The sequence below is a fragment of the Limnohabitans sp. Jir72 genome (assembly GCF_003063575.1).
In the GTDB taxonomy this organism is placed as follows: domain Bacteria; phylum Pseudomonadota; class Gammaproteobacteria; order Burkholderiales; family Burkholderiaceae_C; genus Limnohabitans_A.
Genome location: NZ_NESC01000003.1, coordinates 167,707 through 223,493, shown reverse-complemented (window position 1 = coordinate 223,493; position 55,787 = coordinate 167,707). Strand labels below are relative to the sequence as shown.

Below are 55,787 nucleotides of genomic sequence, written 5' to 3'. Positions count from 1 at the left end.
GGTGGTGCCGATCTTGAACGCCCGCTACGCCCTGAACGCCGCCAACGCCCGTTGGGGTTCTTTGTACGACGCGCTGTACGGCACCGATGCGATCAGCGAAGCCGATGGTTGCGAAAAAGGCACGGGCTACAACCCCAAGCGCGGCGCCAAAGTCATCGACTACTGCCGCAACGTGCTCGACCGCACCGCCCCCCTGAAGACCGGCTCGCACGTGGGCAGCAAGGGCTATATCGTCAAAGCGGGCAAGCTGGTCGTGACCTTGGCCAATGGCAAGAACACCACGCTGGCCGATGCCAAGCAGTTCGTGGGCTACACCGGCGATGCCAAGGCGCCTGCCTCGGTGCTGTTCGTGCACAACGGCATCCACCTCGACCTGCAAATCAACAAGACCACCCCCATCGGCAAGACCGACCCGGCTGGCGTGTCCGACCTGATCGCTGAAAGCGCCTTGTCCACCATCTTGGACTTGGAAGACTCGGTGGCCGCTGTGGATGCTGACGACAAAGTGTTGGCCTACGCCAACTGGCTCGGCATCTTGCAGGGCACCTTGAGCGAAGAAGTGCAAAAGGGCGGCAAGACCTTCACCCGCACCATGAACGGTGACCGCGAATACACCAAGCCCACCGGCAAAGGCACCGTCAAGCTGCACGGCCGTTCGCTCATGTTTGTGCGCAACGTCGGTCACCTGATGACCAACCCCGCCATCCTTTACAAAGCTGCAGACGGCAGCACCAAAGAGATCCCCGAGGGCATCCTGGACGCGATGATCACCGTGACCTGCGCCTTGGTCGACTTGCAGAAAAAATCGTCGCACCCTCTGCGCAACAGCCGCACCGGCAGCGTCTACATCGTCAAGCCCAAGATGCACGGCCCGGCCGAAGTCGCCTTTGCCAACGAGCTGTTTGGCCGCGTGGAAAAAGTCATTGGCATGAAGCCTTCCACCGTCAAGCTGGGCATCATGGACGAAGAGCGCCGCACCAGCGCCAACCTCAAGGCTTGCATCGCTGCTGCCAAAAGCCGCGTGGCCTTCATCAACACCGGCTTTTTGGACCGCACCGGCGACGAGATGCACACCTGCATGCTGGCCGGCCCCGTCATGCGCAAGGGCGACATCAAGAACAGCACTTGGCTGGCCGCTTACGAGAAGAACAACGTCAACGTGGGCCTGGCCTGTGGCCTGCGCGGCCGTGCCCAGATCGGCAAAGGCATGTGGGCCATGCCCGACCTGATGGCCGACATGCTCAAAGCCAAGATCGGCCACCCCCTGGCCGGTGCCAACACCGCCTGGGTGCCCAGCCCCACCGCCGCCACGCTGCACGCCATGCACTACCACCAGGTGGACGTGCCTGCCTTGCAAAAGCAGATGGAAAAAGCGGTCGCCAAACAAGACGCCAAAGAGTTGCGCGAAACCACCCTCAACGCTTTGCTGCAGTTCCCTGTGGTCGCCCCAGACGCGGCCAACTGGTCGGACGAAGACAAGCAAAAAGAACTCGACAACAACGCCCAAGGCATCTTGGGTTATGTGGTGCGCTGGGTTGACCAGGGCGTGGGCTGCTCCAAGGTGCCCGACATCAACGGCGTGGGCCTGATGGAAGACCGCGCCACGCTGCGCATCAGCAGCCAGCACATGGCCAACTGGCTGCACCACGGCGTGGTGACCGAAGCCCAAGTGCAAGCCACCATGGAACGCATGGCTGCCGTGGTCGACGCACAAAACGCGGGCGACGACGCTTACCAGCCCATGGCCGGTAACTTTGCCAAGTCGGCGGCTTACAAAGCCGCTTGCGATCTGGTCTTCAAAGGCAAGGCACAGCCTTCTGGCTACACCGAGCCCCTGTTGCACGCTTGGCGCCTGAAGGTGAAAGCAGCCTGATCTCCTTTGTCCCCACACCCGTGGGGACTCCTGTCGGGGCTGAAGCCACCGACCTACAAGACACACTGTAGGTCGGCGGCTTCAGCCCCGATTTGTTTTCGCCATCACAGACGCACCGCCGCCAAGCCCTAAACTTGGGGCTTTGATGTCCATGATCAGGCCATGAGCGTTTGTTCCACCCTAGACCCCTGTCGTTGCCCCCTGTGCGGGCAAGACAACCGTTGCGCCATGGCGGCACAGGCCCCCACAAATGCGCAAGCGGCTTGCTGGTGCACCCGCGAACAATTCAGCGCAGCTTTGTTGCAGCAAATTCCAGATGCGGCCAAAGGCAAGGCCTGCATTTGTCAGGGCTGTGTCCAAAAAACAGCACGGACGACATGAGCCACGATACCCACAGCCTGCAGGCCCTCAAAGCCCGTTATGGCGAGCGCCACCGCTGGCTGCTGCTTTTGTCGGTGATGCTGGGCACCATGGCCTCGGTCATGTCGTCGACCATCATGAACGTGGCGATCCCCGACATGAGCCAGCATTTCACGCTGGGCCAGACGCGGGTGCAGTGGGTCAGCTCGGGCTTCATGGTGGCCATGACCGTGTCCATGCTGACCACGCCCTGGTTGCTCTCGCGTTTTGGTTATCGCCGTACCTACGAAATTTGCATGCTCATGCTGCTGGGTGGCGGCATTGCCGGTGGCTTGGCCGACGACTACAGCTGGGTGCTGGTGGCCCGCATTGTGGAGGGCCTGGCTGCCGGTGTGGTGCAGCCGATCCCTGTGATCATCATCATGAACGCTTTTGCCCCCGAAGAACGCGGCCGCGCCAGCGGCTTGTTTGGCACCGGCGTGGTGCTGGCCCCGGCCATTGGCCCCAGCGTGGGCGGCTTGCTGGTCGATGCGTTTGGCTGGCGTTCCATCTTCTTCATGGTCGTGCCGCTGGCGCTGGCGGCGCTTTGGCTGGCGCGGCGCTATGTGCCCACCACCGCACCCGGCGGCGTGCAGGCCAATGCCGCTTCGGGCCGCCTGGACTGGTGGGGGCTGTTGATGGCGCTGGTGGGCACCGTGCTCTTGCTCAATGGCATGGTGGCGTGGCGCGAATCGGGCACAGCGCAGGGCCTGCCTTTGCTGCTGGGTGCCGCCTTCATGGCCGCCTGCTTTGTGGCTTGGCAAATGCGCTTGCAGCGGCGCTTTCAGCACCACGCCACCGGTGCGCAGGCGCCGCTGATGGACTTGCGGGTGTTCACCCACCGCAGTTTTCTCATGGGTTCTTTGGTGGCCGTGACCTATGGCACCGCGCTCTTTGGTTCCACCTATTTGCTGCCGGTGTTCATGCAAAGCGGCTTGGGTTTGTCGGCTTCGTATGTGGGCTCGGCCTTGTTGCCAGCGGGCTTCATGTTGGCCATCACCATCACGCTGGTGGGGCGCTGGGCCGACCGCACCGACAAACGGCGTTTGGTGTTGGTGGGCCTGGCCTTGCTGGCCAGCTCGTTTGCGCTCATGAGCACGGTGGACCCGGACAAAGGCTTGCTCACGCTGTGGCTGTGGACCATTGTGGGCCGCGTGGGGCTGGGCTTCATCTTGCCCTCGCTCAACCTCGGCGCCATGCAGGGCATGCCTGCGCACCTGATCCCGCAGGGTGCCAGTGTGGTCAATTTCTTGCGCATGCTCGGCGGCGCAGCCGGCGTGAGCCTGTGCGCCATCGTGCTCGAGTGGCGGCTGGCTGCCAAGGGCGTGGCTTTGCTGGGCGCGGGCGACGCCCATGCCCGCTTGCTGGCCTTTCACGACACCTTTTGGTTTTTGGCCGTGCTCACGGCTTTGGCCATCATCCCGGCCTGGCTCATGTCCGCGCCCGCCCACAAGAAAGACTGACCCATGTGCCAACTGCTCGGCATGAACTGCAACACCCCCACCGATGTCACTTTCAGCTTCAGCGGCTTTGCGCAGCGCGGCGGCATCACCGACCACCATGGCGATGGCTGGGGCATTGCATTTTTTGAAGGGCGCGGCGTGCGCCACATGGTGGACCACCAAAGCGCCAGCAGCTCACCGATTGCCGAGTTGATTCGCCGTTACCCGATCAAAAGCAAAAACGTCATCGCCCACATCCGCAAAGCCACGCAAGGCGAGGTCAGTCTGGAAAACTGCCACCCCTTTGTGCGCGAGCTCTGGGGCCGCTACTGGGTGTTTGCCCACAACGGCAACTTGGTCGACTTTGAGCCGCGCCTGCACGGCAACTTCAAACCCGTGGGGCAGACGGACAGCGAGCGCGCCTTTTGTTGGATCATGCAGGAGCTGGCCAAGTCACACGCCAGCGTGCCCAGCGTGCAAGAGCTGTCGCTCACGTTGCGCGAGCTGGTGCCACACATCGCCAAGCACGGCACCTTCAACTTCTTGCTGTCCAACGGCCAGGCCTTGTGGGCATATGCCAACACGCAGCTGCACTACGTGTTGCGCCGCCACCCCTTCAGCCAAGCGACCTTGAGCGACGAAGACCTGAGTGTGAACTTTGCCGAGCACACCCGCGAGACCGACCGCGTTGCCGTGGTCGTCACCCAGCCTTTGACCACCAACGAGACTTGGGTGGCGTTTGAGCCTGGGCGGGTGTACACCTTTGAAGACGGCGATTTGATGCGCTGAACGCGCAGTGCCTCAAAATTCTGCGTGCAATCGCACCGCGTACACATTCACCGGGCCACGCAGCGCGTTGTAGGCCGGGTTCTGGATGTACTGGTAGTCCGCCGTCAACCAGGTTTGGCGGTTGATGCCCCAGCTGTAGAAGGTCTCCAGCCCGCGCTCGGGTTTGTATTGCAACTGGCCATCGCCAATGAAATACGAAATGCCGCCTGCCGCCAGAAATTCGCGACGGTCGCGTGACAAACGGTTTTCCATGAACGCCAAGCCCACACTGTCCTGGCCGCGTTGCCAAGCGGCACCGTTGACGCGCACACCTGCTGACAGAGAAGCATCGATCTCGGTGAAGGCATAGGTTTCGGTGCGGCCATCGGCTTTCATGGCCCGCAGGAAAACCCCCACCTGATCCGATACAGCCTGCTCCAGGTTCACGCCCAGACCGTATTTGATTTTCTCGCCCTGGCGCACATTGAAAAACGCTTGCCGGTTGCTGTCGGGGTTTGCCAGCAGGTAGGCGGTCGCATCTTTGAAGCTGGCCGTCACAGCGCGGTTGCGCCAGGCCAGTACACGCACCTTGCCGGGCTGGTTCATCAGCGTGTGGGCATGCTCCACCTCGACCTGGTCGCCATAGTGGCGCAGCAAGTCGGTGTCGACTTGCAATTCGTTGGGCTTTTTGGGGCCGGTCATGCGGGCTGCGCGCAGCACCCAATCGCCTTGGTACCATTCGCCAGCCACGCCCCAGCCAAAGCCACGGGCATCGGCGGCGTAGTCGTAGGCACCATAAGTCCAGTGGCTCCAGTTCATGAACTGGGTGCGCGGGTCCTTGGCATAGGCGTTGTCGTCCAACACGTCCAGCGTCGAGAAGTTGCCCGCCGTCATTACAAAGCGGTTCTTGTCGACCACCTGGGCCATCTGGTTGAAGTCGGAGGCGATCTGTTCTTTCTCGCCGCCCTGGTTCCAGGTCTTGCGCCAGAACAGGCGTTGCAAATAGGGCTTGGGCGTGGTACCCGCAGCGCGGGTGATCTCGCCGTTGGTGAAACTGCCCAGGCCCACCAAGTTGTCACTGAACGGAACGCCCGAAGCCAGTTCTACGTTGGCATACACCTCAGCACCCGATTCAAGGCGCAAGCCCCAATGGCCTGTGAGTGAGAAGGTGTACATCTTCTCTCGTTGCGCGCTCAGGCTGTTGGCCGAGGTGGCGCCGCTGCTGCCAAAGCTTGGGTGCTGCTGCCAGTTGTAAGTGCTTTGGTAGCGGGCCGAGGTGTTCTCGGTTTCTTGCGCCCACGCAGAAAGGCCCAAGCCCAGCAGGCCTAAGCCCAGTAAAAAGCGGATCATTGAAAAAGAATGCATGGGTATTCACAAATCGGAAAAACACCCGATCCTATCGCGTGGGCATGAATGCCCGATGACAGGGCATCTCATGCGGCTTTTTAAGCGGCCAGCGCTTGCTCAATGGCATCCACATACAGCGCTGCCACATCGCAACCCATCTGGTCCGTGATTTCCTGAAAACAGGTCGGGCTCGTCACGTTGATCTCGGTCAGGCTCTCGCCAATGATGTCCAGGCCCACCAGCATCAGGCCACGGGCCATCAGGATCGGACCCAGCGTTTCGGCAATCTCGCGGTCGCGTGCCGAAATCGGTTGTGCCACGCCCTTGCCACCAGCGGCCAGATTGCCACGCACCTCGCCGCCTTGTGGAATGCGGGCCAGGCAAAACGGCACGGGTTTGCCGCCGATCAGCAGCACCCGCTTGTCACCCTGTGCAATGCCGGGCAAGAACTTTTGCACCATCACGGTTTGTGCGCCGTCACGGTTGAGTGTCTCGATGATCGCGCCCAGGTTCAGGCCGTCGGCCCCCACCTTGAAAATGCCCATGCCGCCCATGCCGTCCAGCGGCTTCAAAATGATGTCGCCATGCGTGGCGTGGAACTCGCGGATGTCCGCCTCGTTGCGCGTGACCAGCGTGGGCGCGATGAACTGGGGGAACTCCAAAATCGCCAGCTTTTCGGGGTGGTTGCGCAGCGCAGCTGGGCTGTTGAAGACCTTCGCGCCTTCGCGCTCGGCCTGACTCAGCAGGTGGGTGGCGTAGAAAAATTCGCTGTCAAAGGGCGGGTCTTTGCGCATGAGCACCGCGTCAAAATCCTTCAGAGCAGCGCGGGCCTTGCCAGTCTCGACAAACCACACATCGGCGTCGCCTGTGAGGCGAATCTCGCGGACCAGGGCCGACACCGATTGGCCGCGCTGCCAGCGCACATCGGTCATCTCGCATGCGGCCACCTGATGCCCGCGCTTTTGCGCCTCGCGCATCATGGCAAAGGTCGTGTCCTTGTAAATCTTGAACGATTCGAGTGGGTCTGCTACGAAGAGGATTTTCATGCTGGGCATTGTAGGTCGTGACCTTCAGGTCCGAGATCGCAGGGCCTTGGTGCGAGCCACAGGTGGGGGCTGTACCCGCCTATGCAAACTTGGGTGGTCAGCTTCAAATGGCGCGGACGATTTGCAAGCTGGCCGGGCGGTTGCGAACCACCACGTGCTTGGCCACCCCCAAGTACTCGCCATCGGCCGCCAGCGGCACGCCACGGGTACAGGCGATCGTCAGAGCCTCAAATGCACGGGTGTCAATGCGTGGGTGGCTCAAATGCCAGCCCATCAACAGGCGTGGCAGCATGAGCAAAGCCCCTGTCCGCGAAAAGGGCCCGGCCAAAAGCAGATCCAACTGCCCATCGTTCATGCGTGCCAGTGGCACGGCAGGGATGCCCGAGCCAAAGGTGGGTGTGTTCAGGCTGGATGCAAACAGGGCCGGCCCTTGGTGAAGCCACTGGCCATCGCTGTGCACATGCAGATCCCAAACCTTCAGATGCAGCAATTCACTCAGCGTGGCCCACAAATAGCGCGGCAAACCCCGCAACCAACGTGGCCCATTCAGCGCTCTTAAACCCACGGCCGAATCAAAACCCGCCGTCAGGCTCGACAAAAATGGCGTGTGGTGCTCATGGCCTTGCATGTCGCTCCAGCTCGCAAGGCCGGTGTCCACCGTCTGCGGCGAGGCCCTCAGGGCGTGGGCCAGGGCATCCGCCCAAGGCACGCCCTGCAGGCCCAAGCCCCGAGCGCTGTCGTTGCCACTGCCCATGGGCAGCAGGCCCAAGGTCAATTGGCGTTCCAGCACGGCGGGCAGCCAGCGGTTGAGTGTGCCGTCACCACCCACCGCCACCACGCGGCTACCGGTCGGCAAGCTGCGCAAGAGCGCCACGCTTTCGGCCAAGGTGCTGGGCGCTGACAGCGTCACGTCCGGCGAATGCGCCTGCAGCCATGCGTTCAGGGCAGGCCGTATCCGCGAAGCGCGGCCACCTTGGGCGTGGGGGTTCAGCAGGACCTGTGTCATGACCTATTGGAACGCCACCTCGGCAAAGCTGCGCAGCTTGCGGCTGTGCAGTTGGGCCGGGCCTGCGGCGCGCAACAGTTCCAGCGCCCGGATGCCGATTTGCAAATGCTGGTTCACCCGCTCACGGTAAAAGTGGTTGGCCATACCGGGCAACTTGATCTCTCCGTGCAGCGGCTTGTCGCTCACGCACAGCAGCGTGCCGTAGGGCACCCTGAAGCGAAAGCCGTTGGCCGCAATCGTGGCGCTTTCCATGTCCAGGGCCACGGCGCGGCTTTGGCTGAAACGCCGCTGCGGCGTGTTGTCGGGCAGCAGCTCCCAGTTGCGGTTGTCGGTGCTGGCCACGGTGCCAGTGCGCATCAGGCGTTTGAGCTCATGGCCTTGGCAGCCCGTGATTTCCGACACGGCTTTTTCCAGCGCGACTTGGATTTCGGCCAGCGCCGGAATCGGCACCCACAGCGGCAGCTCTTCGTCCAGCACATGGTCTTCGCGCACATAGGCGTGGGCCAGCACATAGTCGCCCAGCTGCTGCGTGGTGCGCAGGCCCGCGCAGTGGCCTACCATCAGCCAAGCGTGCGGGCGCAGCACCGCAATGTGGTCGGTGATGTTCTTGGCGTTGGCCGGGCCCACCCCGATGTTGACCATGGTGATGCCGCTGTGCCCCTCGCGCACCAGGTGGTAGCCCGGCATTTGCGGCAGGCGCGGTGGCGTGGCACCCAGGGCATCGTCAGGCTCGGTGCTCAGGCCCACACGCCGCGTGACCACATTGCCAGGCTCCACAAAAGCCACATAGGGGCTGTCCGGCTTGGCCATCTCAGCGCGGCCCAGCGCGATGAACTCGTCGATGTAGAACTGGTAGTTGGTGAACAGCACATAGTTCTGAAAGTGCGCCGGGCTGGTGCCGCTGTAATGCCGCAGGCGGTGCAGCGAATAGTCGGTGCGCGCCCCGGTAAACAGCGACAGCGGCTCGGCCTGGCCCTGCGCACCGCGCCAAGTGCCGTTGGCAATGCTGTCGTCCATCGCGGTCAGGTCGGGCAAGTCAAACACATCGCGCAATCGGGCGCGGCGTGCAGCGCTCATCTCGCCTTCCATGTGCTCGTTTTCTGCAAACGAAAAATGCACGGGCATCGGCTCCTTGCTCGTGCCCACCTCCAACCGCACCCCGTGGTTGAGGATCAACAGCTCGAACTGCTTGCGCAAATACGTGGCAAACAGGTCCGGGCGGGTGAGGGTGGTGGCGTACTGCCCGGCGCTGGCCACAAAGCCATAACTCAGCAACTCGGCTTCGGCGTCGTCTGGTGGCGTCCAGTCGGTGGCCGTCTCCAGCCGCACATAGGGGTAGCAAGCGCGCACCCGGTCGTGCAGCTCGTCACCGGCCACAAAGCGCTGCATGGCTTGGCGCAGGTGCGTCACGCTTTGCGCGTAAATGGCCTGCACGCGGGCCAAGGCCGCATCGGCGTTGTCAAAAACTTCGGGGGCGATGAAAGGGATGGGGGTTCGCATGGCCCCATTGTGCCCAATGGCTGCTTGGTCCTTGTGGCCCCTTTTGGTGTCTGCCGCCGTAGTTGATCAGTTTGTAGATGCTGTAGGGGTCGGGTGCTGATACAGCAGCTTCGAATTTCAAGTGGAGCAGGTCGCACCAGCCTTTCCTGCCGCTTGGACCCGCATCGACTTGTCGGACGGCAGTTTTGTATTCAAACTGGGCCGAGTGTGCCAGCATATTGCTGCGCTTGCCTGTGACTGCAGTGTTGCGTAGCTCGTGCGGCGAGGTGCCATCGGGCAGTTCAAAAATACCGCTCACGGCCAGTGTCCGAGGTGTCAATGATGGCTTTGCCCGCGTCGGACATGCTTCAGCCGGTGTTCTACAGGCTTTTTGCAGTTCAGGGTTTTGCAGGCTGAGCTGCTGCTGCTTTAATCCACCAAGATGGTTGTGTTGCTGAACGTTGTGGTGTGGTCAGCCATCGCGGTGAACAGTGTGCCAGCCCATGGAAGAATGGGTACAACGAGAAAAATCCGACTTTTGCATCTGTTCTTGAGGTGTGTTGAGGATGCAGCGCATGCCAAGAATCTCGTTTGACCGAGTCGTCCTGCCACTGCGAGGCAGTGGCAGGACGACCGTCTTAAGCAGGCAAAAAGCCCTCGATTGACAAATAGCGCTCGCCCGTATCGTAGTTGAAGCCCAGCACGGTGGCACCCGCTGGCAGTTCGGGCAGTTTTTGTGCAATCGCAGCCAAGGTGGCACCCGACGAGATGCCGACCAGCAGACCTTCTTCGCGGGCCGAGCGGCGGGCGTACTCACGGGCATCCTCTGCATCGACCTGGATCACGCCATCAAGCAATGTTGTGTCGAGGTTCTTGGGGATGAAGCCCGCACCAATGCCCTGGATGGGGTGGGGAGCAGGCGCGCCGCCCGAGATGACGGGCGAAGCGGTAGGCTCGACCGCGAACACTTTGAGGTTCGGGTACTTGGCCTTGAGCACGCGAGCAACGCCAGTCAAGTGGCCCCCGGTGCCCACGCCAGTGATGAGGGCGTCGATGCCTTCGGGGAAGTCGGCCAGGATCTCTTGTGCGGTGGTGCGCACGTGCACCTCGATGTTGGCGGGGTTCTCAAACTGCTGGGGCATCCAGGCTCCGGGTGTGCTGGCCACCAGCTCTTCGGCGCGGGCGATCGCGCCCTTCATGCCTTTTTCGCGGGGGGTGAGGTCAAAGCTCGCGCCGTAGGCCAGCATCAGGCGGCGGCGCTCAATGCTCATGCTGTCGGGCATGACCAGCACCAGCTTGTAGCCTTTGACGGCCGCCACCATGGCCAGGCCGATGCCGGTGTTGCCCGAGGTGGGTTCGATGATGGTGCCACCGGGCTTCAAGGCACCGGATGTCTCGGCGTCTTCGATCATGGCCAGTGCGATGCGGTCCTTGACCGAGCCGCCGGGGTTGCTGCGCTCAGACTTGACCCACACATTGGCACCGACGCCAAACAGGCGTTGGATGCGCACATGGGGGGTGTTGCCAATGGTGGCGAGGATGTTGTGGGCTTTCATGATCGGGTCTCCGTGTGAAAAAACGCTGAAAAAAACATTGTGCGTGAAAGTTCAGACCTTTTGCGGCATGAGCTTATGCCCACAGGTGATAATCAGGTGGTGAAGCTCGCCAGACCGCCGCTGGTGCAATGCCCGAAAGGGTGCACTGGAGGAACGTCCGGACTGCACAGGACAGCGTAGGAGGTAACGCCTCTCCACCGTGAGGTGAGGATCAGAGCAACAGAGACGAGTCGAACCGGCGCAACCTGGTTCGGGTGAAACGGGCAATCTCTACGCGCAGCAATACCAAGTAGGCCAACGTTGATGTGGTTCCGCAGAGTTGGCGGGTAGGTAGCATCGAGCCGGGTGGGCGACTCCCGGCCCAGAGTAATGGCGGTCACACAGCGGGCAACCGCTGTGCACAGAATCCGGCTTATCGGCGAGCTTCACACTTTTCACGGTCTTGCATTTGCGCCCCATAAGGCGGTAACGCAAGCGACTGGCGCAAGCAGCAGCTTCTCCTATCATGGGCCGGTGATCCAACATTCCCGACTGTCGCTTGCATGAAAGCACGCAAGCGTTTCTTTTCTGCCCCACAGAGGGTCTCCATGGCCCATCGACGCGGGCGGCGGCGGCTGGCATCTTGGCCTGCGCCTGTGCGCGGCATGCTGTGGATGGTCGCGGGTGGCATTTTGTTTTCCTTGCTCAACACGGTGGCGCGGGGCCTGTCCATGCAATTGGACGCCTATGAAACCCAATTTCTACGCTATCTGATGGGCATGCTGGTGATGCTGCCCTGGGTGTATCGCGATGGTTGGCGCACTTACAAACCGGTCAATATCCGTGGGCAGTTCTGGCGCGGCGCTGTACACACCGTGGGCCTGATTTTGTGGTTCACAGCACTGCCGCAAATTCCCTTGGCCGACATGACGGCGATTGGGTTCACCGGACCGATCTTCATCATGCTGGGGGCCGCTTGGTTTCTGGGCGAGACCATGCGGCGTGACCGCTGGATCGCGGCCATGATCGGTTTTGCCGGTGTGCTGGTGGTGGTGTTGCCCAAGATGTCGGGCAGTGGCGGTTGGTACAACCTGGTGATGCTGGCGTCTGCGCCGGTGTTTGCGGCCTCGTTCCTGATCACCAAGGCGCTGACCCGTTATGAAAAGCCCGGCGTGATCGTGTTGTGGCAAGCCATCACCGTGACGGTGCTGAGCCTGCCCATGGCTTTGCCGCACTGGCAAACACCGACGCCGTGGCAGTGGTTTGGATTTTTCTTGACGGGCACATTCGGCAGCATGGCGCATTATTGCCTGACGCGTGCCTTTGCCATTGCCGACATCTCGGCCACCCAGTCCTTGCGCTTTTTGGACTTGGTCTGGGCTTCCCTGCTGGGCTGGCTGATCTTTGGCGATGTACCCAGCCAATCCACCTGGTTGGGTGCAGCGGTCATCTTGGGTGCTACGGTGTGGATTGCCCGCCGCGAAGGCCGCAGGCCCGTGGCCTTGCCCGACTGAGGCGTTGGCCGCTGGAGAGGCCCTAGGCCAAGGGTCTGGCGGGCGCATGGTGTGCTGCCGATTCGATGTGAGTGGTCGGTTCGTCAAATAACAAATCCAGCCCGAATTTCAGCAAAAATTCTCCTTGGTGCAGGCCGCAAAGGAACATCGCTTCGTCCAGCTCCACGCGTTGGGCTAGGCGTCGCTGCTCGTTTGGCAGGTGTTTGACCGTGTGCCCAACCAGTCCCTCCAGCGGGGGTGTTCGTGATTTTGTGGGGTGGGGTCAAGATTGCGCGCGGCAATGGTATTTTGTAAATTTTTTTATGAACTTAATGAAACTTTAATCATGAAAAATACTTTTTAAGTATATTTTTTAAATGCGCATAATCCGGACATCTGGAGGAGACGCTGGTCATGATGTTTCGGAAAATAAAGCACGGGCTGACGGGTTTAATGATGGCTTCATTGATGGTTGCCGCGCCGGTCAGTGCACAGGATGGTTCTGGATTCGCGGCGCTGATGGATTTGTTGATGTCCAAAGTGCCTCCGCTCAGTTGGGCTGGGCTCAACGCATACAAGGCCCCGCCCCCGGTGGCTGTGACTCGGGCGCAGTGTGGGCCCGGCTCGCGGCCCGAAACGGGTCTGCAAGGGCAAGTCTCCCTGGCCGATCGGCAAAGCGGGCGCAGTGCTCAGGGTTACCAGTGCAACATGGCCTTGGTGGGTCAATACCAGGGGGTGGGCAGCGACTGGGTATCGGCTTCCAACGGTCGCTGCGCCTACATGCCCACCAGTTGGCATGGCACCACCGGCGGGACGCATGCCCAAAGTGGCATCCAAGTGATCGACTTCAGCGATCCAGCCAAACCCCGTTATGTGCGTACATTGGCCACCCGCGCCGCCCGTTCGGGCACATGGGAGTCTTTGCGCATCAGCCCCGACGGCGCGATGTTGGCCGCCGTCTCCGGCGGTGCCACAATCGATTTCAACAAGTTTGACCTCTACGACATCCGCGATTGCACCAACCCTAAATTGCTCAACAAGCAATTGCTCAACCCGAATGAGTCATCCTTGGTTCTGAACATCGGCCATGAGGGCGAATGGTCGCCGGATAGCAAGACTTACTGGACGACGGGCTTTATCAGCGGCACGGTCAGCGCTATCGATGTCAGCAACCCAGCCAGACCTGTGACGATTTATCATGGCTGGGCAGGGGCCCCCGTGGTTCATGGCATGTCCTTCAGTCCGGATGGGCGACGGTTGTACATGACCACGGACGGGATCGCTGGCTTGCTGGTGCTGGATGTCAGCGCCATTCAGGACCGCAAGCTGAACAAGCAGATCACCCCTGTGAGCAGTCTGTTCTGGAAAGATGGGTTCATCGGTCAGCGCCCACACCCGGTGATGTATGGCACTCGCCCGTATTTGATTTATACGGATGAAAGTCGCTCGGGTGGTGTGCGTTTGATCGACATCGCAGATGATCGTAATCCCAAAGTGGTGACGCACATCCGACTGTCGATACAGTTACCCGAGCACAAAGTCACCCGAACAAAGGAGTTGGCGAAAACAGGCGGTTTTGGCTATGAGTCTCACTACTGCACACCCGACAAAGACAAAGATCCATCCTTATTGGCTTGCACTTTTTTCCAGTCGGGCGTGCGCGTGTTTGACATTGCGGATCCTCAAAAACCGAGAGAAGTCGCTTACTTCAACCCACCTGCACAGACAGGAAAAAATGCCATGCTGGTCGGTTCCGCACACAACCTGCCCGTTGAGCAGCCGCTGTTGTCTGATGTCGATGTGGGTTTGCTGGATATGAGTCAGGCACTTGGGAAAGCCAACTTCACCGCCGATTTTTGCACCTCAATTCCACGTTGGAAGGGCGATCAAATCTGGGTATCCTGCACCGACAATGGCTTCATGGTGCTGCAGCTCAAGCGGCCGTGAGCGTGTTGTCGTGAGATTCCTGACCACCGGCCAAGCGGGCGGCGTGCACCGCCTTTGGCGGGTTTTAGCCATCGCCGCAGTGGGCTTGTGGCTGACGGCTGCTGTCGCTTGGTGGGCGCTTGAGCGTGTACATGATCCGGTCCAGCCCGCCGTGGCCACCGGTTTCATGCGCGACATGGGTGTGCACCACAACCAGGCTGTGAACTTGGCTTTGTTGGGTGCCGTCAAAGGATCACCAGATATCCAGGCCACCTCTTTGAAAATCATCCGGGGCCAAAGTCTGGAAATGGGCATGATGCACGCGTGGACGATGGCCGAAACACAAACAGCACAGGCATCAGGCGCACCGATGATGGGATGGATGGCTGACCGATACGCCCGCCTGGGCCAGCATATCCCGGAGTACGACAAATTCATCTTGGCTTGTCAGGCCCATCCCGACCAAATGCCAGGTATGGCCACGCTAGATGAGCTCAGCCGATTGCAGCAGGCCACGGGCGTTGCGTTCCAGCACCTTTGGTTGGAATTGATGATCCGGCACCATGCCGCAGCGATCGTGATGACCCGCTTTGCTGCAGACCATGCGGAGACCAGTCGTTTTCGCAGCTTTGCGGCCAGCATGCTGCGAGACCAAGTGCAGGAATCGGTGCAGCTGCTCACTCTGGCGCGACGCGATGGTTTGGATATGCAGAACCATCAGGGCCGTTGATTCATGAACGAACGCTTTTATGCCTGGTGGGTGCTTGGCTTGGCGCTGACCGGTCTGTGCCTGTGGGGGGCGTTTTATACAGCGTCCCAGCCCGATGAGTCCGTGACAGCGCCTTTGGCACTGTCTATGGCTGTGCCGTCAGCTGCGGATCAGGCCTTGCTGGCCAATGGGGGGCAGGGCGAGAAGGGGCTGGCAGTGCTTGCCGCGCAACCCTTGCGGTCAGGCCGATGGGGGCAGTTTGAACGGGGACAGCTGCGTCCCGACAGCGATTTGCGCAGGCGCTTTGATCAGCTGTTGGCGCAACGGACGACGCAAGCATGGTCGGACATGCGCAATACGGTGCAGGCACTGGCCATGCACGACCTCAGCCCAGAGGGCGTGCAGGCGGTGGTTCAGATTTGGGACAACTACCTGAATTTGCTGATATGGGACGAAACCATGCAAAACCAGTTGGATCTGAAAGCCTTGACCGCGGACCAATGGATCGTTTCACGGTTGGACTTTTTCCGTCAGGCCCGCTCGCTCTTGGGCCCTGAGTGGGCACAGGCTTTCTTTGCAGAAGACCAAGCGCAGCTTGAGCAGTTGGCGCGCGGCCTGCAAGATCAGCGAGGGTCGTCAGGCCTGCGCGACCAGAGCTCTTCAACACCCTCGCCGTGATGCGTGTGGCCGACACGCGCTGAACGGTGATCAGGTATTGGGTGTGTTGCTCACCCCCGAGGCCACGTGCCCCGAGGGCACATGGCGTGCCGCCGATTCGATGTGGCCGGTCTGGTCATCAAAGAAAAAATCCGGTTCAAACTCGCGTAAAAATTCGCCTTTGGGAAGGCCTCCCAGGAACATGGCTTCGTCTACTTCGATGTTCCAGTTCATCAGGGTGCGAATGGCGCGCTCGTGCGCGGGCGCGCTGCGCGCTGTGACGAGCGCGGTGCGGATGCGCATGGCCGGTGTGCCCTCTTGCTGCAGCCGTTGCAGCGCTGCCAGCAGGGGCTTGAAGGGCCCGGCCAACAAGGGTTGGGTCGCTTTGTCGCTTTCGTGCTTTTGAAAAGCCGACAAGCCTTCGGCCTGGAACACGCGCTCCGCTTCATCCGAGAACAGCACCGCATCACCGTCGAAAGCGATGCGGACTTCTTGCGGGTGCGCTTCGGACGCCCGCGCCGAGTGTGGGTACACCTGCGCCGCAGGCACGCCCGCACCCAGCGCGGCCCGTACATCGGACAGGTGGGTAGACAAAAACAGGTTGGCGTTGAGCGGCTTGAGGTAACGCCAGGGTGGTTGTCCGCGCGTGAAGCTCCCGCGCTGGATGGGCAAGCCGTAGTGCTGCGCCGAGCGGAACACCCGCATGCCGGAGACCGGGTCATTGCGCGAGAGGATCACCACCTCCACGCGCTGGGCCTGGGCATCGTTGAAGGCCAGCAGCTTGCGCACCAAGGAAAAAGCCACGCCGGGGCGAGCAGGCTCTTCTAGCCGGTCGAGTTGGAGCTTCATGTACGCCCGGTCATCGCCCTGCTCGAAGATTTTGTTTTCTTCTTCAAAATCGAACAGGGCCCGTGACGAAATCGCCACGACCAATTGGCCTTCAAGTGTGACGGGCATGTGGACTCCTTCGGGTCATTTGACCCATTGGTTCAGTTCCATGATGGGCATCAGGACGGCCAGTACGATCAGCATGACCATGCCGCCCATGGCGACGATCAGCAAAGGCTCCAGGATGGTGGCCAGGGCCATGGCGCGGCGCTGCACCTCGGCCGACAGTTGTTGGGCGGCGCGTTGCAGCATGACTGGCAGCTGGCCGGTTTGTTCGCCCAGTTTGGCAAACATGCTGAGCAAACCCGGAAAGCGGGCATGTTGCGCCAAGGCCGTGCCCAAAGGCGCGCCTTCGCGCACACGCACCAGGGCTTCGAGCGCATCGGCGCGCAAGGCTTGGTTGGACAAGGTGTCGGCCGCGGCCTGCAAGGCCTTGAGGATGGGCACCCCCGCTGCCGTGAGCATGCCCAACGTGGAGGCAAAGCGGGCGCTGTTGTAACCACGGGCCAGGCGGCCCACGATCGGCATGCGCAGCCAGACCGCGTCAAAGCGCAAGCGAAATTCACTTTGGCGCAAGGCCATGCGAAAACCTGCAATGCCCGTGGCGAGCATGAGCAATAAAAGCCAGCCCCACTGGCGCACTGCATCGCTGATGGCCAGCATGGCCACGGTGAGCGTGGGCAATTGGTGTTTGGTGCCTGCAAATACCCCTGCCACCTGGGGCACGACCGAGGTCATCAGAAACACCACGATGGCCAACGCCACCAGACTCACGATGGCAGGGTAAAGTGCCGCGCCCAACAGTTTGGCGCGCAGGACTTGCTGCGCTTCGAGGTCATCGGCCAGTTGCTCCAGCACCTGACCGAGGTGACCGCTTTGTTCGCCCGCGGCGATGACAGCCAGGTCAATGGCGGGAAATTCGCCACGGTGTTGGGCCAGTGCACGCCCCAAGCTGCTGCCTGCATTGACTTCCGCCCGGATGGCGGCCATCAGCTGGCCTTGTTTTTCGTCTTCGGCTTCATCCGTCAGGGCCGACAGGGCGCGTTCGATCGACAGGCCGCTGCTCACCAGTCCGGCCAGTTGGCGTGTCCAGACGGCACGTTCGCTGGTGCTGAAGACCCGTGAGTGGCCAATGGGCCGTTGCCACCAAGGCAACTGCTTGCTGTGGGCATCCCCTGATGTGGCGGCGATGGCCTCGACCGCCAGTGGCACCAGTGACTGGTTGCGCAGTTGGCTGCGCGCAGCTTTCTGGCTGTCGGCTTCAATCACGCCTTTGCGCGTGATGCCATCGGCTTGCAGGGCTTCAAAACGGTAAGCAGGCATGTCAGGCGCTCAATGCTCGAAGTACACCACGCCCAGTTGACCCGAGTAGGTCCATTCAAGCGTGGAATACAGGGTAGACGGGAAAATCGGCTGGAGTGTGCGCTGTGCGGCAAGTTGGCCAAAAAATGCCCAATGCGCGGACAGTTTTTGCCGGTAAGCCAACTGGGTTCCCAGACCCCCCCAGCCAGTGCCGAAGTGGCTGGGGCCATCCGGCGCAAGGTGTTGCTGGGTTTGCCAATGCGAGGCGCTGCCCCAGGTCATGGATTGACTGATCATCAAGGTGCTGCGGTCTGTCAGGGGGTGTCGGTAGGTCAGCACAGGGGACCACGCAGTGCCATCGCCGCGCATGAACAGGTCTTGCGTGGCGATCAGACCGACTGACCAGAGCTTGGTGAGGCGGTAGTCCAGTCCGGCTTTGGCCCGCAGGGTTTTTCGGCCGGACTTGAACGTATCAAAATGGCTGTCGTTGTCCAAGTTGATGATGTTGCCTGACAATGAAGCGCTCCATTTGGCGTCCTTTTGCAAGTCATAGGTCAGGTTGTTGTCTTGCAGCACTTGGCCAAAGCGGTGCCAGTCTGATCCATCGGTTTGTCCGATTCGCCAACGCCCGTAGCGCAAGCCCAAGCTGGGGCGCAATTTCATGCTGCCTGGCTGGTTCAGATGCTGTATGTCGGTGCTCAGGCCTATGCTGTAAGTCCAAGTCTCGGCCATCGGGGCCAGTGCGTTGGTCACCGATGTGCTCGGTGCGGCCTCTTGTGCCCATGCGTTCAGAGTCATGCAAAAGGCCAAACCCCATGCGAATCGCTGACCAAGGGCCAAGCCGTGGGCATGGGGAAGGTCTTTCATCGTGCCAATTCAATCGCGCGTGACACGCAGCAGTTCTTCGGCCGTGGTGACGCCAGAATCGACCAAGCGACGACCGTCGTCTCGCATGAGCACCATGCCTTGGCTCAGTGCGGTGACTCGCAACTCGGCTTCGGCAGCCCGCTGGTGGATTTGTGCGCGGATCTCATCGGTCGCCACCAGCAGCTCGAAAATGCCGGTGCGCCCCGCATAGCCGGTGTGGCCACAGGCATCGCAACCTTGGCCTGCGCAGGCCTTGCAACGCTGGCGCACCAGGCGCTGGGCCAGCACGCCCAGCAGCGATGAGCTCAGCAAAAAGGGTTCCACACCCATGTCGATCAGGCGGTTGACGGCGCTGGCCGCGTCGTTGGTGTGCAGCGTGGCCAGCACCAGGTGGCCAGTCAGCGATGCCTGTATGGCGATTTGCGCAGTTTCAAAATCGCGGATCTCGCCGATCATGATCACGTCCGGGTCTTGCCGCAGGATGGCGCGCAAGGCTTTGGCAAACGTCAGGTCGATTTTGGCGTTGACCTGCGTTTGCCCCACGCCGGGCAGCTCGTATTCGATGGGGTCTTCCACCGTCATGATGTTGTTGCGCGTGGCGTCCAGCCGCTGCAGCGCGGCATACAGGCTGGTGGTTTTGCCCGAGCCGGTGGGGCCTGTGACCAACAAAATGCCATGCGGCTGGTGGATCAATTGGTCAATTTGCTGCAAGACGCGGCCCTGCATGCCCACGGCTTCCAGTGTCAAACGCGCTTCACTTTTGTCGAGCAAACGCAACACGGCCCGTTCGCCATGGGCGCTGGGCAGGGTGGACACACGCACATCGACCGCGCGGGAACCCAAGCGCAGGCTGATGCGGCCGTCTTGTGGCAGTCGTTTTTCGGCGATGTCGAGTTCGGCCATGATTTTCAGTCGCGAGATCAGTGCGGCATGCAGCGCCCTGTTCGGTTGTACCACCTCGCGCAGCGTGCCGTCGATGCGAAAGCGCACACTCGAATGGCGTTCATACGGCTCGATGTGGATGTCGCTGGCCCCGTCGCGTGCGGCCTGGGTGAGCAAGGCGTTGAGCATGCGGATGATGGGCGCGTCGTCGCTGGCCTCCAGCAGGTCTTCCACGGCGGGCAGGTCCTGCATCATGCGCGAGAGGTCGGCCTCGGACTCGACCTCATTGACCACGGCCGCCGCTGTCGAGCTGCTGTGGGCCTGGCCGCCGGAATAGGCTTGGTGGATGCGTCGGCTCACCTCGGACAGCGTGCTGTGCTGCAAGTGCAGGGCCAGCGGCTGGGCAGATGCTGGGCCGAATTTGCGGGTGACTTCGGACAGTGCTTGGCGCTCGCTGTCCGGGCACAGCCACAGGGTCAGGCCTTGACCGTCGTCTTCAAGCAACAACTGGTGCGCGCGGGCAAACGCGTAGGGCAGGGGGTAACGCATACCGGGCTCAGGGCTTTTGGCTGGCTGGCGCAGGCACAGGCAAGGCGGGCAGCACGGCCGCGCCCGAGATGGGCAAGGCGCCGCTGGCGGCCGGTTGCACGCTTTGCTGGTTCAAGCGCATTTGCTCATAGCGGCCAAGGGACAAGGCTTCGGTGGCTGCACCGTCGCGCACCACCACCGGGCGCAGGAAAACCATGAGGTTGGTTTTCTTGCGGCTGCGCGCTTCAGACTTGAACAGGTTGCCAAAAAAGGGCAAATCCCCCAGGCCGGGCACTTTTTCCTGGCTGTTGCTGGTGTCGTCTTGCAGCAAACCGCCCAGCACCACAATCGAGCCGTCTTCGACCAGCACACTCGATTCAATCGAACGCTTGTTGGTGATCAAGCCCGCCGTGGACGAGCTCTTGCTGTCGATGCTGCTGACTTCCTGGAAGATCTGCATCTTCACCGTGCCGTTTTCGCTGATTTGCGGCTTGACCCGCAGCGTCAGGCCCACGTCCTTGCGTTCAATGGTTTGGAAGGGGTTGACCGCGCCATTGGTGCTGTTGTTGGCGGTGTATTGGCCGGTCACAAAGGGCACGTTTTGACCGATCACGATCTTGGCCTCTTCGTTGTCCAAGGTCAGCAAATTGGGCGTGGACAGCACGTTGGCGTCGCCTTCACTTTGCAGAAAACGGGCCAGCGCCCCGAGCGCCAGCACCCCGTTGCGCTGCTGCCCCACGGCCACGTTGAGCCCGGTGGAGGCGCTGTATTTGCCCGTGGCCGCATTGGCCGCCAGCGTCAGCAAATTGGTGCCCCCCACTGAAAAGTTGGTGCCCAGCAAACCCACCGCGCTGCCGTTGGTGCCGGTGCCGCTCATCCACTGCACGCCAAACTCGGCGGCCTTGTCGGCGCTGACTTCGGCGATCAGGCTTTCCACAAACACCTGGGCGCGGCGCTGGTCGAGCATGTCGATGACGCTGCGCAACTGGCGGTATTGTGGCTCGGGCGCGGTGATGATGAGCGCGTTGGTGGCGGGGTCCGCTTGGATCTGGCCACCGGTGGATGGCTGTGCGCTGACGCTTGTGCCTGCTGCCGCCCCTGCTCCCGCAGGCATGCTGGAAGGCCCTGAGCTGGGTGCAATGCCTGACGTGCTGCCTGCCCCGCTGGCGCTGGAGCTGATGGCAGCGCGCAGTGTGGTGGCCAGTTTGGTGGCGTCGGCGTTCTTCAGGTACACCACATGGATGTTGCCGCTGGCTGCGTTGGCACCGCTGGCGTTGGGTTGGTCGAGTTGTTCGATCAGGCTGCGCGTGAGCGCCAGACGAGCCGGGTTGGCCGCCCGCACGATCAAGCTGTTGGTGCGCACTTCGGCCAGCACCGTGGTCTTGAAGCCGGTGTCGGCTTGGCCGGGCGTGGCCGGAGCGCCTGTTGCGGCCCCTGAATCCAGCAGACGCTGCACCAGCGTGGCCACATCTGGAGCGATGCCGTGTTGCAGGCGAATCACCTCGACCCCGGTGGCGTTGGCCACATCGAGCGCGGCAATGATGCGGCCCAGGCGTTGCAGGTTGTCGCCATAGTCGGTGATCACCAAGGCGTTGGTGCCGGGGTTCACGTTGATGGTGTTGTTGGGGCTGATCAGCGGACGCAGCACGGGCACCAAGTTGTTGGCGTTTTCGTGGTTCAGCCGAAAGATTTGCGTCACGATCTGGCCGCTGCTGGCGAGCACGGCACCGGCCGACACGCTGGCGCTTTGCAGCTTGGCTTCGGCTTCGGGCAGCACGGTGTAAAGACCGGCCGACTCCACCACGGCAAAGCCCTGGGTGCGCAGCTGGCTGGTAAACAGGCGCAGCGCCTGCGCCGGGGGCACGGGCACAGTGCTCGACAGCGTCATCGTGCCCTTGACACGCGGGTCTACCACCACGTTGTGCCCTGACAAAGTGGCCAGGGTGCGGGCCACGGCGTCGATTTCGGCGTTTTGAAAGTTCAGCGTCACTGGCTCTTTGGGATTGATCGGCTTGGCGGTTTGTGCCCCGGCGGGCGTGCCCAGGCAGGCCCAGGAAAGCACGGCGGCTGTCCAAAGTGTGTGCAATGAGCGGATGGTGAAAGGTGGCATGTGGTGCATGGGTTTATCCCAGTGAAAGCAGGCTGCGCGCGCCCTGACGGCGGCCGATGATGTTGAGCAAATTGGACAAGGCGGCCTCGCTGCCTTCTTGGGCACTGGCTTCGCCACTAAAGCGCAGCCGCTGGCCCACCCATTGGCCCTGGCCTTGCAGTTGCAAGGGACCTTGCAGGGTGCTCAGCTGCAGGTCGGGCGTGGCCGAGCCTTCGGGCGTGCCCCGCAGCTGGATGCGGTAACTGCCCATGGGTTGCAGGGTACTGAGTTTGGAGGACATGTTCAAGGCGTCGAGTTCGGCCAGGCCTTGCAAGTGAAAACGGCCGGCCACCCAGTGCAGGTGCAGGGATTGGCTGCGCAGCTGCAATTGTCCGCCCGCTTGCAAGGTGTTCCAAGGGGCACCCAAGCCCGACAGCAAAGCGGCAGGCCATGTCGAGGTGTGGTCGTTCAACTGCAGCTGCAGCGTGGCCAGGCCCGCTTGCAGCCGTGCGCTGGCGGGTTGCTGCATGCAGCAGTTGGCTAAAAATTGCAGATTTAAAGCACCCCATTGGGGTGAAATTTGCCATTCCAAGCGCCCAGGCAAGGCCTGAGCGTCGCGGCTGCCTGCCCCGCCACTGAGCGCCAACTGGGCCGAGCCTTGCCAGACCGTGCCCCGAGCTTGTTGCAGCTGAATTTGTCCTTGGCTGGCTTGGCCAACGCCCCAGGCCAGCCAGCGAGCGGGTGCCCACACCAGCAGCGCCAGGCACAGGCCTAGGCACGCGCCCCAGACGGCCGGGCGCCAAGGGCTGCGTGCCGGGGCAGCAGACGGGAGCGGGCCTGAGCGCCAGGTTGGACCCTTCAAGGCCGAGCGCTTCAAGTCCGGGCGGGGCAGGGCGGTTTGCATCACGACAGGGCGCATCAAGGCAGGCTCAGAACCACGGTGCCGCTCCAGCGCACAGCACTGCTGCTGGCAGGGGCATCGGAAGCCTTGGCCGCAGGGGATGCCGGACCAAGCTTGGGCGCTGCGGGCGAGGTGGTTTGTCGCAGCTGTGCCTGTACGGGCAGGGCTTGGGCGTGTTCGCGGGCTTGTTGCAGCCAGAGGGCCAGGCCATCGGCGGGGGTGGCTTGCAGGCTCACGCTGGCGCGCTCACCTTGCAGACTGAGCTTGGCGTCGGTGCCTAGGCTTGCGAGGTTACGTTCGAGCCACTGTAAGGCGTCAGCGCGGGTGACGGCCGAAGGTTTTTTAAGGCTTTGGGCCTGGGCTTGCAGTTGGCGCATTTGGGCGCTTTGGCGGTCGAGTGCGGCTTGGCGGGCGGGGGCTTCGTGCCATGTGTTCAGGGCCGGGGCCAGAGCGATGCGCCAGACAGCGGCCAGGGCCAAGACCACGGCAACCAGGCTCAGCAGTTGGCGTTCGCGTACGCTGCGCTGGGCCCAGGCGGCGCTGAGAGCGGTGCGCAGTGGGGCTGCAGCGGCCTGAAGTTGCTTGTGCCAGGTGTTCATGGTTGCCCCTCTTTGGTGGTCATGACCCCGGTTGTGCCGTCGGTGCGCCAAGCATAGCCTTGTGCGGCCAGCGCTTTTTCTAGAGCTTGTTGCGCACTGACGCTCAAGCTCAGCTCAGGCAGGCGCAGATGGCCCGGCTCAAATTGAAACTGCAAGGGGGTAGCCGTGCTAGCGGGCCAGCATTGCCCCAGTGCGCCAAGCATGGTTTGCATGTCGGGCGCGCTCAGTTGGCCCGAGCCTTGGCGCAGCCTGTCCACTTCGCGGGTCATTTGCAAAGGCGCATCCACCACCACCAGGGTTTGGGGAAAGGTCTCACGCAGCATCTGTGCCCAGCTGCTTTGCTGGGCTTGCCAGTCGGCGCGTGTTTTGTAGGCCCACACATTGAGCCCCAGCAATTGGCTGGCCAGCAACACGCCCAATCCCCAGCGGGCCGGACGCCAGTCGCGGCTGTGCCACAGGTGGCTGGTGCTGCGTTGCCAGTTTTTCAGGCGTCGCGCACGGGCGTTGGCTTGAAACTCAAACTGCGCCAAATCCCAGCCTGTGTCCAGGGCCTGCAGCCAATGCTGCTTGGGCACCACCATGGGTGCCTTCAGACCCAAGCGTTCGGACACCCAGGTCACCACCCCTGGCTCGGCGCTCAGGTTGGCATTTGCGCTGTCCTCGTCGCTGAGCACATCTTGGGCCGTCAGTACACTGGCCATGGGCAGGCCCCACACGCCGCGATCGGCCTGCTGCAGCCACAGCCAGCCTTCATCGGCCGGGCCGATGGCCGTGATGTGCAGCGCCGCGCCCACGGGGGCAAACTCGGGCACGATGCGGTGCACCGTGATGCCAGCCGACTCCAAGGCCTGCAGCTGGGCGCTCAGCCAAGCGCGGTCACAGGCGGCCACCCAGGGCTGTTCGGTGTTTTTCCATTGGGCTTGCAAGGCCAGGTGCAGCTGCGCTGGGTCGTCGAGCAGAGCGTCTTCCAGTAGTCCTTGCAGAGCGGCTTGCAGGCGTGAAGTCTGTTTGTGCAGCCCGGCCGGCAGCGAAACACGGTGCCAGGACAAAGCCAAGGCGGGCACCAAGGCCACGACTTCGGTCTGCCGATCGGTGCGGGGTAGCAAAGGGCTTTGCGCCCATTGCACGTTCAGCAAGGCCGATGGGGCATCGGTTTGCGCCCATGCATGCGCATACACCGTGGTGGCACCAGGCATGCCAATGGGCAGTTGAATGATCAAGGTTCGCATGAGCGTTTCATTGTAGAGGCGGGGCCAGCGTGAGCTGGGGACTGCGCACGCGCCAGAGCATGCGTACTTGGTTGGCTTCGCGCCGAACCAAGGCGAGGTCTTGCTGCACCACGCTGTCGATGCGCATGCGCCCGCGCACCTCGAAATAACGGCTGCCCACGCTGTGTTGTTGCTCGTTGACCCCTGTGCCTGCCGCCCCTACGGTCTGGCGTACGGCGTCCAGCGATGGCCAGGGTGCCTTGTCGCGCTGCGCCACCCACTGGCGTGCGGCAGCCAAATCCAGTCCGGGTAAGCTGGCCATCAACACCTCGGCGCTGGCCGTGTTCAGGTTCACCGGCGTGGCTTCGGGCAGCACGCTGACAAAGCCTTCTAGGGCTTGCGCCGTGGATGGGCTCAGGCCCAGCCAGACCAGCTGGGCCGTTTGCTGAGGTAAGAGGGGTGTTTGGGCGGTATTGCCCGCTGTGGCAGAGGATGTGGCTGATGTTGTGGGCGTGTTTTGCAGCGCCGCCTGCAATTGGCGCGACAGCGTTTGCAACTCCTGCGGCGGTAAGTTCAGGCGCTCAAACAAGCGCGCAAAACTCGCCAGCTGGGCCTTGGACACCTGGCCGTCCTCGATCAGGTTGCGCACATTCAGGCGTGACTGTGCATCGGTGATCTGGCCCGATAAAAAAACTTCGGCATCGCCTTCTTGCCACTTTTGGTCTTGCGACAGGAAATTGGACAATTTGGATTCCTGCACCGGCAAGGCCCAGGGCTCACCCAAGTGGTCTACACCGCCGCTGGACAAACCGTCTTCGCGCAAGATCAAGCGCGTCCAATCCAAGGCGCCAGTCATCATCCAGGCCGACTGACTGCGCCCACGCTCGGCCGACTCGATCTCGACCTGGCGCCACTGCTGCCACAGAGCAGCGCTGGCCAGTGTGGCGACCAGGGCCACGATCAGCATGGCGGTCAGCAAGGCCGCGCCGCGTTCTGGGCTGCGTTTCATGCCGCATGGTGACTTGGCGAATGGCTGACGTGCTGCGCTCATGGCTGGCCTCCTGACAAGGTCGGGCGTATCCAGTCCAGGGTCAAGACGCCGGCGCCAGACGGGCCGGGTGGCAGCGTCAGGATCAGGCGCACGCCGTCGGGCGGCGTGCTGCTGGCTGCGCTGCCGGTGGTCGGTGGGGGCATGGCTGCGGTGCTGCCGGATGAGCTGGTGGATGAACCGGGCGTGACCGCATCGCTGGACAGCGGGTTGGTCCAGCTGCCGCCGCGGTGCACAAACAGCTGCCAGCCGCTCAAGGGGTGAATGTTGACCTCGCCTGCCTGCGAAGCAGGCGTGGGCGTCTGGCTCCATTCCTTGGCCAAATTCCATGCGTTTTGCCAGTCGCCGCGCAGGTGCAAGGGCACCGATTGCCAGCGCAGCCAGTCGCCGCCATCGGGGCGCCCTGGATTGTCTCGCCAGGTCCAGGCGACCACCTGCACCTCGGCGTTCAAAGCTGCACGGCGCGTGATCCGCAGCACCTTGCCGTCCCAGTCCCAGCTGGGCGTGCCGCCCAACTCCGCCAGCTGGTCCAAATCGGTTTGCCATTGCGCCAAACCTGCTTGCAAGGTGCGTATCTCGTCCGAGCGCTTTTGCAAGCTGTTTTGCGTGCGCAGCATCCCGTCCAGGCCACGCCAGGCCATCAGCGACATCAAGGCCATGATGCTGATGGCCACCAGCACCTCAATCAGCGTGAAGCCCTGGCGAGCACGACGCACAGCTTGATGCCTACCCAATACAAACCGTGTCATCAATTACGCCCCATCACGGTGGACAGCTGCAGCACATATTGCCCATGGTCCAGCACGCGTGCATCGACCCGCCTGAAATTGGGATTGGGCGTGGGTCGCACCGACAGGTCCACCACCAACAAGCGGCCCACCTGCGGGCATTCAATCTGGGCGTTACCGGTATCGGGCAATTGGCGCAGCAGGCGCAGGCGGATCAATTCGTTCTCGGCGCAAATTTGGCCCAGCATGCTCACGCCTTGGCGCTCGGCGTTCTGGCTCAGCGAGCCGGTGGCCTTGAGACCCGCCAGCAAAGCCACCGCCACAATGCTCAGCGCCACCAGCACCTCGATCAAGGTGAAGCCAGTGTGCCCCGCCGCCCGCTGCTTGCCTGATACACCACTCATGGCGCCAGTCCTGTGCGAGTGCTTTGCACCTTGAAGGGCCGCAGGCCATCGGTGACGACCCACAGGGTGCGCGTGGCAGCGGGGGTGTTCAAGGCAATGGCTTGGGGTGCGATCAAGGGTTCAGGGCCCAGCACAATGGGCTGCTCGGTCTGAGCGCGGGTGGTGTCTGAAAGCCACCGCTTGGGCAAGCCGGGTGCGGGCAGGCCTTCAAACACAAAGCCCGATCCTTCTGCCCGCCAGACCACGGGCAAGCCGCTGGCGCGGGCCTGGGCACGGGCGGTTTCGAGCAAGGCGGCCAGGCGGTCGGCGTCGCGGTCCAGGGCGCTGTCTGCGCTGTCACGCAGGCTCAGGCTGACACCGGCTGTGGCGATGGCGATCAGGGCCACCACGACCAGCAACTCCAGCAAGGTGAAGCCGCCCGAATGCGCTTGTGCCAGGCGTCGGGGCTTATTGCCAGCTGCCGATGTCGGCATTGTTGCCTTCGCCGCCGGGCTGTCCGTCAGCGCCAAACGACATCACATCCACTTCGCCCTTGATGCCGGGGGTCATGTATTGGTAAGCACGGCCCCAGGGGTCATTGGGCAGTTTGTCTAAGTAAGGCTTCCAATTGCCGGGCACGGGCTCGGTGGTGGGCTTGGCACTCAGGGCCTTGAGGCCTTGTTCGCCAGTGGGATAACGCTGGTTGTCCAGCTTGTAGAGCTTGAGCGCCTGCATCAGATTGCCCACATCGGTGCGGGCGGCCGTGATGCGTGCATCGTCTGCGCGACTGAGCACATTGGGCACGATGAGCGCAGCCAGCACGCCAATGATGGCCAGCACGACCATGAGTTCGATCAGGGTGAAGCCGCGTTGGCGGCGATTTTGATGCAGTTTGGATGCTGGCTTACGTAGTGTCATAGAGAACTGCCGTTATCGAAAAAATGGGAGGATGATGGGTACATCCATTCTTGCGCTGAATTTAACATGGCGAGTCGCGCCAAAGCGTTCAGGGCATCCTTGACAAGCACGGAATCATGACGCCCGTGCACCCCTGCCAGCATGAATTCGACAGCACAAAACGGATTTCGCCCAAGGCATTGAGGGAAGACGCAGGACTGTTGGACGGATGGTGTGTTCGAATAACCCACGAATTGTGCTTGCGCGCAATTGGCGAATTCAATAACCAAGCTCAAGACGGTTTGCCCAAGCGTGAAACACATCGCACGGTGTCTTGAGTCCCTGCCGCTATCTGGGTCGGTGTTTCAACCTGTTTGGGATCATGGCCAACGCCTCATCGGTGACAGTTTCTATGTGCCGTTACTTGCTTGTGTGCTGGCGCAGCAGCCCGTTGAAATTTTCGTTGCTGCCGTGCTGACCACTGCAAAAGAGCTTGTGAGTTTGGTATCGTTCTTCTCGGTGCAAGTGCTTGTATATCTTGAAACTTGCACTTGCCGGCTTAAGTGGCCACGATGCCTTCGCTTGCTTGGCCATCCATGACCGGGGTCATCTTTGTTGCACCTCCTAATTGAATCCACCATCCGAATCTAAGAATCGAAAATGAAGTTGCTCAAAAAAAATCATCTGTCATGGCCTGTGATGGGCAGAGGCCTCAGTGTTCTGCTCATTTGGATGCTGGCGGGTGCAGGTGCGGTATATTGGGTCTTGAAATGGCCCACCCATGAGGCTACGGTGAATGTGAACGTGGCGCAATCCATCGTTGAAAGGGGTGTTCATGCGCCAGACATTCAGCGCATATTGGGTGTGACTGCATCAGAAAATTCAAAGACCTCTGACCAGAGTCGTTTCAAACTGCTCGGTCTCATTGCATCGTCCAGTGGTCAAGGCAGTGCTTTGATTGCCATCGATGGACAAGCCCCGAAGCCCTACCGTGTGGGCCAAACGGTTGACGACGGCGTGGTGCTGCAAAGCCTCGGTTCACGCCAGGCCACGCTGGGCGGAGGCCCAGCCAATGGCTGGACGCTTCAATTGCCTGGAGCTGACAAAGCGCCTTGATGGCGAGGCAGTCGCTCGCCATGGCGTGACCCGAAGACTCAATGCCCACGCTGAGCGCACATGCGGGCTCGGGAGTCAGCCCAAAAACAACAGTGGCCTTGGCTTTTTCGGTTCAGCCTCAAGCACGCAAGAACATCCGATACACCGGATTGTTCGTCTCTTCCGCGAAGGGATAGCCCAGTGTGTCCAGAAACTTGGCAAATGCCTTGTCGTCCTTGGGTGGCACTTGCAGGCCGACCAGGATGCGGCCGTAGTCGGCGCCCTGATTGCGGTAATGGAACAGGCTGATGTTCCAGCCCGGGCGCATCAGGCTCAAAAACTTGAGCAAGGCACCGGGACGTTCGGGGAACACAAAGCGCAGCAGGCGCTCGTCTTGCGACAAGGCCGAATGGCCGCCCACCATGTGGCGGATGTGCTCCTTGGCGAGCTCGTCGTGGCTCAGGTCGATCGCGGCAAAATTTTGCTTGTTGAAGTTGTTTGTGATCTTGGCGCTCTCACCTTTGCCTTGCGTGCTCAGGCCTAAAAACACATGGGCCTTGTTGGCATCGCTCATGCGGTAGTTGAACTCGGTCACATTGCGCGGGCCGCCGGGCAGGCTGCCGATCAGCTCCAAAAAGCGCTTGAAGCTGCCGCGCTCTTCGGGAATGGTCACTGCAAACAGGGCTTCTTTTTCTTCGCCCACATCGGCGCGTTCGGCCACGAAACGCAGTCGGTCAAAGTTCATGTTGGCACCGCACAGGATGGCCGCATAGGTCTCGCCTTTGGTCTTGTGCAAGGCCACGTATTGCTTGATCGCGGCTACCGCTAGAGCGCCTGCGGGTTCTACGATCGAGCGGGTGTCCACAAAAATGTCCTTGATGGCCGCGCAGACCGCATCGGTATCCACTGTCATGTAGTCGTCCACCAAAGCGCGCGAAACGCGGAAGGTCTCTTCGCCTACCAGCTTGACGGCCGTGCCATCCGAAAACAGGCCTACATCGGGCAATGTCACGCGTTTTTTGGCGTTGACCGACTGGATCATCGCGTCCGAGTCGTTCATCTGCACACCGATGACTTTGACTTCGGGGCGCACCGCCTTGATGTAATTGGCGACGCCCGAGATCAGGCCCCCACCGCCGATGGCCACAAACACGGCATCGAGCGGGCCTTGGTGCTGGCGCAGCATTTCCATGGCAATCGTCCCTTGGCCGGCAATCACGTCCGGGTCGTCAAAGGGGTGCACGAAGGTCAGGCCCTGTTTTTTCTCCAGCAAGACCGAATGGTTGTAAGCGTCCGAATAGCTCTCGCCAAACAACACCACTTCACCGCCCAAGCCTTTGACCGCGTCGATCTTCATTTGCGGGGTGGTGGTGGGCATCACGATCACGGCGCGCGTGCCCAGTTTGCTGGCACTGAGCGCTACGCCCTGGGCATGGTTGCCGGCCGAGGCGCAGATCACGCCTTTTTTGAGTTGCTCGGGCGTCAGGTGCGCCATTTTGTTGTACGCACCGCGCAGCTTGAAGCTGAAGACGGGCTGCTGGTCTTCGCGCTTGAGCAGTACTTTGTTGTGTAGACGGCGCGAGAGGTTTTTGGCGTTCTCGAACGCCGACTCGGTGGCCACGTCATAAACCTTGGCATTGAGGATTTTTTTCAGGTAATCGGCAGGTTTGAGGTGTTTGGACATGGCGTATCGTCTGCAACCCAATGGGTTGGTGCTTTCTGGAGGAGTTGTCTTTGATGATAACGGGCAAAAAAAATGCCCCGAGCCTTGCGGTTCGGGGCAAATCCACCTTTTCAGAGGGTGGAGGAGACAAATGGTGCGAGCAAAAAAGCACGCATGTTCGAAATTGTAGCGGTGTTTCTGTTGCACTGCAGCAAGTCAAGTGTGTCATTTTGCAAAATTCCGGTAAAGCGACGCCCGTAAATCCGTTTACGATCGCTGCCAAGCGCCAGCTTGAGCGGCTCAAGTGCGCAAGGCAACACAAGGACAAGATCATGGAATGCACAGTCACCTGGACCGGCGCGGCCGGCACCCGTTCGGGCATGGGTTTTTTGGCGGAAACGGGCTCAGGCCACATGATCGCCATGGACGGTGCCCCGGATGCGGCCAAACCCGAAAACGGCGGTCAGAACCTGGCACCACGCCCCATGGAAACCCTGTTGGCAGGCACGGGTGGTTGCACGGCTTATGACGTGGTGCTGATTTTGAAGCGCGGTCGCCACGATGTGCGTGGCTGCAGCGTCAAACTGACCAGCGAACGCGCTGAAGTGGACCCCAAGGTGTTCACCAAAATCAACATGCATTTCACCGTGACGGCCAAAGGCGTTCCCGCGCTGGCCGTGGAGCGGGCCATAGCCATGAGCCACGACAAATACTGCTCGGCCAGCATCATGCTGGGCAAGACCGCCGAGATCACCACCAGCTTCGACATTGTCGAAGCCTGAGGTGGGTGGGCCCTGCTGTCGCGGGGCTTTCGTCAGTGCTGGTGACCGCTGTGATCGTGTGATGAGGCGGGTTTCGAGGGCGATGGCGTGGTCGAGGCGGCCGCTGGGCTGACGTTCACCGTGCCTCTCATGCCCGCTTCGTAGTGACCTGGAATCAGGCAGGCCAGCTGGAAAGTGGAGGTCTGCGCGAAATTCACCACCAACTCCCCTGTTTGGCCTGCGGCCACGGTGATGGCCGCACCCGTGCCGTGGCTGTGCGGCGCTTCATGGCCTGCGGCGCTGGCCTGTTTCATGGCCTCGGCATGGGCTTGGATATCGGTCTCGCTGCCCAGCACCATCTCATGCGTTGTGCGTCCTGTGTTGCGCACGACAAAGCGGATGGTTTCGCCCGTTTGCACGTCAATGGCCGATGGCGTGAAATGCATCTGATCGTCCATCTGGACCGCGATGCTGCGGCTGACCACCTGGGCTAGGGGACCGGCATCGTGTTCGGCTGGCGATGCTTCGCCATGGCTGTGGTCGGTGGCCGCAAAGTCTGGATGGCTCAGCAACCATTGGTAGGCACCCCAGCTGCCAGCGCTGACCAGCAGCGCACCGGTCAGAACATACATGCTGGCGCTGCGTCGCCAAAGGCTTGGCGAACTCAAAGCCAAGGCCAGCACCGACAGGGCAAAGCCCAGCGGCACCACCCAGGCGCTGCGTGCGGGTGAATCGGGAAAGTGCTGCAAACCGCCGGTGAAAAAGCCCAGGCCCACCGAGAGCAAAGCGCCCCAAACCAGCGCCTGCCCCAGCCCTTGCGAGCGTTGCTCACTTTGGCGGTGCTCCAGCCAAGCCCCCAGCACAAACAGCACGGTGCCCAGGGCAGCCGTCCACAGCGAACGTGTGCCGCTGAAAAAGCCATGGTTCACGGCGCCCGAAATGAAGCTGATGCCCGAATACTTGAGCAGCATCGTGGCGTGGTTTTTTTGGAAAGAAGCGGTCATGAAATCTCCAAGCCATTGGCGTGTACGGACAAAGAAAAAAGCCCCGCAAGGGGTGAACCTTGTGGGGCTTTGAGGGTCATGGACCTCCGGTTATGACCGGGGTGACAGACGGGGCCATTACATGCCCATGCCGCCCATACCACCCATGCCGCCCATGTCAGGCATGCCGCCAGCGCCGGACTCTTCTTTTGGTGCTTCGGAAATCATGCACTCGGTGGTCAACATCAAAGAGGCCACGGACGCTGCGTTTTGCAAAGCAGTGCGTGTCACTTTGGTGGGGTCCAAGATGCCCATTTCGATCATGTCACCGTAGGTGTCGTTCGCAGCGTTGAAGCCGTAGTTGCCCGAACCGGCCAACACAGCGTTCACCACCACCGATGGCTCGCCGCCAGCGTTGTAAACGATTTCGCGCAATGGGGCTTCGATGGCTTTCAACACCAGTTTGATACCGGCGTCCTGGTCAGCGTTGTCGCCTTTGATGGCGCCAGCGGTTTGACGTGCACGCAGCAATGCCACGCCGCCACCAGCCACGATGCCTTCTTCCACAGCAGCGCGTGTCGCGTGCAGGGCGTCTTCCACGCGGGCTTTCTTTTCTTTCATTTCGACTTCGGTGGCAGCGCCCACCTTGATCACGGCCACACCGCCAGCCAACTTGGCCACGCGCTCTTGCAGCTTCTCGCGGTCGTAGTCAGAAGTGGCTTCTTCGATTTGCACGCGGACTTGTTTGACGCGGGCTTCGATGTCGCCAGCAGCACCAGCGCCGTCGATGATGATGGTGTTTTCTTTGCCCACTTCGATGCGCTTGGCTTGGCCCAGATCGGCCAAAGTCACTTTTTCGAGGGTCAGGCCGACTTCTTCAGCGATCACTTTGCCGCCGGTCAAGATGGCGATGTCTTCCAACATGGCTTTGCGACGATCGCCGAAGCCTGGAGCCTTGACAGCCACAACCTTCAAGATGCCACGGATGGTGTTGACCACCAAAGTTGCCAAGGCTTCGCCTTCGACTTCTTCAGCAATGATGAGCAATGGACGGCCAGCTTTGGCAACGGCTTCCAGTGTGGGCAGCAGATCGCGGATGTTGCTGATCTTCTTGTCAAACAACAACACGAAGGGGTTGTCCAGCAAAGCGGCTTGCTTTTCGGGGTTGTTGATGAAGTAAGGCGACAGGTAGCCGCGGTCGAATTGCATGCCTTCAACGATGTCGAGTTCGTTGTCCAAAGACTTGCCGTCTTCGACAGTGATCACGCCTTCTTTGCCCACTTTGTCCATGGCTTTGGCGATGATGTCACCGATGCTGTGGTCGCTGTTGGCAGAGATCGAACCGACTTGGGCGATTTCTTTGGTCGTTGTGGTGGCCTTGGTGGCTTTCTTCAACTCGTCGATCAAAGCTGCAACAGCTTTGTCGATGCCGCGCTTCAGGTCCATGGGGTTCATGCCAGCGGCCACGTACTTCATGCCTTCGCGCACGATGGCTTGAGCCAACACGGTGGCAGTCGTCGTGCCGTCGCCAGCGTTGTCAGACGTCTTGGAAGCGACTTCCTTGACCATCTGCGCGCCCATGTTTTGCAGCTTGTCTTTGAGTTCAATTTCCTTGGCCACAGACACGCCGTCTTTGGTCACGGTAGGGGCGCCGAACGAGCGCTCCAGAACCACGTTGCGACCCTTAGGGCCCAGAGTCACTTTGACCGCGTTGGCCAAAATGTTCACACCTTCAACCATGCGTGCGCGGGCTTCGCCGCCGAAAATTACGTCTTTTGCTGCCATTTTTAAGCTCCTAAATTCAGATTAATCAGTTGAGGACAGAGCGACCGGGCGCTTCGCGCGTCGTTCGGTCTGTCCCGCAAATCACTCGACCACTGCGAACAGGTCTTCTTCTTTCATGACCAACAGCTCGTCGCCAGCGACCTTGACGGTCTGGCCGCTGTACTTGCCGAACAACACGCGGTCGCCGACTTTGACGCTCAGGGCTTTGGTCTCGCCTTTGTCGTTGGTCTTGCCTGGGCCGACGGCCAGGACTTCACCTTGATCAGGCTTTTCAGCTGCGGAATCGGGGATCACGATGCCCGAAGCAGTTTTGGTTTCGCTTTCGATACGCTTGACGATCACGCGATCGCCCAAAGGACGCAGTTTCATGGAATCTCCTGGATTTGAAACAAGGGTTGCTGAAAAAGAGCACCACATGTTGGTGCTCGTTAACTTTGAGGGGAGGTGTTAGCACTCAGCCCCATCGAGTGCTAATGATAAGGCCTTTTGAGCGCATTTCAAGAGGCGCGCTGTTTGGCGGGACTCTGAATCTGGCTCGGCTGTGCGGCCATGGACAGCGATGGTGCCGGGTGCATCTTGTGTTCCTGAGTCTGGTGCGTGTGGTGTTCCGTGGTGCCCAGCAAATAGCCAAACACCAAATCGGGGCTGATGTCGCTGGGCACTCGCGATACATGAGGGGCGTTTTGCAAGTCGCTGCCCGGTGGCATTGCGCTGCTGTTGTAAACGACGATGTGCGCATCGCGGGCTGTCGTCTCTTGCAGATGCATGGGCGATTCATGGACCCAGGCGATGCGGGCATCGATGAACAAGGCGCTGATTGGACGCCGGATGCCCATCAAGTCCAGTGGCTGGGTGATCACCTTCACCTCAGACCACTGGCTCAGTTGCGTGAGCGTGCTCGTGATTTTGTCGCTGGCATGCAAGATACAAATCATGGCCGAGGCTGTTTGCGTTGGGGGGCTGGCAAACCCTTGCGACTGGCAAAACTGCTGGAGCGATGCCGACAAAATGCGCCGATGCCCCCCCTGGGTGACAAAAGCCTGGAGTGCGCCGGTCTCGACCATGCGCTGGACGGTCCCCACGGACAGCCCCAGGTATTTGGCGACTTCGCTGGTGCTGAAATAGGTGGGGGACAGTTTGTCGTTTTTCATACAGGTTCCTGGGTGCGTGGGTGGAAATGCTGTCTTTGACAGCATTGAGCTGTTTTGATGATATGAATTGATGATGCGTTTGTGTGGGTGCGGAACCGGTAGCCCGGTGTCTAAAACAGGTAGATCCCATGCTGGGCGACTGGATGAAGGACGTGAAGCTTGGACCCCGCTCAGTTCAAGGCAAAATCACCCCCTATGTTGAGATGGTTTCGTTTCTTTTCGGCTTGGCCTTTTTGGGCCCTGCATGCCTTGGGCTGGCTGGGGGGATGGTTGGCCTGGACTTTGTCGCCTGCTTACCGACGCCGCTTTTTGGCCAATGCCCGCCAAGCGGGTTTGCGCTGGTGGGCTGTCTTGGGGGCTGTGGGGCATGCGGGGTGCATGTCTGCCGAGTTGCCCCGTTTGTGGTTGGGCAGGCCTGCGCCTGTGCAATGGGCCGAAGACCAGGCTGCAATTGATGCGTATGGTTCAGGCAAGGGCGTTTTATTTTTGACCCCTCACATGGGCTGCTTTGAAATCACGGCTCAGGCTTTGGCTTTGCGTTTTGGTGCAGAGCACGGTCCTTTGACGGTGCTTTACCGCCCGGCTCGCCATGCCGGTTTGGGTGAAGTCATGGCGCTGGCACGCAACCGTCCGGGTCTTGAAGCCGTGCCCACCACCTTGGCGGGGGTGCGGCAGATGATCAAGGCTTTGCGCGCAGGCCACGCTGTGGGCTTGTTGCCAGATCAGGTGCCGCCAGAGGGCATGGGCCAGTGGGCACCCTATTTTGGCAAGCCTGCCTACACCATGACTTTGGGCGCTCGCTTGGCTTTGCAAACTGGTGCCCGTGTGGTTTTGATTTGGGGTGAGCGCTTGAGTTTTGGCCGAGGGTTTCGCTTGCATACCCAAGCGCTTGGGCACGATTTATCGCCTGATCTGAATGTGGCGGTGGTGCAAATCAACCAGGCCATGGAGCGTCTGGTGTTGGTGTGCCCCGAGCAGTACCTTTGGGGTTATGCCCGATACAAAACCCCTCGTCAGGACTCATGATTTCTTTGCTCATTGCGTGCATGCGCTGGATGGCCTCTTGGCCTTTGTCTTGGATTCGTGCGCTGGGTTGGGTTTTGGGGTGGGTGCTTTGGTGCTTTGCCCGATCGCGCCGGCACATTGTGTTGACCAATTTGCGGCTGTGCATGCCGGATGTGGACGATGCTGAACGTCAGAGTCTGGCTCGGCAACATTTTTTATGGGTGGGACAGTCCTTGCTGGACCGTGCTTGGCTGTGGCATGCCCCTGAGGCAGTGGTCCGCTCACGTTTGCGTTGGCGGGGTGCAACGCACATCCTCGGTGAAACGCAACCCTTGGTGCTGTTTGCGCCGCACTTTGTGGGGCTGGATGCCGGGGGCGCTGCCGTTGCGCTACAGGCAAAGCAGCCTGTGGCTTTCATTTATGTGACCCAATCCGACCCCCAGTTGGAAGCGTGGGTGCGTCAGGGGCGGGAACGCTGGGGGCATGCCAAGCCTTACTTTCGGCATGAAGGCATTCGCAAAATCATCGTGGGTCTCAAGCGTGGCGAGCGCTTGCACTTGTCACCCGACATGGATTTGGGGCGTGAAGAGTCGATTTTTGTACCTTTCATGGGTGTGCAGGCCGCCACCGTTCCATCGCTTTCGCGGATGGCCAAAATGGTGGGTGCCAAAGTGGTGCCCGTGGTGACACGCTTGACGCCGCAGGGCTATGACATCGAAGTGGGCGAGCCTTGGAGCAACTTTCCCAGCAGTGACATCGAGGCCGACACGCGTTTTATGAACGAATGGCTGGGTCAATGCATCCTGACCATGCCTGCCCAATATTATTGGGTGCACAAGCGTTTCAAAACGCGACCCGAGGGTGACCCGAGCGTTTACTGAACAGCAGGCTTGAGGAAGGCCGAAATCTCTGAGATCACGCGTTCATTTTGTTCATGCACCACCCAATGCGTTGCTCCCGGTAAGGGGATCAGTTTCAAATCAGGGATGTGTTGGTCCAGCCCTTCTGTCAGGCAAGGCAGCAAAGCGATGTCGTCTTGTGCCCACAGCACCAATGTGGGCACGGCAATGTGCAGCATTTCGGGTGGCAGTGCAATGGCTGCAGCGCCCGGGTCCTTTGGACTGGGCGGACGCAATGGCGATGCCCGGTAGTAGTTGAGTCCGCCCTGCAGGCCTTGCCCCCAGACTTCGCGGTAGCGATTTTCCAGTTCGGGTGTGAGCCATGGGGCGGCCCGTGCCGTGAGACTGTGCATGCCACTGAGCTCGTGATCGTTGCCTCTGAGAAAACCGAACAACTTCCTGAATCCGTTGGCTGAAAGTTGACTCGCTGCATCAGGCTGGATCAGAAAGTTCATGTAAGCGCTGGCCGCTTGTTGGGCGGGGTTGTTGCGCATGGCGTGCACGAATGGGCCAGGGTGTGGCGAGTTGATGATCACCAACTGGCACAGGCGCTCGTGGTGCGTGTTGGCCACGCTCCAGGCCACGGCACCGCCCCAGTCATGGGCCACCAAGGCTGCCAAGGGCTGGTGGGGGCCGCATTCGACCTCGATCAAGGCTGCGATGTCCTGCACCAGAAATTTGGCGCGGTAGTCTTTCACATCGGTGGGTGCACTGGAGTGTTCGTAGCCGCGCAGATTGGGCGCCACGCAGCGGTAGCCGCCGTTCTCGGGTCGCGAAAAGTGTTCAAGCAGCTCGTCCCACACAAACGCAGCTTCCGGGAATCCGTGCAGGAACATCAACACAGGGCGGCCTTTGTCGCCACAAGCTCTGCAGCTGAGGGTGATGCCGTGGGGCAGCGCTTGCTGCCAGGTTTGGATGCTGGGATTCAAAAGAGGATCACTCCATGCCGTGAAGCGATCCGCTGTGATCCGGCTCAGATCACTCGTCCAGCGCTTCGGGTTCGTCTTCGGGGGGCTCGGCGGGTGCTTGTGCCGGGGCAGGTGCACCGTCTTTCGGGTGCGTCCAATCCCACAGCAGCTGGGCCACATCGTCCACGCCTTGTTTTTTCAAGGCAGAAAAGAGTTTGACCTCACCGCCGCCCGCTTGCAGTCGCGCGATCGACAGGGCTTTGGCCTGCTCGGCACGGGTGAGTTTGTCGGCCTTGGTGAGGATGATCAGGAACTTCAGACCTTGCTCCACCCGTGGGCGGATGACTTCCAGCAGGATGTCGTCCAGCTCGGTCAGGCCATGGCGCGGGTCGCACATCATGACGATGCCCATCAGGTTTTCGCGGCTGACCAGGTAATTGGCCATGACCTGTTGCCAGCGCAGCTTGTCCATCTTGGCCACTGCCGCGTAGCCGTAGCCGGGCAGATCCGCCAATACGGCATCGGTGATGCCTTGCTTGCCCAAGGCAAACAGGTTGATGTGTTGGGTGCGGCCGGGTTTTTTGGAGGCAAAGGCCAGCTGTTTTTGCTGCGTCAAGGTGTTGATGCAGGTGGACTTACCCGCGTTGGAGCGGCCCACAAAAGCGATTTCTGGGGTCTCCAGCGCAGGCAAATGGTGCAGTTGCGCGGCAGTGGTCAAAAAACGGGCAGTGTGCATCCAGCCCAGAGGGGTCACGGCGGCAGGGATCGTCGGCGTGACTTTAGGGTTGGGGGTCGGGGCGCGGGGACTGGAGCTCATAAATGGGGGAACCTTGGGTCGTCAGGAAACTGACGCAGACCTCATTGTAGAATCCTTGGGTTTTGCGCCCATTCTTCCCACCCATTGGACGACGCCCCATGAAGTCAATTGTCTCTTTCCTGATGTCTGCCACCTTGTCTGCTTTGGTGGCGGGTTCTGCTCTGGCCAATCCCGCTGCTGCGCCTGCAGCGGCCAAACCTGATCTGGCCAAAGGCGAAGCCGCTTTTGCGATGTGCGCAGCTTGCCACGCCGCCGACGGCAATTCGACCACCCCAGTCAACCCCAAACTCTCTCAGCAACACCCCGAATACCTGATCAAGCAATTGAGCGAATTCAAATCCGGCAAACGCGCCAACGCTGTGATGAGCGGCATGGCGGCTGCTTTGAGTGACGACGACATGCGCAACATTGCTTATTGGCTCGCTTCCAAGCAAGCCAAGCCAGGTTTTGCCAAAGACAAAGACACGGTGGCCTTGGGCGAGCGCATTTACCGCGGTGGCATTGCCGACCGTCAGATCGCTGCTTGCGCCAGCTGCCACTCGCCCAACGGCGCAGGCATGCCTGCCCAATACCCCCGCGTGTCGGGTCAGCACGCTGACTACACCACTGCCCAGTTGGTCGCTTTCCGCGATGGCGTCCGCAAGAACAGCGTTCAGATGACCCAGGTGGCGGCCAAGATGAACGACCGCGAAATCAAGGCCGTGTCCGACTACATGGCCGGTCTGCGCTGAACGCTTGAGCATCGGGGCTTGTCCCCGGTGGTGATGGGGCCTTCGGGCTGCACACCTGAGGCTCGGTCACAATCGGACACCCAGCTGTGAACTTGAACTGACAAGGCCGGCTTTCCGGCCTTTGTCGTTTCTGGCCCTTTTCTTCTTTCTGTGGCGTTTGCGGACGCTGCCAAGACTTTTGCACCATGACCCTCGATTCATCCAGCACAGAATCCGAACGCGGCTCCCCTCGCTGGCAAGCTGTGATGGAGTTGCTGTCGTCGATGCGTTTTGCGATTTCGCTGTTGACCATCATTTGTATCGCATCGGTCATCGGCACGGTGCTCAAACAAAACGAGCCTTCTGGCAATTACATCAACCAGTTCGGACCTTTTTGGGCCGAGGTGTTCGCCACGCTCAAGCTGCATTCGGTCTACAGCGCTTGGTGGTTTTTGTTGATCTTGGCTTTCCTGGTCACCAGCACCAGTTTGTGCATTACCCGCAACACCCCCAAGATCTTGGCGGACCTGAAGTCCTACAAGGAAAACATCCGCGAGCAGAGCCTCAAGGCCTTCCACCACAAAGCCGAAGGCGTTTTGAATGAAACCCCAAAAGCCGCAGCCCATCGCCTGGGCCAGTTGCTGGCCACCGGTGGCTGGAAGGTGAGATTGCAATCGCGTGAATCGGCCCAGGGCCAAGGCTGGATGATCGCGGCCAAGACCGGCGCAGCCAACAAGCTGGGCTACATTGCGGCGCACTCGGCCATCGTGCTGGTGTGCGTGGGGGGCTTGCTCGATGGTGATTTGATGGTCCGCGCCCAGATGTGGTTCGGCGGCAAGGCGGTGTACAACGGCGGCGGCTTGATCGCCGATGTGCCCGCGCAGCACCGCTTGTCCGAACGCAACTTGGCCTTCCGTGGCAACGTGATGGTGGCAGAGAACACCGCCGCCAGCACCGCCATCCTGAACCCGTCCGATGGCATTTTGCTGCAAGAGTTGCCTTTTTCGATTGAGTTAAAAAAGTTCATCGTCGAGTACTACTCGACCGGCATGCCCAAGCTGTTTGCCAGCGACATCGTGATCCACGACAAGGCCACCGGTGCCAAGCAAGATGCCCGAGTCGAGGTGAACCACCCGGCCAGCTACAAAGGCATCGAGATTTACCAGTCCAGCTTTGACGATGGCGGCTCCACCGTCAAGCTGCAAGCTGTGCCCATGTCGGCCGCTACTGTGCCTTTCGAGGTGGAAGGCGTCATTGGCAGCAGCAGCGAGCTGAGCAACGGCAAAGACAAAATGCGCCTGGAGTTCACCGGTTTGCGCGTCATCAACGTCGAGAACATGGCTGGCAGCGCGGCGCAAGGCGTGGACGTGCGCAAGGTGGACTTGCGCAGCGCCATTGACCAGCGCATGGGCGCTGGCCACAAAACGAGCGAAACCAAAGAGCTGCGCAACGTGGGCCCCAGCGTGAGCTACAAGCTGCGCGATGCGGCCGGCCAGGCGCGTGAATACAACAACTACATGGTGCCGGTGGATGCGGGCGATGGCGTGCCGGTGTTCTTGCTGGGCATGCGCGAGAACCCGGGTGAGCCTTACCGCTATTTGCGCCCACCGGCTGACGAGCACGGCGAGTTGACCGGCTTCATCCGTTTGCGTGGTGCCTTGGCCGATGCGGCCTTGCGTGAACGTGCGGTGCAACGCTACGCCTTCAAAGTGGTAGATCCCAAACGGCCGGATTTGAGTCGGCAATTGGCCGATTCGGCGGCACGCGCATTGGGTTTGTTTGCGGGCCTTGAAAAAGTCAAAGGCCAACAGGTCGCGGGTTTGCAGGCGCTGTCGGACTTTTTAGAGACCAACGTGCCCGAGTCCGAGCGCGCTCGCGCGGGTGAGATGTTTGTGCGCATCTTGAATGGCGCCTTGCTCGAATTGGACACGGTTGCCCGCGAGCAGGCCAAGGTCAAGCCCTTGCCCGCCGACAAGATTCAGGGCTTCATGGCGCAGTCGGTGCTGGCGCTCAGCGATGCGCCGTTTTACCCGGCCCCCATGACCTTCATGCTCAAGGATTTCAAGCAAGTGCAGGCCAGTGTTTTTCAGGTGGCCAGAGCCCCCGGCAAAAACGTGGTTTATCTGGGCTGTTTTTTCCTGATCCTGGGTGTTTTTGCGATGCTCTATGTGCGCGAGCGTCGCCTGTGGGTTTGGCTGTCTGCGCACGGCGATGGGGCGCAGGTCAGTTTGGCCTTGTCGTCTAACCGTCAGACCATGGACCTTGACCGCGAATTTGACCAATTGGCAGCCCGTTTGCTGGGCCGTCCCGAGAGTACCCAATGACTTCCACTGTGACTTTGAATCCGGGCTATTTTTCTCGCCGAAGCCTGGCCGATTGGGGTTTTGCCCTGTTGGCCCTGATGGGCATGGCATGGGCTTTCTCGCGCTACAGCCAAGCGATGGATGTGTACGAGCAAGGCATCTTGGTGGCCAGTGTGCCTGCCGCTGTAGCGCTGGCCTGGTTCTGGCGATCGACCCGCACCTTGATGCTGGCGGTTGCCGCCTTGTCTTTGCTGGCCATCTATTCCTACCAGGGCGATCTGGGCCGGGCCGAGCAGGTCTTTTGGCTCAAGTATTTCTTGTCCAGCCAGTCGGCGATTCTGTGGATGAGCATGGTGTTTTTCATCAGCACCGTTTTTTACTGGGCGGGCATGTTCATTCAAGGCCAAGGGCAAACCCTAGAGGCCTTGGGCTCGCGCATGGCCTGGGTGGGTATGGCGCTGGCGCTGATCGGCACCATGGTGCGCTGGTACGAAAGCTATCTGCTGGGCCCGGACATCGGCCACATTCCGGTGAGCAATCTGTACGAAGTCTTCGTCATGTTTTGCTGGATGACCACAGGTTTTTACCTGTACTACGAGCAGCATTACCAAACCCGCGCTTTGGGCGCGTTTGTGATGCTGGTGGTCAGCGCGGCCGTGGGCTTTTTGCTGTGGTACACGCTGGTGCGTGAGGCGCATGCCATCCAGCCGCTGGTGCCCGCCCTCAAGAGCTGGTGGATGAAGCTGCATGTACCGGCCAACTTCATCGGCTACGGCACCTTTGCACTGGCCGCGATGGTGGCTTTTGCCTACCTGATCAAGCAACAAGCGGGTGAAACGCGCTGGTACAAACTGACCCCGATTTGGTTGCTGGGCGTGGCGCTGTGTTTTGTGCCCATTGCCTTTCGTGTGCGTGTGGCGGCCGATGCGGGGGGCAGCTATTGGCTGGGTTATGCCGCTGTTTCGGTGTGCATTACCGCAGGGATTTTGCTGGGCCGTCGCCGCATTGCCGAGCGCCTGCCGGCGCTTGAGGTGCTCGACGACGTGATGTACAAGTCCATCGCAGTTGGCTTTGCCTTCTTCACGATTGCCACCGTGCTGGGCGCCTTGTGGGCGGCTGAAGCCTGGGGCGGCTACTGGAGCTGGGACCCCAAAGAAACCTGGGCCCTGATTGTTTGGTTGAATTACGCCGCCTGGCTGCACATGCGCCTCATGAAGGGCCTGCGTGGCACGGTGGCCGCTTGGTGGGCTTTGACGGGTTTGGCGGTGACCACCTTCGCCTTCTTGGGGGTGAACATGTTCCTGAGCGGCTTGCACAGCTACGGCACGCTTTGACCCTTTGTGAGCTGTTGGCTCCATGAGAAAAGGCCCGTCAAGGGCCTTTTCTCATGGAGCACCGCCTGGTGTCAGAGGGTCGCTTGCAGCTGCCGTTGGCCCTTTTGGATGGCATCGAGCAGTTGTTGTGTATTGAACGGTTTCCACAAAAAGGCAATGGGGTCAGAGGCTTGGGCCGCTGTGGTTTCGTGGGCTTGGCATTCACCGCTCATGAAAATCACCGGAAATTTCTGGTTCTTCGCCTCCAACTGAGCGTGCAACTCAAGACCACTCATGCCAGGCATGCGCACGTCAAGGATCAAAATGCTTGGAGATTGGAGGTTCTCAGCTGTCAAGAAATTTTCAGCGCAATCGTGCGTGCGTACTTCAAAGCCATGGCTTTTGAGTACCAGGGACAACATTCTCCGGATGTCCGGGTTGTCGTCTACGACTTCAATAGTGGCTCGCTGATGCACGGGTTAAATTAATAAAAACTACAAAAAGTAGATTCTAAATTGTTTTTCATGGTTATGCGGGGGTGAGCCAGAGTTCAATCCTGGCACCAGGTGGTTGATCTGCTGGCGTGTTTCCGATAACGGCATGACCGTCCCACAGGCGGACCATGCTCTGGAGCAGCAACAAGCCCAAACCCATGCCATGGGGTTTGCTCGTCTGGATGGGGGTATTCAGGTGCGACAGCACCTCGGTGCTGAATCTTGGGCCGTTGTCTGCGATTTGCAAGATGGTCCATCTTTTACCGCCTTTGTTGCCTGAGAAAACTGCCAGCTTGATTTCAGGCGCGATGGTTGATTGCTTGTTGTTGAGTACGTCCAGTGCGTTGCCAACTGCGTTGAAAATGATGCGCTGCAGCATCACTGTGTTGGCCATGACCTGACTTTGTTCGTCCAAGTGGTTGCGATAGGTCAGGGAAATTTTGCGTTGAGCCGCTTCCCCTTGAAGGATGGGCAAGATCGTTTGCATGGCCTTGTGCGGACTGATGGGCGAGACATGGTCTTGTCCCTGAACCATCAATTGGCGCAAATGGCTCACCATTTCGCCTGCTTTGCCAGACATCACTTGCAATTCATGGATGCGCTCGCGCAAATGGTCGGCGCACAGGTCGGATTTGATTTGGTGTTGTAAGTTGTACAAACCAAACTCCAAAGCTTGCAAGGGTTGGCTGATGTCGTGCACCAGCATGGCTGAAAAAGAAGAAAGGCTGCTGATGGCCGAGACGCGTGCATTGACCATCAGCAGTTGGTCACGCTCCTTGATCAACAGTTGGGATTCTTCAGCCAGCATCTCAGCGGCCCATTGCTTGGCTTGCATCTCACTGGTCTTGTGACGCATCTTGTCCAGCAAATAGCCCCAGTAACCGAATGAAATCAAGATCATGGTCAGCACGGTACTGAGCACCAGGTAGTTGCTGTTCCAGGTGAAGGCGGCGACTTGAAAGCTCTCTGCTCGCCTGCCAGACAACAGCATGCCCAATCGCAGCAGGTGACCAGACATCAAGAGCACCAAGGCCGTGACGATCAAGTAGAGACTGCGGCTGCGATGCCGTTGAATCAGTTGCGCGCTCAGAAGGATGCCTGTAGTCGAAAAGAACACGAACAGGGTGGACAAGCTCATCAAACCCCAGGTCGGGTAAAAACCATGGAGGATGATTACAGTGAAATAAGCACCACCCATACACACGGTTACCCACAAGACTTTGAGGGTGAGTTGGCGTGAGGGGTCCAGGTCTCTGGCCAGGGCCTCCAGCATCAACAAGATGCCCGTCAGATAAAAAATGGACAGCAATATGGTCTGGATGTCGTTGTGGGCAAGGGTGTTGAGCGCAGACAGCGAAAAGCCTAGGCTGTAGCAGGCCAGACCTGACAACCAAAGCTTGGCATGGGGATCCCGGTATCCGGACAGCATCGCCCAAGTGCCCAAGGGCAACACGACGTGCAGGGCAATCACGATCAGTGCCAGTAATTCGTGGGCAGGATGTATCAACAAGGCGGTGCTTTCGGGCAGTGACTGCAATGGCCAAGGGAAATCGGCACAATGCAATGATCTTGAATTGTTCAAGGAAAGTTCACATGATCATACGTTCCAACAACGATGGGTTTGTCCATGCGGTTGCCAGTGAAATCACGCCTCAGGGCGCATACCTTTCTCGCAGAAGCATCGTACGAGGCATGGCGCTCGGTGCTGCAGGCTTGGGCCTGTCGGACTGGGTAGGACGAGAAGCCTTTGCGCAAACGGCGCGCCCGGGTGCACTGCCGGCCATGAACGTGGTGACCTCGACGGCTGCCGGTGCGGTCGTGATGGACAAACCCACGGCCTACAAGGACGCCACGGGCTACAACAACTTTTATGAATTTGGCACCGACAAGGCCGACCCGGCCCGACGTGCACACACCCTGAAAACCGACCCTTGGAGTGTCGAGATCGAAGGCTTGGTCAAAAAACCGGGCCGTTACCACCTCGAAGACCTGCTCAAGTGGAGCGCCATGGAAGAGCGCATCTACCGCTTGCGCTGTGTGGAAGGCTGGTCCATGGTCATTCCGTGGGTGGGGTATTCGCTGGCCGATTTGATCCGCCGGGTGGAGCCCCAAGCCGGTGCCAAGTATGTCGAGTTCATCACGCAGGCCGATGAGAAAACCATGCCGGGCGTGCGTTCGGGATCGCTCGAATGGCCCTACGTAGAAGGCTTGCGCATGGACGAAGCCATGCACCCCTTGAGCTTGTTGGCCTTTGGCATGTATGGCGAAGTGATGCCCAAACAAAACGGTGCGCCCGTGCGTCTGGTGGTGCCTTGGAAATACGGCTTCAAAAGCGCCAAGAGCCTGGTCAAAATCCGCTTTGTGGACAAACAACCCGTCTCCTCCTGGACCCGTGCCGCCCAGCAGGAATACGGTTTTTATTCCAATGTCAACCCGACAGTGGACCACCCGCGCTGGAGCCAGGCCACCGAGCGGCGCATTGGCGAAGACGGTCTGCTGGCCAAAAAGCGCAAAACGCTCATTTTCAATGGCTATGAAGCGCAGGTGGGTCAGTTGTACGCGGGCATGGATTTGAAGAAATTCTTTTGATGCTGAGCCGAGGGCGCCGGTTCCTGCTCACGCGCGCCGCGTGGTGGTGGGTCTTGTGCGTGGGCTTGTGGCCCTTGCTGGGGCTGGTCGTGCTGACGGTGCAGGACGGCCTGGGCGCCAATCCTGCCGAATACCTGATCCGCGCCACGGGCGACTGGACTTTGCGGGGCCTGTGCCTGGGCTTGGCCATCACCCCGCTGCGGGCCCAACTGGGCTGGCCCGAACTGGCCCGTTATCGGCGCATGCTGGGCTTGTTGACTTACCTGTATGCCTGCTTGCACTTGGCCTGTTACGTCCTGTTTGACATGGGGCTGGATGTGAGGGAAATCGTGCTGGATGTGCTCAAACGGCCATTCATCTGGCTGGGGGCGAGCGCTTGGTTGCTGTTGAGTGTGATGGCGGCCACATCGTTCAACCGGGCCGTGCGTTGGCTTGGGGGGGCTCGTTGGCAAGCTTTGCACCGTGTGGTCTACGCCGTGGCCCTGCTGGCCGTGCTGCATTTTTGGTGGATGCGGGCCGCCAAAAGCAATTTCAACGAGGTGCTGGTGTACGCGGTGATTTTGGGCGCACTGCTGGCTTGGCGGCTTCAGCGTGCCTGGCAAAGAAGGCGCCAGCGCGCAGCCAAGCGTACCTCTGTCTAGCTACCGACCTGAGCGGGCACGCCAGGTGTTGAGCCTGGAGCGTGGGCCGCGGTGGCCCAAATAGCCTGGTGCCACACCGGCGGCACTGCTGGCTTGGATGCCCAAGTCTTTCAAGCCAGGCCATTGGCCTGAGGCCACGTTGTCCACCTTCATCGAGGCCAGGTTGTCGCGGCTCATCAAGGGCTCGCCCGGGGCCAGTTCCATGCACGCGGCCTGCAGCCAGCCCACCCAGTGGGGCAAAGGCAACACGGGCCGCCCGTGGCCGCCACGCACGCCGGCCCATTGACCGGATTTGTGCACCAGCTCGCCCAAGCTCATCACCTCGGGTCCTGCCAGTTCATAGGTTTGACCGATGGTGCGGCTGTCTTGCAGGCAAGTGACCACCGCTCGGGACACATCCCCAACCCAAACCGGTTGGAAGCGCGTGCCCGACCCTGCCAAAGGCATGAAAGGGAACACGGTTTGCAGGTCGGCAAACAGGTTCAGGAATTTGTCCTCGGCACCAAAAATCACGCTGGGACGCAAGATGGTCAGGTCCAACAAAGCGTTGCGCAAAACGGTTTCGCCTTGGGCTTTGCTGCGCTGGTACATCGAAGGCCCTTGCACATCGGCACCCAAAGCACTGATGTGCACCAAGCGCTTCACGCCCGTATGGTGCATGGCCTGCGCCACGAGGGCTGGCAAGTGCACATGGACCTGTTCAAAGCGTTCCTCGTCACCGTGCAGCACCGCCACCAGATTGACCACCGCATCGTGACCGGGCATCAGGCGTGCCAGGTCGCTGGCGCTGTGCGCCGAGGCCTCGACCACGGTCAGGCCTGGCAAGTTCTGGATGGCGGCGGCATTCACTGCGCGGCGTGTGGGCACGGTGACGCGCCAACCCAGACGGGCCAGTTGTTCGCACACTTGCCGACCGACAAAACCTGTGCCACCCAAAACCAGAATGCGAGACGGATGGTTCATGGCTTGCTGTGTGCGGCTTGGGCCAACCACTGTGTGGCCAACGCTACCCAATAGGTGCCGCCCAGAGGAATCAGGTCATCGTTGAAGTCGTAACTGGGGTTGTGAAGGGTGCAGGGACCGCCGCCGTGGCCCATCTCGCGGTGGGCACCGTCACCGTTGCTGATGAACACATAGGCCCCGGGTTTGGCCTGCAGCATGTAAGAGAAATCTTCCGCCCCCATCGTGGGCTCTTGGTTCACCACATGCTCAGCCCCCACGATGCCGGTCATGACTTGGCGTGCAAAGTTGGCTTCTGTGGCGCTGTTGATGGTGGGCGGGTAATTGCGCTCAAATTCGAATTCGCATTCCGCCTCAAAGGCGGCGCAAATCGACTCTGCCACCTGCTTCATGCGGGTCTCGATCAAATCGAGCACCTCGATGCTGAAGGTGCGCACCGTGCCTTGCAGTTCGCACGAGTCGGGCACCACGTTGGTGGCTTCGCCTGCATGGATCATGGTGACCGAGATCACGCCTGCGTCCACGGGCTTTTTGTTGCGGGTGATGATGGTCTGAAAGCCCTGCACCATCTGGCAAGCGATCGGCACCGGGTCGATGCCGTTGTGCGGCAGCGCGGCGTGGCTGCCCTTGCCGCGGATGGTGATCTTGAACTCGTTGCTCGACGCCATCACCGGGCCAGCGCTCACGGCAAAGGTGCCCACGGGCGCGCCCGGCCAGTTGTGCATGCCAAACACGGCCTGCATCGGGAACTTGTCGAACAAGCCGTCCTTGATCATTTCGCGGGCGCCGCCGCCGCCTTCTTCGGCGGGCTGGAAGATCAAATACACGGTGCCGTCAAAGTCACGGTGCTTGGCAAAGTGCTTGGCCGCGGCCAGCAGCATGGCGGTGTGGCCGTCGTGACCGCAGGCGTGCATCTTGCCTTGGTGTTTGCTGGCGTGGGCAAAGGTGTTGAACTCCTGCATGGGCAGCGCATCCATATCGGCGCGCAGGCCAATGCCCAAGCCGCAAGCGCCACCGTCACGTCCGCGCACGATGCCGACCACGCCTGTGGTGCCCATGCCCCGGTGAACCGGGATGCCCCAGTCGATCAGCTGCTGGGCGACCACGTCGGCGGTGCGCACTTCTTGAAAGCACAGCTCCGGGTGGGCGTGGATGTCTTTGCGAATGGCCGCAATGCTGGCCGCGTCGGTGAGGATAGAGTCGATGAGATTCATGCAGACAGTCTAGCGAGACTTTGTGGCCCTTGCCATCACCCCTGCGTCTTTGGGGGGCTTGTATCGCAGCCTATGGGGGGCTTCGGTCACAATGGCTCATCGGAATTTGCTTGTTCTCTCAAAACCATGACCACTGCCGACCCTGCTCAGACCGTGGTGCGAGGCGCTTGCCCGCACGATTGCCCTGACACCTGCGCCTTGCTGACCACGGTGGAAAACGGCCGAGCGGTGCGCGTGCAGGGCAACCCAACGCATGCTGCGACCGACGGGGTCTTGTGCACCAAGGTTTCGCGTTACGCCGAGCGCACCTACCACTCTGAGCGCTTGCTGCAACCTTTGAGGCGTGTGGGTCCTAAGGGGGCGGGTCAGTTTGAGCCGGTCGGGTGGGACGAGGCGCTGGACGAGATCGCCGCCCGCCTGAAAACCATCGCCGCGCGTGACCCGCAGGCCATCTTGCCCTACAGCTATGCGGGCACCATGGGCCTGGTGCAAAGCGAGTCGATCGCGGCGCGGTTTTTCCACCAACTGGGCGCGTCGTTGCTGGACCGCACGATTTGCGCTTCGGCGGGGGCCGAGGCGCTCACGCAAACCTTGGGCAACAAAGTGGGCATGCCGGTGCGCATGTTTGCCCATTCCCAACTGATCGTGATTTGGGGCAGCAATTCGATCGGCAGCAACCTGCATTTTTGGCGCATCGCCCAAGAGGCCAAACGCCAGGGCACCCGACTGGTGTGCATCGACCCGCGCAAGAGCGAGACCGCCGACAAATGCCATGAACACATCGCCATTCGGCCTGGCACCGATGCCGCGCTGGCGCTGGCCTTGATGCATGAGCTGATCGTCAACGGTTGGCTCGATCAAGACTACATCGACCGTTTCACCTTGGGCTGGGAGGGGCTGCGTGAGCGTGCCTTGCAGTGGTCACCCGAGCGTGCGGCCCAAGTGTGTGGCGTGCCCGTCGCGCAAATCCGCCAACTGGCCCAGGACTGGGGCACGACCCCCGCCGCAGCGATCCGCTTGAACTACGGCATGCAGCGCGTGCGCGGTGGCGGCAATGCGGTGCGTGCAGTGGCCTGCTTGCCCGCGCTGACGGGCGCATGGCGTCACCCGGGCGGTGGCTTGCTCATGAGCAGCTCAGGCCATTTTCCGGTGCGGCGTGCCGCCTTGCAGCGGCCCGATTTGCTGGGCCAGCGGCGCCCGCGCACCATCAACATGAGCACGATCGGGGACGATTTGTTGCGTCCTGCATCCCCTGAGTTCGGCCCGCAGATCGAGGCCTTGATTGTCTACAACAGCAACCCGGTGGCGGTGGCCCCCGAGTCGGGCAAGGTGGTGCAGGGCTTTGGCCGCGAAGACCTGTTCACCGTGGTGCTGGAGCATTTTCAGACCGATACGGCCGACTACGCCGACTTCATTTTGCCCGCCACCACGCAGCTGGAGCACTGGGACATCCACACCAGCTATGGCCACACCGATGTCTTGCTCAACCGCCCGGCCATTGCGCCGGTGGGGCAGGCGCGCACCAACACCGACATCTTCCGGGCGCTGGCCCAGCGCATGGGTTTTGACGATCCGTGTTTTGCGCAGAGCGATGAAAGCCTGTGCCGCAGCGCCATCGGCGATGCGGATGATTTTGAGCAGTTGCTGGCGCATGGTTTTGCCTCTTTGCCGGTGCCCGATGCACCGTTTGCGCAGGGCGGCTTCCCGACGCCTTCGGGGCGTTGTGAATTCTTCAGCCAGCGCTTGGTGGACCAAGGCCTGGACGGCTGGCCCGACCATGTGCCCAACTACGAAGTGCCGCAAGCTGGCGGGCGCTATCCGTTGGCGATGATTTCGCCACCGGCGCGGAACTTTTTGAATTCGACCTTTGTGAACGTGCAAAGTCTGCGCGACATCGAAGCCGAACCGGTGCTGGAGATGCACCCGCAAGACGCGGCCGAGCGCGGCATTGCCGACGGCGCGGTGGTGCGCGTGTTCAACGACCGGGGCACCTACCACTGCAAGGCTCGCCTCAACCAGCGGGCGCGTTCGGGCGTGGTCAATGGCTTGGGCATCTGGTGGCGCAAGCTGGGCCTGAATGGCACCAACGTCAACGAACTGACCAGCCAGCACCTGACCGATTTGGGGCGGGCGCCTGTGTTTTACGACTGTTTGGTGCAGGTCGCCTTGGTGGGCTCAGCGGCCACGCCGGCATGAAAAAAGGGGCTGAAATTCAGCCCCTTTGTCTGTGGTGGTCTCAGGAGGTCAGTCGACCAGCTGCTCCAGCGCAAAGGTGTCGAACGCCGATTCGCGTTGGCGGATCAGGTGGCTTGTTGTGCCGTCCACCAAGATTTCTGCCGCACGGCCTCGGGTGTTGTAGTTGCTGGCCATGCTCATGCAGTAAGCGCCCGCCGACAGCACGGCCAGCGTGTCGCCCGCTGCGACCTGCAGCTGGCGGTCGCGGCCAATCCAGTCGCCGCTTTCGCACACAGGGCCGACCACGTCGTACACCGTGCCTTCGCCAGCTTGCGCTGTGACGGGCACGATCTGGTGGAAGGCTTGGTACATGGCCGGGCGGGGCAGGTCGTTCATGGCCGCGTCGACGATGCAAAAATTCTTTTGCTCACCGGGCTTGAGGTACAGCACCTCGGTCAGGCACACGCCTGCATTGCCCACCAGTGAGCGACCGGGTTCGATCATCAGCTGGCGCTGGCCGTAGCCGCGTGCGTCCAGCTTGGCCAGCAGCTGCGCCCACAGGGCATCGGCCTCGGGCGGGGTGTCGCCGTTGTAGTTGATGCCAAGGCCCCCGCCAAAGTCGATGTGGTGGATGGCAATGCCCGCCGCTTCGATCTCGGCCACCAAGTCGAGCACGCGGTCCATGGCGTCGAGGTAAGGCGTCATCTCGGTGATCTGCGAGCCGATGTGGCAATCGATGCCGACCACCTTCAGGCCCGGCAGACTGGCCGCATGGCGGTAAGCGCGCAAGGCGTCTTCGTGGGCAATGCCGAATTTGTTGCCTTTCAGCCCTGTGGAGATGTAGGGGTGGGTCTTGGGGTCCACGTTGGGGTTCACGCGCAGGCTGACCGGGGCTTTGAGGCCTATGGAAGCAGCCACATCGCTCAGCACATCGAGTTCGGCTTCGCTTTCGACGTTGAAGCAACCAATGCCCACTTTCAGGGCTTGCTTCATCTCGGCGCGGGTCTTGCCTACGCCCGAGAAGATCACTTTGGCCGGGTCACCGCCAGCGGCCAGCACGCGGGCCAGTTCACCAGCCGACACGATGTCAAAGCCGCACCCGGCATTGGCAAACACCTGCAACACGGCCAGGCTGGAGTTGGCTTTCATGGCGTAGCAAATTTGCGCTTGGCGGCCTGCAAAGCCGCGCTGGTAGGCCGCCAGGGCCGACAACATGGCTGCTTTGGAATACACAAACAGCGGCGTGCCATGCGTTCGGGCCAAGTCGGACAGGCGCACGCCTTCGACCATGAGCTCGCTGCCCTGGTAGGCAATGTGAGGTTGTCCGGGCAAGGCAAGGGCGTTGGAGGGTGCGGTCATGGCTTCAGATAAGAGGAAGAGGGGGTCGTGTCATTGCCCAGTTCGGGCGCGGCAGGGGTGTCGGCCGGGAGGGTGTCTTGGGCTTGGGCTTTGGGGCGCTGGGTCCGTGGGGGCGCAACGTGCCAGGGATTGATGCTTTGCGGTAAGGTGGCGCGACCTGCCGAGGCGGGCGTGTCTGGCAATTTGAGTGCGCCTTTCTGCCCGCATGCGCACAATGCGACCGCACATACCGCAAGGGTAAGCGTCCTGACTAAAATCCACAGTACTTTCAACATGCCGCGATTGTAATGACCGACCTTGAATTCATGGACCAAGCCGAGCGCCTGCTGGCCGGCGTAGAGACGGGTTGCGATCGTCTGAACGACGACACCGATGCCGACATCGACAACCAGCGCGTGGGCGGCATGGTGACTTTGACTTTCGCCAACCGCAGCCAGATCGTCATCAATCTGCAAAAGCCCTTGCATGAGGTGTGGTTGGCGGCACGCTGCGGAGGATTTCATTACCGCTTTGATGGGCAGCTCTGGCAAGATACCAAAGGCCAGGGTGAGTTTTGGAACAGTCTGTCGCGTTACGCGTCAGATCAGTCGGGCATGACGCTGAATTTCTGCGCTTGAGCTGGTTTGCCCGACACCCCGTCTTTTTGGGTGTCGTTCATCTCAGCGGCGGAATAAATCCAAAATACGGTTCTTTTCGTCGCTTGCAGGGGCCGTAAGGGGCTTGTTGGCATGGTTTTCCTGACCTATGCCCAGTGATGTGATGCTGCCTTCTTTAGACAATTCGTCGAACATCCAGTCACCGCCGATATTGACCAGGCCCTCTGGCACGGCGGGTTCGGACACTGGGATCGAACGCAGTGCGGTTTCCATGAAACTGATCCAGACCGGCAAGCTCAGGCCACCGCCGGTTTCACGGTCTCCCAATTTGCGAGGGGTGTCATAGCCAATCCAGACCACGGCGGTCAGGTTTTGCTGATAGCCCGCAAACCAAGCATCCATCGAGTCGTTGGTGGTGCCGGTCTTGCCGTAAATGTCTGGGCGCTTGAGCGTGGCTTGTGCCCTTGCGGCCGTGCCCGAGCGTGTGACTTCTTGCAGCAAACTGGTCATGACAAAGGCATTGCGTGCAGGGATCGCGCGTTGTTCTTCTTCGGGCTGTGCGGGAACGGGGCTGTCCACCAGTACACGGTCTTTGTGATCAGCAATTCGTGTGATCAAGTGGGGTTGTACACGGAAACCACCATTGGCGAAGACCGAATAGCCGGTAGCCATTTGCATGGGTGTGACCGATCCGGCACCCAGAGCCATGGTCAAGTAAGCCGGGTGTTTTTCTTCATCAAAACCGAATCGACCGATCCATTCCTGTGCATTGCGAGGGCCCACTGATTGCAGCACTCGGATGGAGATCATGTTTTTCGATTTGGCCAAGCCCTTGCGCAAAGTCATGGGGCCATCGAAAGTGCCGTCATAGTTCTTGGGCTCCCAAGGTTGACCACCGGTCACGCCAGCGTCGAAGAACAAAGGTGCGTCATTGACCACGGTTGCAGGGGTAAAGCCTTTCTCCAGGGCAGCGGAATAAATGAATGGCTTGAAGCTGGAGCCTGGCTGGCGCCAAGCTTGGGTCACATGGTTGAATTTGTTTTTTGTAAAGTCAAAGCCGCCCACCAAAGCGCGGATGGCACCGGTTTGCGGCGTGATGGCCACGAAAGCACCTTCTACCTCTGGCAGTTGGGTAATTTCCCAGACGCCCTTGGGTGTTTGGACAATGCGAATGACGGCACCTCGGCGCACTTGCTTGGCGGGTGGCGCTTTCTCAGACAGGCCCGATTGCGCGGGTTTCAAGCCGTCTCCAGTGACGCTGATTTGTTCGCCGTTTTGTCGGACAACCACCACTTTGCGGGGCGTGGCTTCCAGCACCACGGCAGATATCACATCACCGTTGTCTGGGTGCTCCTCCAAGGCGTCGTCGATGGCGTCTTCCATCTTCTTCGGGTCCGCTGGCAGATCGATGAATTTTTCGGGACCTCGGTAGATCTGTCGGCGTTCGAAATCCATGATGCCTTGTCGCAAGGCTTTATAGGCCGCCATCTGTTCGGTCGATTGCAATGTGGTGTAAACGTTCAGACCGCGGGTGTAAGTTTCTTGGCCATATTGGGCAAAAACCATTTGGCGCACCGTTTCGGCTACGTATTCGGCGTGCAAAGTGCGTCTGTCCCCTGACGTGCGCAAGACGAGTGGTTCTGCTTTGGCTGCCTTGGCCTGTTCTGAGTTGATGTAACCATTTTCTTCCATGCGCTCGATGATGTAGAGCTGGCGAGAGCGTGCGCGCTTGGGGTTGCTGATGGGGTTGTACGCCGAAGGTGCTTTGGGTAGACCTGCCAGCATGGCCGCCTCGGCGAGGGTGATGTCTTTCAATGATTTGCCAAAATATGTTTCAGCCGCCGAGGCAAAGCCGTAAGCACGGTTGCCCAGAAAAATCTGGTTCATGTAGATCTCAAGGATCTGGTCCTTGGTCAGCATGTTCTCAAGTTTGTAGGTCAGCAAAATCTCATAAATCTTGCGAGTGAAGGTTTTCTCGGATGACAGGTACACATTGCGCGCGACCTGCATGGTGATGGTTGAGGCACCTTGGCTTTTCATGCGCCCGATATTGGCCACGCCAGCTCGCAAAATGCCGAGGTAATCCACACCGCCATGTTGGTAAAACCGGTTGTCCTCAATAGACAGCACGGCATTTTTCATGACTTGTGGGATGTCTTTGATCGGCGTGAGGTTGCGGCGCTCCTCACCAAACTCCCCCATCAATTGGCCATCGGCCGTGTAGATGCGCAAAGGCAGCTTGGGTTTGTAGTCCGCCAAGTCTGAAATATCGGGCAAGTTGGGGTAGGCCACGACCATGGCTACACCAACAACCAGCAAGATGGAAAGCAGTCCGGCGATGGCGATGCCAGATCCCCATGCAGCGA

General features: G+C 60.6%; 54 protein-coding genes and 1 other RNA gene (2 of these 55 only partly in view). 20 read left to right on the top strand and 35 right to left on the bottom strand.

Annotation, left to right across the window (positions count from 1 at the left end; translation table 11 throughout):
* From B9Z52_RS05860 to B9Z52_RS05845, 4 genes are all read left to right on the top strand, one after another.
* Positions 1-1,873 carry the 3' portion of a malate synthase G gene (locus B9Z52_RS05860; protein ID WP_108412900.1) on the top strand. It extends 359 nt beyond the left edge of the window, so the window shows 1,873 of its 2,232 coding nt (coding positions 360-2,232); its start codon lies off the left edge, out of view; the stop codon is at positions 1,871-1,873.
* 162 nt (positions 1,874-2,035) lie between these two features.
* A complete protein-coding gene (locus B9Z52_RS05855; RefSeq protein WP_108412899.1) occupies positions 2,036-2,254 on the top strand; it encodes a cysteine-rich CWC family protein in 219 nt (72 codons plus the stop codon).
* Positions 2,251-3,735, top strand: a complete 1,485-nt coding sequence (locus B9Z52_RS05850; protein WP_108412898.1) for a DHA2 family efflux MFS transporter permease subunit — start codon at positions 2,251-2,253, stop codon at positions 3,733-3,735. Before B9Z52_RS05855 ends, B9Z52_RS05850 begins: the two co-directional genes overlap by 4 nt.
* 3 nt (positions 3,736-3,738) lie before the next feature.
* Positions 3,739-4,503 (top strand): class II glutamine amidotransferase, encoded by a 765-nt coding sequence (locus B9Z52_RS05845; protein WP_108412897.1) that lies wholly within the window; start codon positions 3,739-3,741, stop codon positions 4,501-4,503.
* A 12-nt stretch (positions 4,504-4,515) separates the two neighbouring features.
* On the opposite strand, the gene B9Z52_RS05840 is transcribed toward B9Z52_RS05845, so the two are convergent.
* From B9Z52_RS05840 to cysK, 6 genes are all read right to left on the bottom strand, one after another.
* Positions 4,516-5,847, bottom strand: coding sequence for a carbohydrate porin (locus B9Z52_RS05840; protein ID WP_233251833.1), 1,332 nt, complete (start codon positions 5,845-5,847; stop codon positions 4,516-4,518).
* A gap of 80 nt (positions 5,848-5,927) precedes the next feature.
* Entirely contained in the window at positions 5,928-6,875 is a 948-nt protein-coding gene (gene gshB, locus B9Z52_RS05835) for a glutathione synthase (protein ID WP_108413007.1), read from the bottom strand.
* A gap of 103 nt (positions 6,876-6,978) precedes the next feature.
* A complete protein-coding gene (locus tag B9Z52_RS05830) occupies positions 6,979-7,881 on the bottom strand; it encodes a diacylglycerol kinase family protein (RefSeq protein ID WP_108412895.1) in 903 nt (300 codons plus the stop codon).
* 3 nt (positions 7,882-7,884) lie between these two features.
* On the bottom strand, positions 7,885-9,381 hold the full coding sequence (locus B9Z52_RS05825) for an AMP nucleosidase (RefSeq protein WP_108412894.1): 1,497 nt from the start codon (positions 9,379-9,381) through the stop codon (positions 7,885-7,887).
* Positions 9,341-9,679: a hypothetical protein gene (locus B9Z52_RS17595; protein ID WP_146182796.1), complete on the bottom strand. Its 339-nt coding sequence runs from the start codon at positions 9,677-9,679 to the stop codon at positions 9,341-9,343. Before B9Z52_RS17595 ends, B9Z52_RS05825 begins: the two co-directional genes overlap by 41 nt.
* Positions 9,680-9,998: 319 nt before the next feature.
* Positions 9,999-10,916 carry a cysteine synthase A gene (gene cysK / locus B9Z52_RS05820; RefSeq protein ID WP_108412893.1) on the bottom strand — a complete coding sequence of 306 codons (918 nt, stop codon included), beginning with the start codon at positions 10,914-10,916 and terminating at the stop codon, positions 9,999-10,001.
* 101 nt (positions 10,917-11,017) lie between these two features.
* On the opposite strand from cysK, the gene rnpB reads away from it, so the two are divergent.
* An RNA gene (gene rnpB, locus B9Z52_RS05815) (RNase P RNA component class A) lies at positions 11,018-11,347 on the top strand.
* Between the two features lie 156 nt (positions 11,348-11,503).
* Entirely contained in the window at positions 11,504-12,409 is a 906-nt protein-coding gene (locus tag B9Z52_RS05810; RefSeq protein WP_233251832.1) for a DMT family transporter, read from the top strand.
* 22 nt (positions 12,410-12,431) lie between these two features.
* Here B9Z52_RS05810 and B9Z52_RS18275 read toward each other — a convergent pair whose 3' ends face one another.
* Positions 12,432-12,575: a 5'-nucleotidase gene (locus tag B9Z52_RS18275; protein ID WP_108412891.1), complete on the bottom strand. Its 144-nt coding sequence runs from the start codon at positions 12,573-12,575 to the stop codon at positions 12,432-12,434.
* Between the two features lie 157 nt (positions 12,576-12,732).
* Positions 12,733-12,927, bottom strand: coding sequence for a hypothetical protein (locus B9Z52_RS17590; RefSeq protein ID WP_146182795.1), 195 nt, complete (start codon positions 12,925-12,927; stop codon positions 12,733-12,735).
* Between the two features lie 298 nt (positions 12,928-13,225).
* Between B9Z52_RS17590 and B9Z52_RS05800 the strand changes: the two genes are divergently transcribed.
* Genes B9Z52_RS05800 through B9Z52_RS05790 form a run of 3 tightly spaced genes read left to right on the top strand, consistent with a single transcriptional unit; the run spans position 13,226 to position 15,701 of the window.
* On the top strand, positions 13,226-14,335 hold the full coding sequence (locus B9Z52_RS05800) for an LVIVD repeat-containing protein (RefSeq protein ID WP_146182794.1): 1,110 nt from the start codon (positions 13,226-13,228) through the stop codon (positions 14,333-14,335).
* 10 nt (positions 14,336-14,345) lie between these two features.
* A complete protein-coding gene (locus tag B9Z52_RS05795; RefSeq protein ID WP_158270511.1) occupies positions 14,346-15,044 on the top strand; it encodes a DUF305 domain-containing protein in 699 nt (232 codons plus the stop codon).
* 3 nt (positions 15,045-15,047) lie between these two features.
* Entirely contained in the window at positions 15,048-15,701 is a 654-nt protein-coding gene (locus B9Z52_RS05790; RefSeq protein ID WP_108412888.1) for a hypothetical protein, read from the top strand.
* 30 nt (positions 15,702-15,731) lie between these two features.
* On the opposite strand, the gene B9Z52_RS05785 is transcribed toward B9Z52_RS05790, so the two are convergent.
* The 13 genes from B9Z52_RS05785 to gspG form a co-directional block, all read right to left on the bottom strand.
* Positions 15,732-16,637 carry a 5'-nucleotidase gene (locus B9Z52_RS05785; protein WP_108412887.1) on the bottom strand — a complete coding sequence of 302 codons (906 nt, stop codon included), beginning with the start codon at positions 16,635-16,637 and terminating at the stop codon, positions 15,732-15,734.
* A 15-nt stretch (positions 16,638-16,652) separates the two neighbouring features.
* Complete coding sequence (gene gspF, locus B9Z52_RS05780; protein WP_108412886.1) at positions 16,653-17,891, bottom strand: type II secretion system inner membrane protein GspF; 1,239 nt, start codon at positions 17,889-17,891, stop codon at positions 16,653-16,655.
* 9 nt (positions 17,892-17,900) lie between these two features.
* Positions 17,901-18,668, bottom strand: coding sequence for a MipA/OmpV family protein (locus tag B9Z52_RS05775; protein ID WP_146182793.1), 768 nt, complete (start codon positions 18,666-18,668; stop codon positions 17,901-17,903).
* 78 nt (positions 18,669-18,746) lie between these two features.
* Positions 18,747-20,168 (bottom strand): GspE/PulE family protein, encoded by a 1,422-nt coding sequence (locus B9Z52_RS05770; RefSeq protein WP_108412884.1) that lies wholly within the window; start codon positions 20,166-20,168, stop codon positions 18,747-18,749.
* 7 nt (positions 20,169-20,175) lie between these two features.
* Complete coding sequence (gene gspD, locus B9Z52_RS05765; RefSeq protein WP_108413006.1) at positions 20,176-22,257, bottom strand: type II secretion system secretin GspD; 2,082 nt, start codon at positions 22,255-22,257, stop codon at positions 20,176-20,178.
* A gap of 13 nt (positions 22,258-22,270) precedes the next feature.
* Positions 22,271-23,155 (bottom strand): type II secretion system protein N, encoded by an 885-nt coding sequence (gene gspN, locus B9Z52_RS05760; RefSeq protein WP_369907861.1) that lies wholly within the window; start codon positions 23,153-23,155, stop codon positions 22,271-22,273.
* Entirely contained in the window at positions 23,155-23,736 is a 582-nt protein-coding gene (gene gspM, locus B9Z52_RS05755; protein ID WP_108412883.1) for a type II secretion system protein GspM, read from the bottom strand. The genes gspN and gspM overlap by 1 nt, the downstream gene beginning before the upstream one ends.
* Complete coding sequence (gspL, locus tag B9Z52_RS05750; RefSeq protein WP_108412882.1) at positions 23,733-24,965, bottom strand: type II secretion system protein GspL; 1,233 nt, start codon at positions 24,963-24,965, stop codon at positions 23,733-23,735. Before gspL ends, gspM begins: the two co-directional genes overlap by 4 nt.
* A gap of 7 nt (positions 24,966-24,972) precedes the next feature.
* Positions 24,973-25,995, bottom strand: a complete 1,023-nt coding sequence (gspK, locus tag B9Z52_RS05745; RefSeq protein ID WP_233251830.1) for a type II secretion system minor pseudopilin GspK — start codon at positions 25,993-25,995, stop codon at positions 24,973-24,975.
* Positions 25,992-26,708, bottom strand: coding sequence for a type II secretion system protein J (locus B9Z52_RS05740; RefSeq protein ID WP_233251829.1), 717 nt, complete (start codon positions 26,706-26,708; stop codon positions 25,992-25,994). Before B9Z52_RS05740 ends, gspK begins: the two co-directional genes overlap by 4 nt.
* Positions 26,709-26,740: 32 nt before the next feature.
* Positions 26,741-27,124 carry a type II secretion system minor pseudopilin GspI gene (gspI, locus tag B9Z52_RS05735; RefSeq protein WP_108412880.1) on the bottom strand — a complete coding sequence of 128 codons (384 nt, stop codon included), beginning with the start codon at positions 27,122-27,124 and terminating at the stop codon, positions 26,741-26,743.
* Entirely contained in the window at positions 27,121-27,597 is a 477-nt protein-coding gene (locus tag B9Z52_RS05730; RefSeq protein ID WP_108412879.1) for a prepilin-type N-terminal cleavage/methylation domain-containing protein, read from the bottom strand. Before B9Z52_RS05730 ends, gspI begins: the two co-directional genes overlap by 4 nt.
* Entirely contained in the window at positions 27,572-28,021 is a 450-nt protein-coding gene (gspG, locus tag B9Z52_RS05725) for a type II secretion system major pseudopilin GspG (protein WP_108412878.1), read from the bottom strand. The genes B9Z52_RS05730 and gspG overlap by 26 nt, the downstream gene beginning before the upstream one ends.
* 639 nt (positions 28,022-28,660) lie before the next feature.
* On the opposite strand from gspG, the gene B9Z52_RS05720 reads away from it, so the two are divergent.
* Positions 28,661-29,116: a general secretion pathway protein C gene (locus tag B9Z52_RS05720; protein WP_108412877.1), complete on the top strand. Its 456-nt coding sequence runs from the start codon at positions 28,661-28,663 to the stop codon at positions 29,114-29,116.
* Positions 29,117-29,234: 118 nt separating this feature from the next.
* On the opposite strand, the gene ilvA is transcribed toward B9Z52_RS05720, so the two are convergent.
* The gene (ilvA, locus tag B9Z52_RS05715; RefSeq protein ID WP_108412876.1) at positions 29,235-30,779 is read right to left on the bottom strand and encodes a threonine ammonia-lyase, biosynthetic; all 1,545 of its coding nucleotides are present in this window, start codon (positions 30,777-30,779) and stop codon (positions 29,235-29,237) included.
* A gap of 311 nt (positions 30,780-31,090) precedes the next feature.
* On the opposite strand from ilvA, the gene B9Z52_RS05710 reads away from it, so the two are divergent.
* Positions 31,091-31,540 carry an OsmC family protein gene (locus B9Z52_RS05710; RefSeq protein WP_108412875.1) on the top strand — a complete coding sequence of 150 codons (450 nt, stop codon included), beginning with the start codon at positions 31,091-31,093 and terminating at the stop codon, positions 31,538-31,540.
* A 32-nt stretch (positions 31,541-31,572) separates the two neighbouring features.
* On the opposite strand, the gene B9Z52_RS05705 is transcribed toward B9Z52_RS05710, so the two are convergent.
* The 4 genes from B9Z52_RS05705 to B9Z52_RS05690 form a co-directional block, all read right to left on the bottom strand.
* Complete coding sequence (locus B9Z52_RS05705; protein ID WP_108412874.1) at positions 31,573-32,523, bottom strand: plastocyanin/azurin family copper-binding protein; 951 nt, start codon at positions 32,521-32,523, stop codon at positions 31,573-31,575.
* A 117-nt stretch (positions 32,524-32,640) separates the two neighbouring features.
* The gene (gene groL / locus B9Z52_RS05700) at positions 32,641-34,287 is read right to left on the bottom strand and encodes a chaperonin GroEL (RefSeq protein WP_108412873.1); all 1,647 of its coding nucleotides are present in this window, start codon (positions 34,285-34,287) and stop codon (positions 32,641-32,643) included.
* Between the two features lie 81 nt (positions 34,288-34,368).
* A complete protein-coding gene (groES, locus tag B9Z52_RS05695) occupies positions 34,369-34,656 on the bottom strand; it encodes a co-chaperone GroES (RefSeq protein WP_089953461.1) in 288 nt (95 codons plus the stop codon).
* 128 nt (positions 34,657-34,784) lie between these two features.
* The gene (locus B9Z52_RS05690; RefSeq protein ID WP_108412872.1) at positions 34,785-35,438 is read right to left on the bottom strand and encodes a helix-turn-helix domain-containing protein; all 654 of its coding nucleotides are present in this window, start codon (positions 35,436-35,438) and stop codon (positions 34,785-34,787) included.
* Between the two features lie 195 nt (positions 35,439-35,633).
* Between B9Z52_RS05690 and B9Z52_RS05685 the strand changes: the two genes are divergently transcribed.
* Entirely contained in the window at positions 35,634-36,464 is an 831-nt protein-coding gene (locus tag B9Z52_RS05685; protein WP_108412871.1) for a lysophospholipid acyltransferase family protein, read from the top strand.
* A complete protein-coding gene (locus tag B9Z52_RS05680; protein ID WP_108412870.1) occupies positions 36,461-37,324 on the top strand; it encodes a lipid A biosynthesis acyltransferase in 864 nt (287 codons plus the stop codon). Before B9Z52_RS05685 ends, B9Z52_RS05680 begins: the two co-directional genes overlap by 4 nt.
* On the opposite strand, the gene B9Z52_RS05675 is transcribed toward B9Z52_RS05680, so the two are convergent.
* Both B9Z52_RS05675 and yihA read right to left on the bottom strand, forming a co-directional pair.
* Entirely contained in the window at positions 37,318-38,271 is a 954-nt protein-coding gene (locus B9Z52_RS05675) for an alpha/beta fold hydrolase (RefSeq protein WP_233251828.1), read from the bottom strand. The two genes, B9Z52_RS05680 and B9Z52_RS05675, sit on opposite strands and share 7 nt — an antisense overlap.
* A 49-nt stretch (positions 38,272-38,320) precedes the next feature.
* A complete protein-coding gene (yihA, locus tag B9Z52_RS05670) occupies positions 38,321-39,067 on the bottom strand; it encodes a ribosome biogenesis GTP-binding protein YihA/YsxC (protein ID WP_369907854.1) in 747 nt (248 codons plus the stop codon).
* 98 nt (positions 39,068-39,165) lie between these two features.
* On the opposite strand from yihA, the gene B9Z52_RS05665 reads away from it, so the two are divergent.
* From B9Z52_RS05665 to ccsB, 3 genes are all read left to right on the top strand, one after another.
* On the top strand, positions 39,166-39,798 hold the full coding sequence (locus B9Z52_RS05665; protein ID WP_108412868.1) for a cytochrome c: 633 nt from the start codon (positions 39,166-39,168) through the stop codon (positions 39,796-39,798).
* Positions 39,799-39,983: 185 nt separating this feature from the next.
* Positions 39,984-42,101 (top strand): cytochrome c biogenesis protein ResB, encoded by a 2,118-nt coding sequence (locus tag B9Z52_RS05660; RefSeq protein WP_108412867.1) that lies wholly within the window; start codon positions 39,984-39,986, stop codon positions 42,099-42,101.
* Positions 42,098-43,414 (top strand): c-type cytochrome biogenesis protein CcsB, encoded by a 1,317-nt coding sequence (gene ccsB, locus B9Z52_RS05655; RefSeq protein ID WP_108412866.1) that lies wholly within the window; start codon positions 42,098-42,100, stop codon positions 43,412-43,414. Before B9Z52_RS05660 ends, ccsB begins: the two co-directional genes overlap by 4 nt.
* Positions 43,415-43,485: 71 nt before the next feature.
* Here the strand turns inward: ccsB and B9Z52_RS18270 are convergent, their stop codons facing one another.
* Both B9Z52_RS18270 and B9Z52_RS05645 read right to left on the bottom strand, forming a co-directional pair.
* Positions 43,486-43,815, bottom strand: a complete 330-nt coding sequence (locus B9Z52_RS18270) for a response regulator transcription factor (RefSeq protein ID WP_108412865.1) — start codon at positions 43,813-43,815, stop codon at positions 43,486-43,488.
* A 106-nt stretch (positions 43,816-43,921) separates the two neighbouring features.
* Entirely contained in the window at positions 43,922-45,397 is a 1,476-nt protein-coding gene (locus B9Z52_RS05645) for an ATP-binding protein (RefSeq protein WP_146182791.1), read from the bottom strand.
* An 83-nt stretch (positions 45,398-45,480) separates the two neighbouring features.
* Here B9Z52_RS05645 and msrP point away from each other — a divergent pair, with 83 nt between their 5' ends.
* Both msrP and B9Z52_RS05635 read left to right on the top strand, forming a co-directional pair.
* A complete protein-coding gene (msrP, locus tag B9Z52_RS05640) occupies positions 45,481-46,476 on the top strand; it encodes a protein-methionine-sulfoxide reductase catalytic subunit MsrP (protein ID WP_108412863.1) in 996 nt (331 codons plus the stop codon).
* Positions 46,476-47,117 (top strand): sulfite oxidase heme-binding subunit YedZ, encoded by a 642-nt coding sequence (locus B9Z52_RS05635; protein ID WP_108412862.1) that lies wholly within the window; start codon positions 46,476-46,478, stop codon positions 47,115-47,117. The genes msrP and B9Z52_RS05635 overlap by 1 nt, the downstream gene beginning before the upstream one ends.
* Here B9Z52_RS05635 and B9Z52_RS05630 read toward each other — a convergent pair whose 3' ends face one another.
* Together B9Z52_RS05630 and B9Z52_RS05625 are read right to left on the bottom strand one after the other, a co-directional pair.
* The gene (locus B9Z52_RS05630; protein ID WP_108412861.1) at positions 47,118-48,080 is read right to left on the bottom strand and encodes a complex I NDUFA9 subunit family protein; all 963 of its coding nucleotides are present in this window, start codon (positions 48,078-48,080) and stop codon (positions 47,118-47,120) included. It lies immediately after the preceding gene.
* The gene (locus B9Z52_RS05625) at positions 48,077-49,291 is read right to left on the bottom strand and encodes a M20 aminoacylase family protein (protein ID WP_108412860.1); all 1,215 of its coding nucleotides are present in this window, start codon (positions 49,289-49,291) and stop codon (positions 48,077-48,079) included. Before B9Z52_RS05625 ends, B9Z52_RS05630 begins: the two co-directional genes overlap by 4 nt.
* A 126-nt stretch (positions 49,292-49,417) precedes the next feature.
* On the opposite strand from B9Z52_RS05625, the gene B9Z52_RS05620 reads away from it, so the two are divergent.
* Positions 49,418-51,487, top strand: coding sequence for a molybdopterin-dependent oxidoreductase (locus B9Z52_RS05620; protein ID WP_108412859.1), 2,070 nt, complete (start codon positions 49,418-49,420; stop codon positions 51,485-51,487).
* 48 nt (positions 51,488-51,535) lie between these two features.
* Here the strand turns inward: B9Z52_RS05620 and lysA are convergent, their stop codons facing one another.
* Together lysA and B9Z52_RS18085 are read right to left on the bottom strand one after the other, a co-directional pair.
* Positions 51,536-52,825, bottom strand: a complete 1,290-nt coding sequence (gene lysA / locus B9Z52_RS05615; RefSeq protein ID WP_108412858.1) for a diaminopimelate decarboxylase — start codon at positions 52,823-52,825, stop codon at positions 51,536-51,538.
* On the bottom strand, positions 52,822-53,100 hold the full coding sequence (locus tag B9Z52_RS18085; RefSeq protein WP_108412857.1) for a lipoprotein: 279 nt from the start codon (positions 53,098-53,100) through the stop codon (positions 52,822-52,824). The genes lysA and B9Z52_RS18085 overlap by 4 nt, the downstream gene beginning before the upstream one ends.
* 12 nt (positions 53,101-53,112) lie before the next feature.
* On the opposite strand from B9Z52_RS18085, the gene cyaY reads away from it, so the two are divergent.
* Positions 53,113-53,442: an iron donor protein CyaY gene (gene cyaY, locus B9Z52_RS05605; RefSeq protein WP_108412856.1), complete on the top strand. Its 330-nt coding sequence runs from the start codon at positions 53,113-53,115 to the stop codon at positions 53,440-53,442.
* A gap of 42 nt (positions 53,443-53,484) precedes the next feature.
* On the opposite strand, the gene B9Z52_RS05600 is transcribed toward cyaY, so the two are convergent.
* A protein-coding gene (locus B9Z52_RS05600; RefSeq protein WP_108412855.1) for a penicillin-binding protein 1A crosses the window boundary here: on the bottom strand, positions 53,485-55,787 show its 3' portion. Its footprint extends 88 nt past the window's final position; the window shows 2,303 of its 2,391 coding nt (coding positions 89-2,391); its start codon lies off the right edge, out of view — the gene reads right to left on this strand; the stop codon is at positions 53,485-53,487.

Bases quoted from the DNA above. Each gene is read 5' to 3' on its own strand.
- B9Z52_RS05710 (WP_108412875.1), top strand. From the start codon at position 31,091: ATGGAATGCACAGTCACCTGGACCGGCGCGGCCGGCACCCGTTCGGGC.
- groL (WP_108412873.1), bottom strand. From the start codon at position 34,287: ATGGCAGCAAAAGACGTAATTTTCGGCGGCGAAGCCCGCGCACGCATG.
- B9Z52_RS05845 (WP_108412897.1), top strand. From the start codon at position 3,739: ATGTGCCAACTGCTCGGCATGAACTGCAACACCCCCACCGATGTCACT.
- gspN (WP_369907861.1), bottom strand. From the start codon at position 23,155: ATGCGCCCTGTCGTGATGCAAACCGCCCTGCCCCGCCCGGACTTGAAG.
- B9Z52_RS05625 (WP_108412860.1), bottom strand. From the start codon at position 49,291: ATGAATCTCATCGACTCTATCCTCACCGACGCGGCCAGCATTGCGGCC.
- gspF (WP_108412886.1), bottom strand. From the start codon at position 17,891: ATGCCTGCTTACCGTTTTGAAGCCCTGCAAGCCGATGGCATCACGCGC.
- B9Z52_RS05630 (WP_108412861.1), bottom strand. From the start codon at position 48,080: ATGAACCATCCGTCTCGCATTCTGGTTTTGGGTGGCACAGGTTTTGTC.
- B9Z52_RS05840 (WP_233251833.1), bottom strand. From the start codon at position 5,847: ATGCATTCTTTTTCAATGATCCGCTTTTTACTGGGCTTAGGCCTGCTG.
- B9Z52_RS05790 (WP_108412888.1), top strand. From the start codon at position 15,048: ATGAACGAACGCTTTTATGCCTGGTGGGTGCTTGGCTTGGCGCTGACC.
- gspI (WP_108412880.1), bottom strand. From the start codon at position 27,124: ATGAGTGGTGTATCAGGCAAGCAGCGGGCGGCGGGGCACACTGGCTTC.
- B9Z52_RS05665 (WP_108412868.1), top strand. From the start codon at position 39,166: ATGAAGTCAATTGTCTCTTTCCTGATGTCTGCCACCTTGTCTGCTTTG.
- gspD (WP_108413006.1), bottom strand. From the start codon at position 22,257: ATGCCACCTTTCACCATCCGCTCATTGCACACACTTTGGACAGCCGCC.
- B9Z52_RS05830 (WP_108412895.1), bottom strand. From the start codon at position 7,881: ATGACACAGGTCCTGCTGAACCCCCACGCCCAAGGTGGCCGCGCTTCG.
- B9Z52_RS05785 (WP_108412887.1), bottom strand. From the start codon at position 16,637: ATGCCCGTCACACTTGAAGGCCAATTGGTCGTGGCGATTTCGTCACGG.
- B9Z52_RS05660 (WP_108412867.1), top strand. From the start codon at position 39,984: ATGACCCTCGATTCATCCAGCACAGAATCCGAACGCGGCTCCCCTCGC.
- B9Z52_RS18270 (WP_108412865.1), bottom strand. From the start codon at position 43,815: ATGTTGTCCCTGGTACTCAAAAGCCATGGCTTTGAAGTACGCACGCAC.
- B9Z52_RS05690 (WP_108412872.1), bottom strand. From the start codon at position 35,438: ATGAAAAACGACAAACTGTCCCCCACCTATTTCAGCACCAGCGAAGTC.
- gspM (WP_108412883.1), bottom strand. From the start codon at position 23,736: ATGAACACCTGGCACAAGCAACTTCAGGCCGCTGCAGCCCCACTGCGC.
- B9Z52_RS05855 (WP_108412899.1), top strand. From the start codon at position 2,036: ATGAGCGTTTGTTCCACCCTAGACCCCTGTCGTTGCCCCCTGTGCGGG.
- gspK (WP_233251830.1), bottom strand. From the start codon at position 25,995: ATGAGCGCAGCACGTCAGCCATTCGCCAAGTCACCATGCGGCATGAAA.
- B9Z52_RS05720 (WP_108412877.1), top strand. From the start codon at position 28,661: ATGAAGTTGCTCAAAAAAAATCATCTGTCATGGCCTGTGATGGGCAGA.
- msrP (WP_108412863.1), top strand. From the start codon at position 45,481: ATGATCATACGTTCCAACAACGATGGGTTTGTCCATGCGGTTGCCAGT.
- B9Z52_RS05850 (WP_108412898.1), top strand. From the start codon at position 2,251: ATGAGCCACGATACCCACAGCCTGCAGGCCCTCAAAGCCCGTTATGGC.
- B9Z52_RS05680 (WP_108412870.1), top strand. From the start codon at position 36,461: ATGATTTCTTTGCTCATTGCGTGCATGCGCTGGATGGCCTCTTGGCCT.
- lysA (WP_108412858.1), bottom strand. From the start codon at position 52,825: ATGACCGCACCCTCCAACGCCCTTGCCTTGCCCGGACAACCTCACATT.
- B9Z52_RS05775 (WP_146182793.1), bottom strand. From the start codon at position 18,668: ATGACTCTGAACGCATGGGCACAAGAGGCCGCACCGAGCACATCGGTG.
- ilvA (WP_108412876.1), bottom strand. From the start codon at position 30,779: ATGTCCAAACACCTCAAACCTGCCGATTACCTGAAAAAAATCCTCAAT.
- gshB (WP_108413007.1), bottom strand. From the start codon at position 6,875: ATGAAAATCCTCTTCGTAGCAGACCCACTCGAATCGTTCAAGATTTAC.
- cyaY (WP_108412856.1), top strand. From the start codon at position 53,113: ATGACCGACCTTGAATTCATGGACCAAGCCGAGCGCCTGCTGGCCGGC.
- yihA (WP_369907854.1), bottom strand. From the start codon at position 39,067: ATGAGCTCCAGTCCCCGCGCCCCGACCCCCAACCCTAAAGTCACGCCG.
- B9Z52_RS05825 (WP_108412894.1), bottom strand. From the start codon at position 9,381: ATGCGAACCCCCATCCCTTTCATCGCCCCCGAAGTTTTTGACAACGCC.
- ccsB (WP_108412866.1), top strand. From the start codon at position 42,098: ATGACTTCCACTGTGACTTTGAATCCGGGCTATTTTTCTCGCCGAAGC.
- B9Z52_RS05730 (WP_108412879.1), bottom strand. From the start codon at position 27,597: ATGCCGACATCGGCAGCTGGCAATAAGCCCCGACGCCTGGCACAAGCG.
- gspG (WP_108412878.1), bottom strand. From the start codon at position 28,021: ATGACACTACGTAAGCCAGCATCCAAACTGCATCAAAATCGCCGCCAA.
- B9Z52_RS05635 (WP_108412862.1), top strand. From the start codon at position 46,476: ATGCTGAGCCGAGGGCGCCGGTTCCTGCTCACGCGCGCCGCGTGGTGG.
- B9Z52_RS05810 (WP_233251832.1), top strand. From the start codon at position 11,504: ATGGCCCATCGACGCGGGCGGCGGCGGCTGGCATCTTGGCCTGCGCCT.
- B9Z52_RS05620 (WP_108412859.1), top strand. From the start codon at position 49,418: ATGACCACTGCCGACCCTGCTCAGACCGTGGTGCGAGGCGCTTGCCCG.
- gspL (WP_108412882.1), bottom strand. From the start codon at position 24,965: ATGCGAACCTTGATCATTCAACTGCCCATTGGCATGCCTGGTGCCACC.
- B9Z52_RS05685 (WP_108412871.1), top strand. From the start codon at position 35,634: ATGTTGAGATGGTTTCGTTTCTTTTCGGCTTGGCCTTTTTGGGCCCTG.
- B9Z52_RS18085 (WP_108412857.1), bottom strand. From the start codon at position 53,100: ATGTTGAAAGTACTGTGGATTTTAGTCAGGACGCTTACCCTTGCGGTA.
- groES (WP_089953461.1), bottom strand. From the start codon at position 34,656: ATGAAACTGCGTCCTTTGGGCGATCGCGTGATCGTCAAGCGTATCGAA.
- B9Z52_RS05770 (WP_108412884.1), bottom strand. From the start codon at position 20,168: ATGCGTTACCCCCTGCCCTACGCGTTTGCCCGCGCGCACCAGTTGTTG.
- cysK (WP_108412893.1), bottom strand. From the start codon at position 10,916: ATGAAAGCCCACAACATCCTCGCCACCATTGGCAACACCCCCCATGTG.
- B9Z52_RS05705 (WP_108412874.1), bottom strand. From the start codon at position 32,523: ATGACCGCTTCTTTCCAAAAAAACCACGCCACGATGCTGCTCAAGTAT.